General features: G+C 57.5%; 60 protein-coding genes (2 of these 60 running past the window's edge). 31 read left to right on the forward strand and 29 right to left on the reverse strand.

Going from position 1 to position 56,963, the window contains the following annotated elements; genetic code table 11:
• The 11 genes from FY156_12715 to FY156_12765 all read left to right on the forward strand — a co-directional run.
• A protein-coding gene (locus FY156_12715) for a Zn-dependent hydrolase (GenBank protein ID UXS02265.1) crosses the window boundary here: on the forward strand, positions 1–568 show its end. Its footprint begins 680 nt before the window's first position; only the last 568 of its 1,248 coding nucleotides appear in the window; its start codon lies off the left edge, out of view; its stop codon occupies positions 566–568.
• Positions 565–1,041, forward strand: a complete 477-nt coding sequence (locus tag FY156_12720) for a GNAT family N-acetyltransferase (GenBank protein UXS02266.1) — start codon at positions 565–567, stop codon at positions 1,039–1,041. Before FY156_12715 ends, FY156_12720 begins: the two co-directional genes overlap by 4 nt.
• Positions 1,042–1,175: 134 nt before the next feature.
• Positions 1,176–2,630 (forward strand): dihydropyrimidinase, encoded by a 1,455-nt coding sequence (gene hydA / locus FY156_12725; protein ID UXS02267.1) that lies wholly within the window; start codon positions 1,176–1,178, stop codon positions 2,628–2,630.
• On the forward strand, positions 2,627–3,070 hold the full coding sequence (locus FY156_12730; GenBank protein ID UXS02268.1) for an NUDIX domain-containing protein: 444 nt from the start codon (positions 2,627–2,629) through the stop codon (positions 3,068–3,070). Before hydA ends, FY156_12730 begins: the two co-directional genes overlap by 4 nt.
• Entirely contained in the window at positions 3,067–3,861 is a 795-nt protein-coding gene (locus FY156_12735) for an ABC transporter ATP-binding protein (GenBank protein ID UXS02269.1), read from the forward strand. The genes FY156_12730 and FY156_12735 overlap by 4 nt, the downstream gene beginning before the upstream one ends.
• Before the next feature lie 48 nt (positions 3,862–3,909).
• Positions 3,910–4,785, forward strand: coding sequence for an ABC transporter permease (locus tag FY156_12740; protein ID UXS02270.1), 876 nt, complete (start codon positions 3,910–3,912; stop codon positions 4,783–4,785).
• Positions 4,782–5,654: an ABC transporter permease gene (locus FY156_12745; protein UXS02271.1), complete on the forward strand. Its 873-nt coding sequence runs from the start codon at positions 4,782–4,784 to the stop codon at positions 5,652–5,654. Before FY156_12740 ends, FY156_12745 begins: the two co-directional genes overlap by 4 nt.
• 22 nt (positions 5,655–5,676) lie before the next feature.
• The gene (locus FY156_12750) at positions 5,677–6,669 is read left to right on the forward strand and encodes an ABC transporter substrate-binding protein (protein UXS02272.1); all 993 of its coding nucleotides are present in this window, start codon (positions 5,677–5,679) and stop codon (positions 6,667–6,669) included.
• 368 nt (positions 6,670–7,037) lie between these two features.
• The gene (locus FY156_12755) at positions 7,038–8,231 is read left to right on the forward strand and encodes an efflux RND transporter periplasmic adaptor subunit (protein UXS02273.1); all 1,194 of its coding nucleotides are present in this window, start codon (positions 7,038–7,040) and stop codon (positions 8,229–8,231) included.
• Positions 8,232–8,244: 13 nt separating this feature from the next.
• Positions 8,245–11,565 (forward strand): efflux RND transporter permease subunit, encoded by a 3,321-nt coding sequence (locus tag FY156_12760; protein ID UXS02274.1) that lies wholly within the window; start codon positions 8,245–8,247, stop codon positions 11,563–11,565.
• A 267-nt stretch (positions 11,566–11,832) separates the two neighbouring features.
• The gene (locus FY156_12765) at positions 11,833–12,516 is read left to right on the forward strand and encodes a Crp/Fnr family transcriptional regulator (GenBank protein ID UXS03139.1); all 684 of its coding nucleotides are present in this window, start codon (positions 11,833–11,835) and stop codon (positions 12,514–12,516) included.
• 67 nt (positions 12,517–12,583) lie between these two features.
• On the opposite strand, the gene FY156_12770 is transcribed toward FY156_12765, so the two are convergent.
• From FY156_12770 to FY156_12865, 20 genes are all read right to left on the reverse strand, one after another.
• Positions 12,584–13,399, reverse strand: coding sequence for an MBL fold metallo-hydrolase (locus tag FY156_12770; GenBank protein ID UXS02275.1), 816 nt, complete (start codon positions 13,397–13,399; stop codon positions 12,584–12,586).
• A 4-nt stretch (positions 13,400–13,403) separates the two neighbouring features.
• Complete coding sequence (gene ureG, locus FY156_12775; protein ID UXS02276.1) at positions 13,404–14,015, reverse strand: urease accessory protein UreG; 612 nt, start codon at positions 14,013–14,015, stop codon at positions 13,404–13,406.
• A gap of 100 nt (positions 14,016–14,115) precedes the next feature.
• Complete coding sequence (locus FY156_12780) at positions 14,116–14,787, reverse strand: urease accessory protein UreF (GenBank protein UXS02277.1); 672 nt, start codon at positions 14,785–14,787, stop codon at positions 14,116–14,118.
• Positions 14,788–14,790: 3 nt separating this feature from the next.
• A complete protein-coding gene (gene ureE / locus FY156_12785; GenBank protein ID UXS02278.1) occupies positions 14,791–15,288 on the reverse strand; it encodes an urease accessory protein UreE in 498 nt (165 codons plus the stop codon).
• Positions 15,289–15,424: 136 nt separating this feature from the next.
• A complete protein-coding gene (locus FY156_12790; protein UXS02279.1) occupies positions 15,425–15,961 on the reverse strand; it encodes a peroxiredoxin in 537 nt (178 codons plus the stop codon).
• Between the two features lie 181 nt (positions 15,962–16,142).
• Positions 16,143–17,852 carry an urease subunit alpha gene (gene ureC, locus FY156_12795; protein ID UXS02280.1) on the reverse strand — a complete coding sequence of 570 codons (1,710 nt, stop codon included), beginning with the start codon at positions 17,850–17,852 and terminating at the stop codon, positions 16,143–16,145.
• Positions 17,853–17,856: 4 nt separating this feature from the next.
• The gene (locus tag FY156_12800) at positions 17,857–18,501 is read right to left on the reverse strand and encodes a Urease operon accessory protein (GenBank protein UXS02281.1); all 645 of its coding nucleotides are present in this window, start codon (positions 18,499–18,501) and stop codon (positions 17,857–17,859) included.
• Between the two features lie 4 nt (positions 18,502–18,505).
• Entirely contained in the window at positions 18,506–18,913 is a 408-nt protein-coding gene (locus FY156_12805) for a lysozyme inhibitor LprI family protein (GenBank protein ID UXS03140.1), read from the reverse strand.
• Between the two features lie 22 nt (positions 18,914–18,935).
• On the reverse strand, positions 18,936–19,292 hold the full coding sequence (locus FY156_12810; GenBank protein ID UXS02282.1) for a GFA family protein: 357 nt from the start codon (positions 19,290–19,292) through the stop codon (positions 18,936–18,938).
• Between the two features lies 1 nt (position 19,293).
• Positions 19,294–19,599 carry an urease subunit beta gene (locus tag FY156_12815; protein ID UXS02283.1) on the reverse strand — a complete coding sequence of 102 codons (306 nt, stop codon included), beginning with the start codon at positions 19,597–19,599 and terminating at the stop codon, positions 19,294–19,296.
• A gap of 36 nt (positions 19,600–19,635) precedes the next feature.
• Complete coding sequence (locus tag FY156_12820) at positions 19,636–19,893, reverse strand: DUF1272 domain-containing protein (GenBank protein ID UXS02284.1); 258 nt, start codon at positions 19,891–19,893, stop codon at positions 19,636–19,638.
• Between the two features lie 9 nt (positions 19,894–19,902).
• Complete coding sequence (locus FY156_12825; GenBank protein ID UXS02285.1) at positions 19,903–20,205, reverse strand: urease subunit gamma; 303 nt, start codon at positions 20,203–20,205, stop codon at positions 19,903–19,905.
• A 22-nt stretch (positions 20,206–20,227) separates the two neighbouring features.
• Entirely contained in the window at positions 20,228–21,079 is an 852-nt protein-coding gene (locus FY156_12830; GenBank protein ID UXS02286.1) for an urease accessory protein UreD, read from the reverse strand.
• Positions 20,986–22,248: a polyhydroxybutyrate depolymerase gene (locus tag FY156_12835; GenBank protein UXS02287.1), complete on the reverse strand. Its 1,263-nt coding sequence runs from the start codon at positions 22,246–22,248 to the stop codon at positions 20,986–20,988. The genes FY156_12830 and FY156_12835 overlap by 94 nt, the downstream gene beginning before the upstream one ends.
• Before the next feature lie 254 nt (positions 22,249–22,502).
• Complete coding sequence (gene urtE / locus FY156_12840) at positions 22,503–23,198, reverse strand: urea ABC transporter ATP-binding subunit UrtE (GenBank protein UXS02288.1); 696 nt, start codon at positions 23,196–23,198, stop codon at positions 22,503–22,505.
• A gap of 1 nt (position 23,199) precedes the next feature.
• The gene (urtD, locus tag FY156_12845; GenBank protein ID UXS02289.1) at positions 23,200–23,961 is read right to left on the reverse strand and encodes an urea ABC transporter ATP-binding protein UrtD; all 762 of its coding nucleotides are present in this window, start codon (positions 23,959–23,961) and stop codon (positions 23,200–23,202) included.
• Between the two features lie 7 nt (positions 23,962–23,968).
• The gene (gene urtC / locus FY156_12850) at positions 23,969–25,147 is read right to left on the reverse strand and encodes an urea ABC transporter permease subunit UrtC (protein UXS02290.1); all 1,179 of its coding nucleotides are present in this window, start codon (positions 25,145–25,147) and stop codon (positions 23,969–23,971) included.
• On the reverse strand, positions 25,144–26,748 hold the full coding sequence (gene urtB / locus FY156_12855; GenBank protein ID UXS02291.1) for an urea ABC transporter permease subunit UrtB: 1,605 nt from the start codon (positions 26,746–26,748) through the stop codon (positions 25,144–25,146). Before urtB ends, urtC begins: the two co-directional genes overlap by 4 nt.
• A gap of 213 nt (positions 26,749–26,961) precedes the next feature.
• Positions 26,962–28,251, reverse strand: a complete 1,290-nt coding sequence (urtA, locus tag FY156_12860; protein ID UXS02292.1) for an urea ABC transporter substrate-binding protein — start codon at positions 28,249–28,251, stop codon at positions 26,962–26,964.
• Between the two features lie 202 nt (positions 28,252–28,453).
• A complete protein-coding gene (locus FY156_12865) occupies positions 28,454–28,651 on the reverse strand; it encodes a DUF2735 domain-containing protein (protein ID UXS02293.1) in 198 nt (65 codons plus the stop codon).
• Positions 28,652–29,141: 490 nt separating this feature from the next.
• On the opposite strand from FY156_12865, the gene FY156_12870 reads away from it, so the two are divergent.
• The 4 genes from FY156_12870 to FY156_12885 all read left to right on the forward strand — a co-directional run bounded on the left by FY156_12870 (position 29,142) and on the right by FY156_12885 (position 35,611).
• The gene (locus FY156_12870) at positions 29,142–30,176 is read left to right on the forward strand and encodes a glutamine synthetase (protein UXS02294.1); all 1,035 of its coding nucleotides are present in this window, start codon (positions 29,142–29,144) and stop codon (positions 30,174–30,176) included.
• Between the two features lie 252 nt (positions 30,177–30,428).
• Complete coding sequence (locus FY156_12875) at positions 30,429–31,199, forward strand: SDR family oxidoreductase (protein UXS02295.1); 771 nt, start codon at positions 30,429–30,431, stop codon at positions 31,197–31,199.
• Positions 31,200–31,283: 84 nt separating this feature from the next.
• Positions 31,284–34,685, forward strand: a complete 3,402-nt coding sequence (locus tag FY156_12880) for a response regulator (GenBank protein ID UXS02296.1) — start codon at positions 31,284–31,286, stop codon at positions 34,683–34,685.
• Entirely contained in the window at positions 34,682–35,611 is a 930-nt protein-coding gene (locus tag FY156_12885) for a response regulator transcription factor (protein ID UXS02297.1), read from the forward strand. The genes FY156_12880 and FY156_12885 overlap by 4 nt, the downstream gene beginning before the upstream one ends.
• 21 nt (positions 35,612–35,632) lie before the next feature.
• On the opposite strand, the gene cysQ is transcribed toward FY156_12885, so the two are convergent.
• The gene (cysQ, locus tag FY156_12890) at positions 35,633–36,406 is read right to left on the reverse strand and encodes a 3'(2'),5'-bisphosphate nucleotidase CysQ (GenBank protein UXS03141.1); all 774 of its coding nucleotides are present in this window, start codon (positions 36,404–36,406) and stop codon (positions 35,633–35,635) included.
• Between the two features lie 410 nt (positions 36,407–36,816).
• Here cysQ and FY156_12895 point away from each other — a divergent pair, with 410 nt between their 5' ends.
• From FY156_12895 to FY156_12920, 6 genes are all read left to right on the forward strand, one after another.
• Positions 36,817–37,719, forward strand: a complete 903-nt coding sequence (locus tag FY156_12895) for a branched-chain amino acid ABC transporter permease LivH (GenBank protein UXS02298.1) — start codon at positions 36,817–36,819, stop codon at positions 37,717–37,719.
• Positions 37,720–37,722: 3 nt separating this feature from the next.
• Positions 37,723–39,120 carry a high-affinity branched-chain amino acid ABC transporter permease LivM gene (gene livM / locus FY156_12900; protein ID UXS02299.1) on the forward strand — a complete coding sequence of 466 codons (1,398 nt, stop codon included), beginning with the start codon at positions 37,723–37,725 and terminating at the stop codon, positions 39,118–39,120.
• The gene (locus FY156_12905; GenBank protein ID UXS02300.1) at positions 39,120–39,998 is read left to right on the forward strand and encodes an ABC transporter ATP-binding protein; all 879 of its coding nucleotides are present in this window, start codon (positions 39,120–39,122) and stop codon (positions 39,996–39,998) included. The genes livM and FY156_12905 overlap by 1 nt, the downstream gene beginning before the upstream one ends.
• Positions 39,998–40,726, forward strand: coding sequence for an ABC transporter ATP-binding protein (locus FY156_12910; protein ID UXS02301.1), 729 nt, complete (start codon positions 39,998–40,000; stop codon positions 40,724–40,726). Before FY156_12905 ends, FY156_12910 begins: the two co-directional genes overlap by 1 nt.
• A gap of 168 nt (positions 40,727–40,894) precedes the next feature.
• Positions 40,895–41,248 carry a hypothetical protein gene (locus FY156_12915; protein UXS02302.1) on the forward strand — a complete coding sequence of 118 codons (354 nt, stop codon included), beginning with the start codon at positions 40,895–40,897 and terminating at the stop codon, positions 41,246–41,248.
• Positions 41,249–41,367: 119 nt separating this feature from the next.
• Positions 41,368–42,486 carry a branched-chain amino acid ABC transporter substrate-binding protein gene (locus FY156_12920; GenBank protein UXS02303.1) on the forward strand — a complete coding sequence of 373 codons (1,119 nt, stop codon included), beginning with the start codon at positions 41,368–41,370 and terminating at the stop codon, positions 42,484–42,486.
• A 138-nt stretch (positions 42,487–42,624) separates the two neighbouring features.
• Here the strand turns inward: FY156_12920 and FY156_12925 are convergent, their stop codons facing one another.
• Positions 42,625–43,152, reverse strand: a complete 528-nt coding sequence (locus FY156_12925; GenBank protein ID UXS02304.1) for an AAA family ATPase — start codon at positions 43,150–43,152, stop codon at positions 42,625–42,627.
• 433 nt (positions 43,153–43,585) lie between these two features.
• Between FY156_12925 and FY156_12930 the strand changes: the two genes are divergently transcribed.
• On the forward strand, positions 43,586–43,861 hold the full coding sequence (locus FY156_12930; protein UXS02305.1) for a DUF1153 domain-containing protein: 276 nt from the start codon (positions 43,586–43,588) through the stop codon (positions 43,859–43,861).
• Positions 43,862–44,061: 200 nt separating this feature from the next.
• Positions 44,062–44,343, forward strand: a complete 282-nt coding sequence (locus tag FY156_12935; protein UXS02306.1) for an N-acetyltransferase — start codon at positions 44,062–44,064, stop codon at positions 44,341–44,343.
• A gap of 24 nt (positions 44,344–44,367) precedes the next feature.
• On the opposite strand, the gene FY156_12940 is transcribed toward FY156_12935, so the two are convergent.
• Complete coding sequence (locus tag FY156_12940; GenBank protein ID UXS02307.1) at positions 44,368–44,571, reverse strand: DUF1059 domain-containing protein; 204 nt, start codon at positions 44,569–44,571, stop codon at positions 44,368–44,370.
• A gap of 370 nt (positions 44,572–44,941) precedes the next feature.
• Positions 44,942–45,292, reverse strand: coding sequence for a flagellar export protein FliJ (locus tag FY156_12945; GenBank protein UXS02308.1), 351 nt, complete (start codon positions 45,290–45,292; stop codon positions 44,942–44,944).
• A 448-nt stretch (positions 45,293–45,740) separates the two neighbouring features.
• Between FY156_12945 and FY156_12950 the strand changes: the two genes are divergently transcribed.
• Together FY156_12950 and FY156_12955 are read left to right on the forward strand one after the other, a co-directional pair.
• Entirely contained in the window at positions 45,741–46,445 is a 705-nt protein-coding gene (locus FY156_12950) for a response regulator transcription factor (GenBank protein UXS02309.1), read from the forward strand.
• A gap of 132 nt (positions 46,446–46,577) precedes the next feature.
• Positions 46,578–47,087: a GNAT family N-acetyltransferase gene (locus FY156_12955; GenBank protein UXS02310.1), complete on the forward strand. Its 510-nt coding sequence runs from the start codon at positions 46,578–46,580 to the stop codon at positions 47,085–47,087.
• Between the two features lie 31 nt (positions 47,088–47,118).
• Here FY156_12955 and FY156_12960 read toward each other — a convergent pair whose 3' ends face one another.
• The gene (locus FY156_12960) at positions 47,119–47,712 is read right to left on the reverse strand and encodes a TetR/AcrR family transcriptional regulator (protein ID UXS02311.1); all 594 of its coding nucleotides are present in this window, start codon (positions 47,710–47,712) and stop codon (positions 47,119–47,121) included.
• 142 nt (positions 47,713–47,854) lie between these two features.
• On the opposite strand from FY156_12960, the gene FY156_12965 reads away from it, so the two are divergent.
• Complete coding sequence (locus FY156_12965; GenBank protein ID UXS02312.1) at positions 47,855–48,253, forward strand: RidA family protein; 399 nt, start codon at positions 47,855–47,857, stop codon at positions 48,251–48,253.
• Between the two features lie 97 nt (positions 48,254–48,350).
• Here FY156_12965 and FY156_12970 read toward each other — a convergent pair whose 3' ends face one another.
• Complete coding sequence (locus FY156_12970; GenBank protein UXS02313.1) at positions 48,351–49,001, reverse strand: histidine phosphotransferase; 651 nt, start codon at positions 48,999–49,001, stop codon at positions 48,351–48,353.
• A 148-nt stretch (positions 49,002–49,149) separates the two neighbouring features.
• Here FY156_12970 and FY156_12975 point away from each other — a divergent pair, with 148 nt between their 5' ends.
• Both FY156_12975 and FY156_12980 read left to right on the forward strand, forming a co-directional pair.
• The gene (locus FY156_12975; GenBank protein ID UXS03142.1) at positions 49,150–49,746 is read left to right on the forward strand and encodes a DUF1134 domain-containing protein; all 597 of its coding nucleotides are present in this window, start codon (positions 49,150–49,152) and stop codon (positions 49,744–49,746) included.
• 230 nt (positions 49,747–49,976) lie between these two features.
• The gene (locus FY156_12980; protein ID UXS02314.1) at positions 49,977–51,155 is read left to right on the forward strand and encodes a hypothetical protein; all 1,179 of its coding nucleotides are present in this window, start codon (positions 49,977–49,979) and stop codon (positions 51,153–51,155) included.
• 8 nt (positions 51,156–51,163) lie between these two features.
• On the opposite strand, the gene FY156_12985 is transcribed toward FY156_12980, so the two are convergent.
• Both FY156_12985 and FY156_12990 read right to left on the reverse strand, forming a co-directional pair.
• A complete protein-coding gene (locus tag FY156_12985; GenBank protein ID UXS02315.1) occupies positions 51,164–52,018 on the reverse strand; it encodes an RNA methyltransferase in 855 nt (284 codons plus the stop codon).
• A complete protein-coding gene (locus FY156_12990) occupies positions 52,008–52,400 on the reverse strand; it encodes a hypothetical protein (GenBank protein ID UXS02316.1) in 393 nt (130 codons plus the stop codon). The genes FY156_12985 and FY156_12990 overlap by 11 nt, the downstream gene beginning before the upstream one ends.
• A gap of 38 nt (positions 52,401–52,438) precedes the next feature.
• Between FY156_12990 and FY156_12995 the strand changes: the two genes are divergently transcribed.
• From FY156_12995 to rpoH, 3 genes are all read left to right on the forward strand, one after another.
• On the forward strand, positions 52,439–53,473 hold the full coding sequence (locus FY156_12995) for an RluA family pseudouridine synthase (GenBank protein UXS02317.1): 1,035 nt from the start codon (positions 52,439–52,441) through the stop codon (positions 53,471–53,473).
• Positions 53,474–53,766: 293 nt separating this feature from the next.
• A complete protein-coding gene (locus FY156_13000) occupies positions 53,767–54,591 on the forward strand; it encodes a class I SAM-dependent methyltransferase (protein ID UXS02318.1) in 825 nt (274 codons plus the stop codon).
• A 165-nt stretch (positions 54,592–54,756) separates the two neighbouring features.
• The gene (gene rpoH, locus FY156_13005; protein ID UXS02319.1) at positions 54,757–55,659 is read left to right on the forward strand and encodes an RNA polymerase sigma factor RpoH; all 903 of its coding nucleotides are present in this window, start codon (positions 54,757–54,759) and stop codon (positions 55,657–55,659) included.
• A gap of 143 nt (positions 55,660–55,802) precedes the next feature.
• Here rpoH and FY156_13010 read toward each other — a convergent pair whose 3' ends face one another.
• A protein-coding gene (locus FY156_13010; protein UXS02320.1) for a hypothetical protein crosses the window boundary here: on the reverse strand, positions 55,803–56,963 show its 3' portion. The gene runs 1,125 nt beyond the window's last position; the window shows 1,161 of its 2,286 coding nt (coding positions 1,126–2,286); its start codon lies beyond the right edge, outside the window; the stop codon is at positions 55,803–55,805.

Genomic DNA, 56,963 nt, shown 5'->3' on the forward strand with positions numbered 1-56,963 from the left:
AGCGCATACAGGCTCCACACCGATGGCAATGCGCGTCAATGCCGGACTGGCAGCCGCCCGCATTCTTGAAAAAGTGCAGGAAGTCGCCATGGCCCACCAGCCGGGCGCCGTCGCCGGCGTCGGCCGAATGAACTTCACACCGAATTCCCCCAACGTCCTGCCCGGTAAAGTGGTCTTCACCATTGATCTGCGCACCCCCGATCAGTCGAAACTCGACAGCATGCGCGCCATTTTCGAACAGGAAGCGCCAAAGATTGCCGCCGAACTCGGAGTTGGCTGCTCGATTGAGGCCATTGGCCATTTCGACCCTATTGCCTTCGATCCGGTGCTGGTGGACCGTGTTCGCACCGCAGCCGACAAATTGGGCTACAGCCACATGGATATCATTTCCGGCGCAGGCCACGATGCCTGCTGGACGGCGAAACTGGCACCAACGACCATGATCTTCTGCCCCTGTGTCGACGGTCTCTCCCACAATGAAGCGGAGGAAATCTCCCCTGAATGGGCAGCAGCCGGATGTGATGTCCTTCTGCATGCCGTGCTTGAGACGGCGGAGATCGTGGCGTGACTGTGACAATTGCAATTGAGCATCCGAACCAGCCCGAGGTGGTGGCGCTGATCGGGCTTTCGGACGAATACATGGCGTCGCTCTATCCGCCGGAAGGCAACTTCGCCGTTGACCTGGATGCCCTTTCCAAGCCGGATATTTCTTTCCTGGTCGGAAGACTGGATGGCAAGGCCGTCGCCTGTGGCGCGATCAAATGGTTTGACGATGGCAGTGCCGAACTGAAGCGCATCTTCGTGCATGACGACGCACGAGGTCACGGCATCGGCCGCAAGATCATGGCGGCTCTGCAGGCACTGGCAACGGAACGTGGCGTCAACCGGCTTTATGTCGAGACCGGTCCGCTGAATGTCGAGGCAGTCGGTCTCTACGAAGCTCTCGGTTATCAGCAATGCGGGCCTTTTGCAGACTACGAGGAAAACCCTCACAGCCTGTTCATGGTCAAGGACATTCAGCAGCAGGGGGCGAAGGCATGAGCATGCTTTCCAGACGGAGGAGTCATTTCAGTGCCTCGCGGCTCCGCACCAAACCACGATCAGACATGATGTTCAGTCCTTGAGATCATAAATCTCGGGTGATTGACTGCGGCAATAAATAAGGGGAACGACCAATGGCCACAGTGATCAAGAACGGCACCATCGTCACGGCCGACCTGACATACAGGGCGGACGTCAAAATTGACGGCGGCAAGATCATCGGGATCGGCCCGGACCTCCTGGGTGACGAGGTGCTGGACGCGACCGGCTGCTATGTCATGCCAGGCGGGATAGACCCGCACGTGCATTTGGAAATGCCGTTCATGGGCACCTATTCCGCTGATGATTTCGAAAGCGGCACGCGTGCGGCGCTGTCTGGCGGAACCACCATGGTCGTGGACTTCTGCCTGCCGGACCCCGGCCAGTCGCTTCTTGATGCCTTGCAACGCTGGGACAACAAGGCAACGCGCGCCAATTGCGATTACTCATTCCACATGGCCGTGACATGGTGGGGCAAACAGGTCTTCGATGAGATGAAGACCATCGTTGAAGAAAAGGGCATCAACTCCTTCAAGCATTTCATGGCCTACAAGGGCGCGCTGATGGTGAACGACGACGAGATGTTTGCCTCGTTCTCGCGCTGCGCGGAACTGGGCGCTATCCCGTTCGTGCATGCCGAAAACGGCGATATCGTCGCCCAGATGCAGGAAAAACTGATCGCGGAAGGTAACAACGGCCCGGAGGCACACGCCTATTCGCGTCCTGCCTCTGTGGAGGGCGAGGCAACCAACCGCGCCATCATCATTGCCGATATGGCTGGAGCACCGCTATACGTTGTGCATGCCTCCTGCGAACAGGCGCATGAAGCGATCCGCCGTGCCCGGCAGAACGGCATGCGGGTTTTCGGCGAACCACTGATCCAGCATCTTGTCCTCGACGAACGCGAATACGCCAGTGCCGACTGGGATCACGCTGCCCGTCGCGTCATGTCGCCACCCTTCCGCAACAAACAGCATCAGGACAGCCTTTGGGCAGGCCTCGCCGCCGGCTCCCTTCAATGTGTGGCGACAGACCATTGCGCCTTTACGACGCAACAGAAGCGCTTCGGCATCGGCGATTTCCGCAAGATCCCGAACGGCACCGGCGGGCTTGAGGATCGCATGCCATTGTTGTGGACGCACGGTGTGGCGACTGGACGGTTGACGATGAACGAGTTCGTCGCCGTCACCTCGACGAACATCGCCAAGATCCTCAACATCTACCCGAAGAAAGGGGCGATCCTCGTCGGTAGCGATGCAGATATCGTCGTCTGGGACCCTCAGCGCGAAAAGACGATCACTGCCGCCGGTCAGCAATCAGCAATCGACTACAACGTCTTCGAGGGACAGAAGGTCAAGGGCCTGCCGCGCTTCACCCTGTCGCGTGGACTGGTCACCGTCGAAGAGACAACCATCAAGACACAGGAAGGACATGGCAAGTTCGTTGCTCGCGATCCCTACCCCGCCGTCAACAGGGCGCTGTCGACCTGGAAGGAACTCGTCGCGCCGCGCAAGGTGGAACGCACCGGCATCCCCGCGAGCGGAGTGTGACTGTGAGCACTGTATCAAGACCTGAAATCGTAATTGCGGCAGCCATCCTGTTGAATGACAGGCGGGAGATGCTGGTGGTGCGCAAGCGCGGCACCACACAGTTCATGCAGCCGGGCGGCAAGATAGATGCCGGTGAAACAGCCGAAGAAGCTCTGCATCGGGAACTGGCCGAGGAGATCGGTCTTGTGCTTCCTGCCAATACGGCAAGCTACAAAGGTGTTTTTCGCGAAGAAGCGGCCAACGAAACGGGCGCGGATGTCGTCGCCCATACCTTCATCGCCCGCCTTACGACCGGCGTCCTGCCACGGGCCGAAATAGAGGAAGTTCGCTGGCTTGCCATCGACGGCGTGTCCGGACTGCCGCTTGCGAAACTCACCGAAACACAAATGCTGCCGCTGGCGCGTGCGGCCCTGGCGGAAAGTGTGAACGAACCCCGATGAATACGTCCTCTTCATACTCCGTCGTCTCGGCAAAAAATCTGGGCCTGACCTTTGAGACGAATGATGGCCCCGTGCACGCGCTGTCCAACGTCAATCTCGAGGTTGGCAAGGGTGACTTCGTCTCCTTCATCGGCCCTTCCGGATGCGGAAAGACCACCTTCCTTCGGGTCATCGCCGATCTCGAAAAACACACATCCGGAGAGATCGCCGTCAATGGCACAACGCCGGAGAATGCCCGCAAGGATCGCTCTTACGGCTACGTGTTTCAGGCCGCAGCACTTTATCCGTGGCGCACCATAGAAAAGAATATCGCGCTACCGCTCGAGATCATGGGCTACACCAGGGCCGAACAGCAGGAGCGTGTCGAGCGTACGCTTGACCTCGTCAACCTCGCCGGTTTCGGCAAGAAATATCCCTGGCAACTGTCTGGCGGCATGCAGCAACGCGCATCGATCGCCCGTGCCCTTGCCTTCGATGCCGATCTCCTGCTGATGGATGAGCCGTTTGGCGCATTGGACGAGATTGTGCGCGACCATCTGAACGAGCAGCTCCTGAAACTGTGGGATGCGACCGGCAAGACGATCTGCTTCGTCACGCACTCCATTCCCGAGGCCGTTTATCTTTCCACCAAGATCGTTGTGATGTCGCCACGGCCAGGCCGGGTAACAGACGTGATCGAATCCACCCTTCCGCGAGAGCGCCCACTGGAGATCCGCGAAACACCGGAGTTTCTGGAAATTGCCCACCGCGTTCGAGAAGGGTTGAAGGCGGGGCATAGCTATGAGGGCTGATCTCACGCACAGACGGCCCCCATTGCTCTTGAAAAGAAGGGCCCAGCAATGACCCTTTTTCGCGACCGTGTTCTGCCTGTCGTCACCGTCGTTCTCGCCATTCTCGTCATCTGGCATCTGGCGGTCGTCTACCTCAACATGCCATTCGCCCGTGATCAGTCTGCACGCGCCGGTCAGGAAGCAGGCTTCTGGCAGCTTCTGCCGCAAACTTTTGCGCAGGAGCGCCCTGTTCTGCCCGCGCCCCACCAGATCGTCGCCGAGCTTTGGGACACCACCGTCAATAAGGCGATCACGTCCAAGCGCAGCCTCGTCTATCATTCTGGCGTAACACTGTCGGCTACCCTGCTGGGTTTCGCCATCGGCACGGTTCTCGGTATTCTCTTGGCAGTCGCGATTGTCCACAACCGCGCCATGGACCGTTCCGTGATGCCGTGGATCATCGCCAGCCAGACGATCCCGATCCTTGCGGTCGCGCCGATGATTATCGTTGTGCTGAACTCCATCGGCATTTCGGGTCTTTTGCCCAAGGCGCTCATTTCCACCTATCTCAGCTTCTTCCCGATCGTTGTCGGCATGGTGAAGGGTCTGCGCAGTCCCGAAACCATCCAGCGCGATCTGATGCACACCTATAATGCGTCACCGAGCCAGATTTTCTGGAAGCTACGCTGGCCGTCCGCCCTGCCCTACCTCTTCACCTCACTGAAAATCGCGGTCGCTATCTCGCTGGTTGGCGCAATTGTCGGTGAATTGCCGACCGGTGCTGTCGCCGGCCTTGGTGCCCGCCTGCTCTCCGGCTCCTATTACGGCCAGACCGTGCAGATCTGGGCGGCTTTGTTCATGGCTGCGGCCGTGGCTGCCATACTGGTTTCGATTATCGGCCTTGCCCACACGGCGGTGCTGAAAAGAATGGGAGAGAGGCCATGAGCAATCCCGGCTGGTTTGTCTTCGCCATCGCCTTTTGGGTTATCGCATGGTGTCTCAATGAGTGGCTGGTGCGTCGAAATTTCACCATGCCCGCCGCCAGACGCACGGTCGGAATTGCGGTACCGCTGCTGTTCGGCCTTGCGCTGATCGTTTTGTGGGAGGGCATCGTTCGCGGCTTTTCCGTTCCGCCGATCTTGCTGCCTGCGCCAAGTGCCATTTTTCTGCGGTTGATATCGTCATTGCCGACCCTGTGGGCGGATTTCCGCCAGACCTTCATCAAATCCGTGCTGACAGGATATGTGCTCGGCTGCGGGTTGGGCTTTGCCGTTGCCATTCTCATCGACCGCTCACCATTCCTGCAACGCGGCCTACTGCCCATCGGCAACTTCGTCTCAGCGCTACCAGTGGTCGGCATCGCGCCGATCATGGTCATGTGGTTCGGTTTCGACTGGCAATCGAAAGTGGCGGTTGTCGTCATCATGACCTTCTTCCCCATGCTGGTGAACACCGTGCAGGGGCTTGCTGCATCCAGTCACATGGAGCGAGACCTTATGCGCACTTACGCGGCAGGCTGGTGGCAAACACTGGTGAAGCTGCGCCTGCCCGCGGCATGGCCCTTCATCTTCAACGCACTCAAAATCAACTCCACGCTGGCATTGATCGGTGCCATCGTTGCAGAATTCTTCGGCACGCCGATCGTCGGCATGGGCTTCCGAATTTCTGCGGAAATGGGCCGCAGCAATGTCGATATGGTCTGGGCCGAAATCGCCGTCGCGGCGTTGGCCGGCTCCGGCTTTTACGGTCTTGTGGCGCTCGCAGAGCGGGCCGTCACCTTCTGGCATCCGTCCGTCCGTGGGGGACGAACGTAAACAACGAAAAAAGGGAACAGCGATGAAAACAAGACTAGCATCTCTTCTTCTTGCCGGTGCGGCGATGATGACGGCCTTCAACGTTCAGGCCGCTGAAAAACTGACATTGCAACTGAAATGGGTCACCCAGGCACAGTTCGCGGGTTATTACGTCGCCAAGGACAAGGGTTTCTATGAGGCCGAAGGTCTCGATGTCGACATCAAGCCGGGCGGCCCGGATATCGCACCGGCCCAGGTTCTGGCCGGCGGTGGCGCAGACGTTATCGTCGACTGGATGCCATCGGCGCTTGCGACCCGCGAAAAAGGCGTGCCGCTCGTCAACATCGCCCAGCCGTTCAAGAAGTCCGGCATGATGCTGACCTGCCTCAAGGAAACCGGCATCACAAAACCTGACGACTTCAAGGGCAAGACACTCGGCGTCTGGTTCTTCGGCAACGAATATCCATTCCTGTCGTGGATGTCGCATCTGAAGATCCCCACCACCGGTGGCGCGGATGGTGTGACCGTACTGAAGCAGGGCTTCAACGTTGATCCGTTGCTGCAGAAGCAGGCCGCCTGCATTTCCACGATGACCTACAACGAATATCTGCAGGTTCTGGAAGCTGGCATCAAGGCCAGCGATCTCGTCACCTTCAAATACGAAGATGAGGGCGTCGCCACGCTCGAAGATGGCCTCTACGTGCTGGAAGACAAGCTGAAGGACGCAAAGTTCAAGGAAAACCTCGTTAAGTTCGTTCGCGCTTCGATGAAGGGCTGGAAATGGGCGGAGGAAAATCCGGATGATGCCGCCGATATCGTTCTGGAAAACGATGCCTCCGGCGCACAGACGGAAGCTCACCAGAAGGGCATGATGACGGAAGTGGCCAAGCTGATCGCAGGTTCGACAGGCGCTCTCGACAAGGCGGATTATGACCGTACCGTCAAGACGCTGCTCGGCGGCGGCTCCGATCCGGTCATCACCAAAGAACCTGTCGGCGCCTTCACCACTGAAATCAGCGAAGCTGCGCTGAAATAAATCTCTGCTGTTTGAAAGCATTATAGATGCGCGGTATGTTTATATCGCGCATTTTTTCTACACCCCGGGTTCGCCAGCCATAAGTTTCAATATGTTGCGTTATACAAAAATGTATATCAAGCATGCCTGTTGCCCGGATTGATTTGCACCCGGCAAAGAACTAGAGTCCCCGCCACAAGACTGCACTTTTTGATCTTGTATAAAAAGCACCAAAGCTGAGGTGCTTGAAGATTCGCGTTGAGGGGCGTTCGAATCGGGAGGATTGAAAAGCAAGTATTGTACCCCTTGTTTCAGATTCATTGTCGCATGTCCTTGTTGTGGAAGCCTTCGGCTGTAGGAAATGCGAGCAGATTGGCGGACTAAGACACATGCGATACAAATCAAAGCTTGGCCGGGTTGCTGTCCTTCTCCTTTCCGTGGCGATCTTGCCGCTTCCGGTGCTGGCCGAAGGCGAAAGTCAGCCTTCCGCAGCACGCCAGAACCTACCCTCCATCGTCGTTGTCCACGCGGCCGAGCGACCGCTCGTGGATCGCGTCATTGCAACCGGCACCATCAAGCCGGTGGACGAGATTTATGTGCAGCCTCTGGTCGATGGCCTCTCCATCGATAAGCTGAACGCCGATATCGGCGACCAGGTGGAAGCCAATGCGGTTCTTGCCGAACTCTCTACAGACAGCCTGATCCTGCAGAAGTGCCAGTACGAGGCCAATAAGGCCAAGGCTCAAGCCTCGCTTACCCAGTCCAAGGCGCAGGTCCTCGAGGCCGAAGCCAATCTGAACGATGCCATTCGTCAGCGTGATCGTGCCGCAAGACTCGGCCAGACCGGTTCCGGCTCAGTTTCCCAGGTCGAACAGACACAAGCCGCAGCGGAAGTCGCAAAGGCACGCCTGGATGCCGCCAAACAGGCCGTTTCGGCGGGTGAAGCGGACATCAAGGTTGTCGATGCCCAGATCGAGGACGTTGATCTGCGGTTGACACGCACGGGCGTCAAAACTCCCGTTGCCGGCATTGTCTCGGCCAAAAACGCCAAGGTCGGCGCCGTCGCTAGCGGTGCCGGCACCCCGCTCTTCACCATCATCAAGGATGGGGCCATCGAACTGGTCGCGGATCTCTCAGAAACCGATATCCAGAAGATCAAGGTCGGTCAGAAAGCCTATTTGACGGTTGCCGGCGGAAGCGCGAAAATAGAAGGCAAGGTACGCCTCGTCTCGCCGACGGTGGATGCAACCACGCGCCTCGGCTCCGTGCATGTCGTATTGCCGGTTGATAGCCCAGCGCGTGCCGGCATGTACGCCAGCGCCGAAATCATCGTCGAAGAGACAACGGCACTCTCCCTGCCTCTTTCGGCCGTGACGGCGGGACGCCAAGGCTCGACGACGCGCAAGATCGAAGGTGATGTCGTCAAGCAGGTCAAGATCGAAACCGGCATCGAAGACGGCGGTTTCATTCAGATTGTCAGCGGCATCGCGGCTGGAGACATGGTTGTCGAAAAAGCTGGAGCATTCGTCCGTGATGGCGACCGGATCAAACCGGTAGAAGCCCAGACCACTGCGTCCAACTGACTGAGGGAATGATATGAATTTCTCTGCATGGTCAATCCGCAACCCGATTGCGCCGCTTCTGGGCTTTGCGCTGTTGATGTTCCTCGGCATGCAGGCGTTTTACGCCCTGCCGATTACCCGTTTCCCCAATATCGACGTTCCCGTCGTTTCCGTCACCGTGACCCAGAGCGGCGCATCGCCGTCGGAACTGGAAATGCAGGTGACGAAGGAGATCGAGGACGCCGTTGCCGCGATCAGCGGCATCGATGAAATCCAGTCGACCGTGGTGGACGGGCAGTCGACCACGACCGTGATGTTCCGCATTGAAAAGCCGACTGAAGAGGCTGTTCAGGACACCAAGGACGCCATCGACAAGATCCGCAGCGACTTGCCGGCTGATATCGAAGAGCCGATCGTCACCAAGATCGACGTCGAGGGGCAGGCAATCCAGACCTTTGCGGTTTCCTCGCCCAACATGACGCTGGAAGAGCTGTCCTGGTTCGTGGATGACACGATCAAGCGCTCGCTTCAGGGTAAGTCTGGCGTCGGAAAGGTTGACCGCTACGGCGGCGCAGACCGCGAAGTGCGTGTCTCTCTCAACCCGGCCAAGCTGGACGCCTATGGCATTACCGCCACCGAGGTGAACACCCAGCTTCGTGGCACCAATATCGATCTCGGTTCTGGTCGCGGCCAGATCGGCGGCAACGAGCAGACGATCCGCACGCTGGGCGACACGCGCAACGTGGCGGACCTCTCCAATACGACCATTGCGCTTTCAGGAGATCGTTTCGTCAAGCTCTCCGAACTCGGCACCGTGACCGATACCTATGAAGAGCCGAAATCCTTCTCGCGCTTCAACGGCAACCCGGCCGTTACCTTTGCGGTGTTCCGCGCCAAGGGTGCCAGCGAAGTATCCGTTGCCGAAACGGTGGCCGAAAGTCTCGACCAGGTCCGCAAGGACAATCCGGATGTATCGATCCAGATGGTCGATGATGCGGTCTATTTCACCTACGGCAACTACGAAGCAGCACTCCACACGCTGATTGAAGGCGCGATCCTCGCCGTCATCGTGGTCTTCCTGTTCCTGAAGAACTGGCGCGCCACCCTGATCTCGGCTGTCGCCTTGCCGTTGTCAGCGATCCCGACGTTCTGGATCATGGACATGCTGGGCTTTTCGCTCAACCTCGTCAGCTTCCTGGCTTTGACACTCGCCACGGGTATTCTCGTCGACGATGCCATCGTGGAAATCGAAAACATTGCCCGCCACATCAAAATGGGCAAAACGCCTTACCGCGCAGCGCTCGAGGCAGCGGATGAAATCGGCCTTGCGGTGATTGCGACCAGCTTCACCATCATCGCCGTCTTCGTGCCCGTGTCCTTCATGCCCGGCATACCCGGCCAATACTTCATTCAGTTCGGCCTGACGGTTGCCTTCTCCGTGTTCTTCTCGCTGATGGTCGCACGCCTGATAACGCCATTGATGGCCGCTTATCTGATGCGTGCCGAAGATGCGATGGACGACCACCACGACAATGATGGCAGGCTGATGAAGGCCTACACGCGCATGGTCACAGCCACCACCCACTATTGGTGGTCACGCTATCTGACCTTGCTGGGTGCCATCGCTTTCCTCGTCGGCTCCGTCTTCCTTCTCAGCGGCGTTCCCGGCAGCTTCCTGCCGCCGGATGATGCTTCGCGTGTGACGTTGTCCATCGAGTTGCCGCCAAATGCGACACTGGATGAGACCGACCGCACGACGACAGCCATCTATCACGCCATCCGCGACATCAATGGTGTGGAGAGTGTCTTCGTTCTTGGTGGCGCGTCGCCCAAGGGTGATCTCGAACTACGCCGAGCAACCGTCAACGTCATTCTCCAGCACCTCGATCATTCACTCGTCAAAATGTTGGTGAACAAGGGGCTGGGCTCAATCCCGCTGATTGGCCAATACCTTCCCAAGGTCGAAGAAACCGGACGCACACGCCCGCAATGGGATGTCGAACGCGATATCTTCGCAAAGGTCAACGCTATCCCGGATGTCCGGATCATCAAGCTGAACGACCGTGCGGAACGTGAACTGAGCTTCAACTTCCTGTCCAAGAACGAACAGGATCTGAACGACGCCGTTGGCGTGCTGGAATCGCGTCTGAGAGGATCGCCCATCCTCGCCAATGTCAGCTCGGAAGGCGCTCTGCCACGTCCTGAACTGCAGATCCGCCCACGCAAGGATGAAATTGCTCGCCTCGGCATTACGCCGCAGCAGATTTCTCAGACCGTACGCGTGGCAACCATCGGCGATATCGATGCGCAGCTTACCAAGATCTCTCTCGACGACCGGCAGATCCCGATCCGCGTGCAGGCGTCGCTCGATACCCGCCGTGATCTGGCAACCATCCGGGCGCTGAAGATCAAGACAGCATCGGGTTCTCTGGTCCCGCTCTACAGCGTCGCCGATATCGACTATTCGGAAGGTCCAAGCTCAATCAAGCGCAACGACCGTAACCGCGTTGTCTCCATCGGTTCCGACGTTCCCTTCGGTACCGCTCTTGATACTTCGACGGCCGAATTCAAACGCATCGTTGAAGAAACAAGGCTGCCGCCGACCGTCCGTCTCGCGGAAAGTGGCGATGCCAAGGTGCAGGGAGAAATGCAGCAAGGCTTCGTCAACGCCATGCTGCTCGGTCTGATGCTGGTGCTGGTGGTGCTCATCCTTCTCTTCAAGGATGTGATCCAGCCCTTCACCATCCTGTTCTCGTTGCCGCTTGCCATCGGTGGCGTAGCCGTAGCCCTCATCATCACGCAGAACGCACTGTCGATGCCCGTTCTGATCGGCATTCTGATGTTGATGGGTATCGTCACGAAAAACGCCATCCTGCTGGTGGATTTCGCCATCGAGATGCGCCGACACGGTATGGAGCGGGTTCAGGCCATGGTCGAAGCGGGCCGCAAGCGCGCCCGCCCCATCATCATGACCTCGATTGCCATGTCGGCCGGCATGTTGCCATCAGCGCTTGGCGTCGGCGAAGGCGGCTCGTTCCGTGCACCTATGGCCATTGCGGTGATTGGTGGCATCATCGTCTCGACCGTGCTTTCGCTGATCGTCGTGCCCGCGTTCTTCCTTATCATGGACGACCTCTCGCGCCTGCTCGCTCATCTCTTCGGCCGCTTCGTCGGCAAGAAGGAGCACGAGGACCCTGCACTGTCCAACGAGGAACTGTCGGGCATCGCCCGTGAAAACAGTCTGGCACTTTCTTCCCTGGAGGCGCGCGTCGCCAGCATGGAGAAGGGTGGAGCAGAAAAACCCGGTGACAAGGGCGGAAAGATATTACGTCTGCCGCCATTGGCTGCCGAATAAATCAAAGACGACGCCGGGCCCAAAACCCGGCGTTTTCATTTATGCGGTCCGGCAAAAAAATTGAACGAATGTGACAGGCACGTCCGCCATTTGATCGAAATCAATTCCCTTTCCTCCATAGCTGCTAGTTTCATCCGCATCGGAAATTGCCGGTCGAGGGACGATGCGATGAACCTTTTTCAAACAAGCGTCGGGGAGCGGGAACAAACAGGCTTCCGCGTTGCTTCGAACAACCCGGCAAACGGGTTGGGCGGGGGCCGCAGGGATATGAACAAGACAGTCAAGCTCAGCAACAAGGACCGCAACATCCTGTTGCGTGCGCCGTTGCTCGGTATTGCCGATGACGCTGCGGCCTTGCGGTTGATAGACGCCGCATCCGTAGCAAGCGCCACCGCACGCCATATCATTTTCAAGGAAGGCGAGAGCGCACAGCATTTTTACTGCGTGCTTACGGGATATGTGCGCCTTTATCGACTGGACCGGCATGGTCGAGAAGCCGACATTCGCATTTGCGGCCCGGGAGACACATTCAACGAATGCCTGATCTTCGGTAGCGACAGCTACCGCTTCAACGCACAAGCGGCCGAAACCACTACACTTGCCCGTTTTGATCTCGAGAGGATCAGGTTCCTCGTCGATCAGGAACCGGCAATCGCCAAGGCCATCATGCGGTGCTTGTCCAATAACGCGCTTGGCAGCATGGAATGTATCGCCAACGATCGCTTGCAGACCGCGCCGCAGCGCGTCGCCCATTATCTCGTGACCCACGGCCCCCGTGATGCCGCATCCTTTTCGCTACGCCTGCCCTTCCAGAAGAGCCTGCTCGCCGGCAAGCTTGGCCTTGCTCCGGAAGCGTTATCGCGCGCCTTCTCGTCGCTCAAGAAGGCAGGTGTGACCGTCAGAGGCCGCATCGTGCAGGTCAACGACGTCGCAGCGCTGAAACAAATCTAGAATTCTTCGGGGGAGGACGAAGGGCGGGATACCGAAAGGTGTCCCGCCTTGCTTTTGTCGCTACCCGTCAGTACGCAATGAAACGATACGCGTCGTTCTCACGGGTGACGTGGAAAAACCCGCCCAGATGACCACCGGACACCAGCCAACCGTTCTCGGCAGCATCGTTCAGCGCTGTGAAGCGTGTGTCATAGGCAAGCTGCGGATCGATATCGTAAATGAAACCAACGGCCGGATCGGCAGCCTGAAGATCCGTGCTGTGCAAAACATCGCCCCACAGCAACAGCTTGCTTGCCCCTTCGCCAATCAGGTAACCCGTTTGACCTGGCGTGTGTCCAGGCAAGGAAATTGCCTCGATCCCATCGGCAATGCGCCCCGTCGGTATCGGTCTCACCATTTGCCCGCAGATATCGAGAATTCGGGCCGCGATATCGAAGGCGCCTTGCCGTGCGGGTGGCAACTTCTGGCGCTCACTTTCATTCGTGAAAAAAGCGAGATCCGCTTCTGGAATCCATATTTCCGCATTCGGAAAATAGGGAGCGCTCCCATTGAACAGGCCAAGCGCATGATCGCCGTGGATATGCGTCAGCAGGATGCGTTTGATGTCCTTCGGTTCAATGCCCGCCGCAATCATCGCAGCACGTGCGTGTCCGTAACTGTCACCCCACGCGGTTCCACAACCGGCATCGACCAGCGACAAACCGTCTGAACCGGACAGAACGAAACAATTGACGTCGACATCCACAGTTTGGCGATCGAAGGCGGAAAGCGCCGTCTTCAGAGCCGCCTCTCCTTCACGATGAATGAGATGGTCAATCGGCGCCTTGTAGACGCCGTCGACGAACCGCAGGACCTCGTAGGGTCCGAAATGAAGCGCAGGCATTTTCTTACAGACCGCCCTGTTGCTTGAGGAAACCGACGATGCGGTCGATGCCGTCGCCCCGCTTCATGTCGGTGAAAACGAACGGCATTTCCTTGCGCATCCGTGTCGCATCGCTTTCCATCACGCCGAGGTCCGCGCCGACATAGGGGGCGAGATCCTTTTTGTTGATCACCAAAAGATCCGATCGGGTAATACCAGGCCCGCCCTTGCGAGGAATTTCTTCCCCTTGGCAAACTGAAATCACGTAGATGGTGATATCGGCAAGATCGGGCGAAAACGTCGCGGCCAGATTATCGCCGCCGGATTCAATGAAGATCACATCGAGATCGGGAAAGCGTTCATTCAGGCCGGCAATCGCCTGAAGATTGATCGTCGCATCCTCACGGATCGCCGTATGCGGGCAACCGCCGGTCTCGACGCCGACAATGCGCTCCGAAGGCAGTGCCTGCATGCGCACCAGAGCTTCGGCATCTTCCTTGGTATAGATGTCATTGGTGACGACTGCGACGGAGTAATCGGCGCTCATCGCCTTACAGAGCTTTTCAGTCAGCGCCGTCTTGCCGGAACCGACCGGCCCGCCGATGCCGATGCGAAGCGGACCATTTCCCGATTTCATGATGTTGTTCCCTTCGAAATGCTTCGTTTTGTTTTACCTTAGCGCGTCGCGCCACCGCTTCAAGGGCGCCATGCTGCACCGCACCAAACCATTGGTCAGTTTATGAGCGGAAGAGCCGCGTCGTCTGTATCTCGTGACGCATCGTCGCCGTGTCCGCGATAATCGTCGCGCTGCCGAGGTCATCAAGCGTTGCGAGAGCCGCCCTCTCCGCGGTTTCCGCCACCCGCTTCTCACTCGACGCCAGGATGGAAACACCATCGGTCTGTCCCGCAATACCGAGCCGGATGCCGGCCGAGACGACTTGCGACACACCTGAATGCAGGTAGGCAGCGATGGCGTCCACAAGCGGCACACCATGTGCGCCCGCCACAGCGCCAACGGTGATGGGATAAGGCGCCTGTTTCGGCAGGTGCTCGAAGACCGGATGCGGCCATGCGCGGGCAGCGGCGGCAAAAGCATTGCCGAGCAGCAGCGTCTCTCGATACCGCTCCGCGGAGCCTGCCAACGCCAGGGCAAGATCCGCCGTATCCTGCAAGACTGCGCCATCGCCGTAATGGCGCCAGCCATTGCTCAAGAACACGGCATCATTCCAGAGGGCGCCATGCGTCAGCAGAGTTTCCACCCAGTCACCGAGACTTGAAGCATCCCGAACCCTGCGATCCTCGACAGCTTTTTCCAAACCACCGGAGTAGGAAAAGGCCCCGACGGGAAACGCTGGCGACAGCCACGCCAGAAGACGCAACAAAGCGCCAACGTCACGATCGTCGCGCATGCCTCAGCCGTGGTCGTGGTGATGATGACCATGATCATGGTCGTGATGGTGCCCGTGCGAATGGCCGCCATGGGCGTGGTAAGCGCCGCGAACCGGCTGGAACGGCTCTTCCACATCACGCACCGTGGCGCCGAGCCCCTCCAGCATCGCTCTGATGACATGATCACGCAGGATGAGAATACGCTCGTCCTCGATCTGCGCGGCCAGATGACGGTTGCCGAGATGCCAGGCCAGTTCGATCAGATGAAGGCGATCCCTGGCCTTGATTTCAAAAAGCTTTTCATCGGCGGCACGAACCTCGACCAGATCGCCGTTTTCCACCACCAGCAGATCGCCGTGGGCAAACAGCACCGCTTCCTTCAAATCCAGCATCACCATTTCATCGTTCTGAAGATGCAGAAGCTTGCGGCGAAGATGACGCTGATCATGGGCAAGCGTCACGTAACCGGACGGCTCGTCGGCAGGGATTCCGGCAGGAAGATAAGAGGTGACGCGCAGCATGATGTATCCATTCAGAAACAGTCTTGGGGCTCGATTTTTGGCGGATTGCGAAGCCGATTTCAAGGCACCATTATCGCCAAAAAGACAAAGGCCCGGCATTGCTGCCAGGCCCCGTCGAAAAGCTGGAAAACCGCAATCAGGCTGCAGCGCGCGCCTTGAGGCTTTCCAGAATGTTCTGCGGCGAGGAAACGCCGTAGGGATCGGATTCGCAATTGTCCGAATAGCCTTCTTCCTCAAACCACTGCTCAACGACACCGTCGTTAATGACAGCAGCGTAGCGCCAGGAGCGCATGCCGAAACCGAGGTTGTCCTTGGCGACCAGCATGCCCATCTTGCGGGTGAACTCACCCGAACCATCAGGAATGACCTTGACGTTTTCGAGGTTCTGACCCTTGGCCCATGCATTCATCACGAACGCATCGTTGACCGACAGGCAGTAGATTTCGTCAACGCCGAGCGCACGGAAATCGCCTGCCAGCTTTTCGAAATCGGGAAGCTGGAAGGTCGAGCAAGTTGGCGTGAACGCACCCGGCAGCGAGAAGAGAACGACCTTCTTGCCCTTGAAGTAATCGTCCGAGGTCATGTCCTGCCAACGGAACGGGTTCGGGCCGCCAACGGCCTCGTCGCGAACGCGCGTGCGGAAGGTAACGGCGGGCACTTTCTTGCCGAGCATGTCTGATCTCCTTGTCTGGCGTTATAGCGCGGCAGAGCTTGGGAACAATCCGCGCGGAATTTATGGGCTTCGCTTATCGCAAAACCTGCTGCGATGCAGCAGAAAAAACGCAAAAAACGTCCACCGGACAACTGCTATGCACAATTGTCATCTCTGCGAACGACCGAGCTCGCAAAATTCCTCAGAACAGGAAATAACGCTGCGCCATTGGCAAAACCGTCGCCGGTTCGCAGGTCAGCAATTCTCCATCGGCACGCACTTCATAGGTCTCCGGGTCTACCTCGATATGCGGGGTCAGCGAATTGTGGATCATCGATGCCTTGGAGATACCACCGCGAACGTTCTTTACCGCCAGTAGCTTCTTGGCGACACCGAGACGCTGGGCGAGACCGGCATCAAGCGATGCCTGCGAGACGAATGTGACGGAAGAGTTGGTGCGCAGCTTGCCGTAAGCGGCAAACATCGGCCGGTAATGCATCGGCTGCGGCGTCGGGATCGAAGCATTCGGATCACCCATGGGCGCCGCCGCAATCGAACCGCCCAAAAGAACCATGTCCGGTTTCACGCCGAAGAACGCCGGGTTCCACAATACCAGGTCGGCGCGTTTGCCGACCTCGATCGAACCGATCTCGTGAGAGATACCGTGTGCGATAGCCGGGTTGATGGTGTATTTCGCGACATAGCGGCGAACGCGGAAATTGTCGTTCTCGCCGGTTTCTTCCTTGAGGCGGCCACGCTGGCGCTTCATCTTGTCGGCCGTCTGCCAGGTGCGGATTGCCACCTCGCCGACGCGGCCCATGGCCTGGCTGTCGGAGGAAATGATCGAAAATGCGCCGATATCGTGGAGGATATCTTCAGCGGCAATGGTTTCCTTGCGGATTCGGCTTTCGGCGAATGCGATGTCTTCCGGGATCGATGGCGACAGGTGGTGGCAGACCATCAGCATGTCGAGATGCTCCGCCAGCGTGTTGACCGTATAGGGCCGCGTCGGATTGGTCGAAGACGGAATGACGTTCGGATTGCCGCACACCTTGATAATATCGGGCGCGTGACCGCCGCCCGCACCTTCGGTGTGGAAGGCGTGGATGGTGCGGCCCCGGATGGCGGCAACCGTGTCTTCAACGAAACCGCTTTCGTTCAGCGTATCGGTATGGATCATGACCTGCACGTCGAAAGCATCGGCAACCGTCAGGCAGTTGTCGATGGCCGCAGGCGTTGTACCCCAGTCCTCATGCAGCTTCAGCGAGGAGGCACCAGCCAGAATCATTTCCTCGAGCGGCGCAGGCAGAGAGGCATTGCCCTTGCCGGCCAGCGCGAGGTTCATCGGGAATGCATCGAAGCTTTCGATCATGCGCTCGATGTGCCACGCGCCGGTGCAGGTGGTGGCAAGCGTACCATGCGCGGGACCGGAGCCGCCGCCCAGCATGGTCGTGACGCCGCTCATCAGCGCTTCTTCGATCTGCTGCGGGCAGATGTAATGGATATGCGCGTCCATGCCGCCGGCCGTCAGTATCTTGCCTTCGCCCGCAATCGCCTCGGTCGAAGGGCCGACAATAATCGTTACGCCCGGCTGGGTGTCGGGGTTGCCTGCTTTGCCGATAGCATGAATGCGACCGTCCTTGAGGCCGACGTCTGCCTTGTAGATCCCGCTATGATCGACGACCAGGACATTGGTGATGACGGTATCAACCGCCCCTTCCCCACGCGTCGCCTGGCTCTGGCCCATACCGTCGCGAATGACCTTACCACCGCCGAACTTTACTTCCTCGCCATAAGTCGTGAAATCCTTCTCGACCTCGATAAACAGTTCGGTATCGGCAAGACGAACCTTGTCGCCGACGGTCGGGCCAAACATGCTGGCATAGGCGGCACGGGAAATCTTGTAAGGCATGGGCTCAGGCTCCTTCAGACGCGGAGAAAATCGATGTATCGGAAATTCGGATCAGTCGTCCCTCATGGGTGAGGGCATCGACCAGTTGTCGTTCGGCGGCAAATGGGTGCAGGCTCCAGCCTTCATGGCCGAAACCGACAATCGCAACCTCATCATCGGAGGTTCGGCTTTCTTCCAGAACATGCGCGATGGCAACCATGCCGCTACTCGGGCAGACGTAAGGTTCGGGCAAATAAGCCTGCAAGGCCGCATCTAACCGCTCGTGAACGGTACGCGGGATAACAATATGGGCCTTGCCGGCTTCCTCAGCGAAGGCCGCAAAACCAGCGCTATAATCGGCACAGAAATCGGCCAGTTCCGGCCAGTTCTTCAAGATCTCGGGTTCCATGTCGGAAAATTTCGCGGGATCGCGAACCGACCAGATCGCAGATGCCTGTTTTACGCTGTCATTGTTGCGCCACTCGGCACTTTCCGTCATCGCTTTACCAGGACGACCGGTGTTGCAGACGGCAACGATGTCGGTACGATTGCCACCCGGTCCGACTGAACGGCAATCGTTGAAGCGGATGACCACATCGGAAAGGTCGATAAAATCGGCCGCTCCACGTGGTATCTCTCCGTTTCCAACGATCATGATGCGCCGCGCCATAACTTCAGAAACCTTCCGAAAGTTGGCGCAATTCCGTGGCCCGTTCACGGCTCATATCGGCGAGGCAGGAGGCAATCAGCATCGGCTCCATCGTGCCGCCTCGGGCCTGAAACCCATGGAAATCACAATTGGCATCGCGGAACGCGACCCAGGCACGCTGCGCGGCAACAAGGGCTTCGGTCGCGCCTTTTCCGGCCGCATCGGCAACCTTGTCGCGCTCGGCAAGAACCTTGCGCAGCTTCTGATATTCGGCGTTCAGTTCCTTGTCGGCCTTGTCGTAGTCCTGACCGGCGCACATGGTCATGGCGCTTTGCGTTTGCGGAGCGGTACAATCAAGCGCTTCCTCAGCCATAGCAGGCAAGGATGCACCATCGACAACGAACAGCATCGTGGTTACGGCAAAGCCGTGCATCAAACGTTTCATGGCTTTCACCTCACAACGAGGCGCCATCATACGCCTGCGGTTTCAACGCGCGCGGATCGACACCATCGAGACAATTCGCGTTGACTGCCACCATCGGAGTTCCATCCGGCCCGTCAGCGTAAGCAAAACTTTCAATCCCGCAGGTCGAACAAAAGAGATGATGGATATGATGTTTGTTGAAGAGATATTCCGTCAGCTTACCTTCGCCAGAAAGCAGGGTGAACTTGTCCTTCGGCGCAAAAGCGAGCGTGGAACCGAGGCGCTTGCAGCGCGAGCAGTTGCAGACAACAGTGTGGTCAAGATCGGCATCAACCTCGAAGCTGACCGCACCGCACTGGCAACTTCCATGATAATGAGCGGTCGCCATCTCAGAGTTTCCCCATAACCTGCTGGCGGAAACCGTACACTTCCCGTTTTCCCGAAAGCGGAACCAGCGTAACCTCGCGTTTCTGGCCAGGCTCGAAACGAACCGCCGTGCCGGCAGGAATATCCAGCCGCATACCGCGAGCCTTGTCGCGATCAAAGGCGAGACCAGCATTGGTCTCCGCGAAATGATAATGGCTGCCGACCTGCACCGGGCGATCACCCGTATTGGCGACAGCAATCGTCACAGTCGGCTGACCGGCGTTGAGTTCAATGGTGCCTTCAGCGGCAATGACTTCGCCTGGTATCATGGTGTTCCCCTTTTTGTCTCAAGCGACTTTTTTATTTCAGGCCGCCCGAACCGGCACACAACCTTCCGCCTTCAAAACACGTTTGGTCGAGGCCGGATTGTTGACAAGCTTGGCAGCGGGACGAATTGGTCTGCGAACCAGTTCACCGCCGCAGTTCGGGCAGATGCCGGAGAGAGTGCCGGCCGCGCAATCGGCGCAATAGGTGCATTCGAAAGAGCAGATCATCGCGTCCGGGCTCTCTGGCGGGAGATCGCGATCGCAGCATTCGCAATTGGGCCGAAGTTCCAGCGCCATGGCGGCTCCTTATCGAATGGGTTCGTGCACTGTCACAAGCTTTGTGCCATCGGGAAACGTCGCTTCCACCTGAACATCGTGGATCATTTCGGCAATGCCTTCCATGACCTGAGCGCGCGAAATCACATGCGCACCGGCCTCCATCAAATCCGCCACGGCCCGGCCATCACGCGCGCCTTCCACAACGAAATCGGTAATCAGCGCAATGGCTTCCGGATAGTTCAGCTTCACGCCGCGTTCCAGCCGGCGCCGTGCCACCATGGCGGCCATGGAAATCAGAAGCTTGTCTTTTTCTCGAGGGCTAAGGTTCATCGTCGTCCCAAAATATGAAGCTTTACAGATTCCAGACTTTCGGCACTGACGCGCCATTTCGCAAGAGCGAAATGACCGGGAAGAGTATTTTTCTGAGCGAGAAGCCGTCGGTTGCCGAAACGCGGATAACAAGCTTGCCCTGCCACTCACTCGCCCCGCCATGATCGCCAATGATGTCGCGGATTTTTGTCAGGTAAGATTCGGCAAGCGGACCGATATAGAGGATCGTTGCGAAGGCGACCTGGCCGGACAGCACGGCAGCTTTGGCCGTCAGGTCAGCAATATCGCCATCAAGCAGCAATTCCTCGGCATGAACGAGCTGTCCGCCATGGCGAATGCGCCAGCGGTCACGGAAAAGGCCAGTATTCATGGCCTCTCCCATCGCCTGGCGACCGAGCAGCACGGCCTCGGCGGCTATGAACTCGGCGGATGCGTCAAGATCCGCTTCCAGCCTGCGGGTCAGCGATGACTGATCGAAAAGGATTGTTTCCTGCGGCAGCCAGTGAAGCTTTGCACCTGGGCCTGCAGACATGCGGGCAGTGACGGCAGCAGTACCCGACGATGCCTTGTAGACTTTTTCGCAGGCCTGGGTCGTCACCACCAGCGACGTGCCTCCAGCGGCTACCGCTTGCCATTCGATCTGGTCGCCACCCGTCAGGCCACCGGAAGAATTGATGAGGATTGCCTCGATCTCGTTCGAAAAGGTATCCGGCAAGCGGATCTTGGCGCAGCCTTCCTGAAACAGTTCGTCAAGACGGCTGCGTCCTTCGACCGCCTTTGTTACAATGCGTCCTCGCCCGCGGGCGCGTTGTTGAGGGGCATGTTCACTGCCTTGCTGGCCGGAAGGGCGGATGCTTTGCTGCTCTGACTGCACGATGTCTCCGGGGTGGTTGCGGAAGCGGAAACCACCTTCGCAACGCAGTCTTTTTTCACGACCGCATCCACCACCAGTTGCCCTTCCGTATTACGGAAGAAATCCCACATTCTTTCAGCCGCATCAACCGTTCGCGTTACCTCACCTGTGGGCATTTTGCGCTCGACCGCAGCTTCGGCCTTGACCGTCGGGGTCGGTTCGCTGGCGCCCGGCTTGCGGGTCACGATGGCGGATGCCGCCAGCACTTCCGCTTTCATGGTCGCGCGCGGCCAGGCATGGTCCCAATTGTCGATGACATAGGAATGGATACGCGCGCCGGACTTGCATACGTCATAGGAATTGACGATGAAACTTTCGCCGGATTTGCTTTTTGCGCCGCCCTTGCAGCCATCCAGCTCCGCCCAGCGTTTCAGCGCCGTTTCACCACCATATTGCCAATAGGCCTTGCCACCGCCCTGATAGGGGTTGGCCGGGTCCTTGGTTCCCGCAAACGCAATGATCGACATAGGCCGGGCAGGCTTGCAGCTTGCCGCATCTGGCGCCCATTTGCCCTCTGCCTCGACCGGATAACCGGCGCGCAGCGACGCGACAAATCCTGCGGCCGAAAAATCGTTGCTGCCATTGCAAAGGAACTGCGACAGCATGCGTCCGCCACCGGAGTAACCCGAACCGAAGAAACGCTCCTCGTCGACGCAGAACTTGCCCTTCACCATGGCGATCGCATCGTTGATGTAGGAGACTTCATCCAAGCCGCCGGGACGTTTCGTAACACCGGGAACATTCCAGGCATGGGTGCCCGGCAACTCGCCATTCAGGCTGCCCTGCAATGCAACAACGACAACACCGTCACGCTCGGCCAGTTTGTCCCAGCCACTGCGGTCAAGCTGACCATTCGCGTTGCTGTTGGAACCGTGAAAATCGAAAACCACCGGCAGCGGTTTGTTTCCATCATAAGCGGATGGAACAAAATAGACACCCTGGCGTTCTGCGCCATTGGACAGGATGGAAAAGTCATGTCGACCCGGTTTCATACCGGGTCCGGGAACCTGACCGCAGGTCGATGCCGACGCTGCGACACCTGTGCTTGCGCAAATCGCAAGACCGATGGCGAGAGTACGAACGGAGCGGAACAGCCGGGCGGACCGGACAACTGCAAAGTCTAGATTCATTGACACGCCTTTATTGGGCACAGTTCCCCGACGATACGTCGGACGTGCGTGGAATGTAAGGGATCAACTGTCGCAGCGTGCGAATAGACTATCTCTGTGTCTCGCATGCAGCATTTGCGCTGCCAATAACACAGGCTGTTCTTCAATAAAATGCAAAAATTGCGCATGAAAGCTATGCAGAGCTGCATAGTCTTTCAAAATATTAATCGCCCGTTTGTATAGCGTGATCAGCGGGCGATGATTTCAAGGCAACTTTATACTGTCAGGTGACGTCGTGCTTCCGGCGTATCCAGCGTCTCAGCCAACCCTTCATGCACGATCTCGCCGCGGTCCATGATATAGACATAGTCGGCAAGCTCACGACAGAAGTCCAGATATTGCTCGACCAGCAGGATCGCCATACCGGTGCTGTCGCGAAGATATTTGATCGCCCGGCCGATATCCTTGATGATCGACGGCTGAATGCCTTCTGTCGGTTCGTCCAGCACAAGGATCTTCGGACGCGTTACCAGCGCCCGGCCGATGGCGAGCTGCTGTTGCTGGCCCCCGGACAAATCCCCTCCGCGTCTGGACAGCATGGATTGCAGGACAGGAAACAAACTGAAAATATCGTCGGGAATGAAGCGCTCCTTGCGCGGCAACGGCGCATAGCCGCTTTCGAGATTTTCCTGAACGGTCAACAGCGGGAAGATTTCGCGCCCTTGCGGAACATAACCCACACCACGCTTGGCCCGCTGGTAGGGAGCAAGACCGTTCAGTGTTTCACCTCCGAAGCTGATCGATCCGGCGCTGATGGCGTGTTGACCGGTGACGGCCCGCAACAGCGAACTTTTCCCGACCCCGTTACGTCCCAGAACGCAGGTGATCTTGCCCATTTCCGCATTGAGCGAAATGCCGCGCAACGCCTGGGCTGCGCCATAGTGAAGATTGATGTTTTCGACGTTCAGCATATCAGCGCCCCAGGTAGTTCTCGATCACCTTGGGATCGTTCGAGACAAAATCGATCGATCCCTCGGCCAGCACGGAGCCTTCAGCAAGGCATGTGACTTTCACGCCAAGCTCACGAATGAAACCCATGTCGTGTTCAACCACGACCACCGACCGGGTCTTTGCGATCTCCTTCAGAAGCACGGCTGTCTCGGCCGTTTCCGCATCGGTCATGCCTGCGACCGGCTCATCCACCAGAAGCAGTTTTGGCTCCTGCGCCAGCAACATACCGATCTCGAGCCACTGTTTCTGACCGTGCGAAAGATTGGCCGCCAGGTCGTTGCGACGATGTCCAAGACGCACTGTCGCAAGGATTTCCTCGATACGCGCCTTGTCCTCATCCGTCAGCCGATAGAACAGCGTGGCGAACACACCGCGCTTGCGGTTCAGTGCCAGTTCCAGATTGTCCCAGACCGTATGGCTTTCGAACACGGTCGGTTTCTGGAATTTTCGCCCGATACCGAGCTGAGCGATATCCGCCTCGTCTTTCTTCGTCAGGTCAACGCTGTCTTCGAAAAGCACAGTGCCTGTGTCAGGGCGGGTCTTGCCGGTGATGATATCCATCATCGTCGTCTTGCCGGCACCGTTCGGGCCAATGATGGCACGAAGCTCGCCGGGCTCGACCACGAAGGACAGAGAGTTCAGTGCCTTGAAGCCATCAAAGGATACGGAAACGCCATCGAGATAAAGCAGGCTTTTCGAACGGTTTTCGGAAATCGTGTTCATATCAACCTCACTCCGCAGCCTGCTGCGTGACTGCTGCGGCGTCATCGTTGCCCGCGTCGCTTTCGCTCTGCCGCTTTGCGACCAGACGCTTTTCCCGCCGCCCGGCCAAGTAATGCTGGATGGTGCCAACGATGCCCTTGGGAAAGAACAATGTGACTGCGATGAAAAGACCACCGAGCGCAAACAGCCAGAATTCAGGAAATGCACCGGTGAAATAGCTCTTGCCGCCATTGACCAGCACCGCACCGATGATCGGCCCGATCAAGGTCCCGCGACCACCGACGGCAGTCCAAACTACCACTTCGATGGAGTTGGCTGGAGAAAACTCACCGGGATTGATGATGCCGACCTGCGGCACGAACAGTGCACCGGCGATGCCGGCGATCATCGCCGAGACGACGAAGGTGAAGAGCTTGATGTTCTCGACACGAAAGCCGAGGAAACGGACGCGGCTTTCCGCATCGCGCACACCGACCAGCACCTTGCCGAACTTGGAATTGACGATGCCGGCTGCGATCAGCAGCGAAACCGCAAGCATGATCGCCGTCATCGCAAAGAGTACGGCGCGCGTACCATCCGCCTGCACCGAAAAACCGAGGATATCCTTGAAGTCCGTCAGGCCGTTATTGCCGCCGAATCCCATGTCGTTGCGGAAGAAGGCAAGCAACAGCGCGTAGGTCATGGCCTGTGTGATGATCGATAGATAGACACCGTTGACACGGCTGCGGAAGGCAAACCAACCGAACACGAACGCAAGCAACCCAGGCACAACCAGCACCATCAGCGCTGCGAACCAGAACATGTCGAAGCCATGCCAGAACCAGGGCAGTTCCTTCCAGTTCAGAAACACCATGAAGTCGGGCAGAACGGGGTGACCATAAACACCGCGGGTGCCGATCTGGCGCATCAGATACATGCCCATGGCGTAACCGCCGAGCGCGAAAAAGGCGGCGTGACCAAGCGAAAGAATGCCGCAGTAGCCCCACACCAGATCGAGCGCCAGCGCCAGCATCGCATAGGCGAGATATTTGCCGAGCATCGACATGATATAAGTCGGTACATGCAGCGGGTGATCTGCAGGCAAAAGCAGGTTTGATGCCGGAATGAGCAGCGCGACGGCCAGAATGATGCCGATGGCGATGGAGATGCGCCGGTCGAGCGCTTTGATGAGGAAGCCGGTAATCATGCTTCGATTGCCCTTCCCTTGAGTGCGAAGAGACCGCGCGGCCGCTTCTGGATGAACAGGATGATGAGGACGAGCACGAGGATTTTACCGAGTACCGCACCGACAGTCGGCTCCAGGAACTTGTTGAAGACCCCAAGCGACAGCGCACCTACCAGCGTACCCCAAAGATTGCCGACGCCGCCAAACACCACCACCATGAAGCTGTCGATGATGTAGCTCTGGCCAAGGTTTGGCGACACATTGTCGATCTGGGAAAGAGCAACCCCGGCAAGCCCGGCGACACCTGATCCGAGTGCAAAGGTGAAGGCATCGACCCAAGGGGTTTTGATACCCATCGATGATGCCATACGGCGGTTCTGGGTCACGGCACGCATTTCGAGCCCGAAGGACGAACGCTTCAGCAACATGAGCAGCGCGAAAAACACCGACAACGAGAAGGCGACGATCCACACGCGGTTCCAGGTGAAGTTCAGATAACCGATGCTGAAGGAGCCGGACATCCAACTCGGGCTGCCAACTTCACGGTTGGTCGGGCCGAAGATCGAACGGACACCCTGTTGGAGGATAAGCGAAATACCCCAGGTCGCGAGAAGCGTTTCCAGTGGCCGCCCATAGAGGAAGCGGATAACACCGCGTTCCATGACTAGGCCGATGGCACCAGTGACAAGAAACGCAACCGGCAGCGCAATTGCCAGCGACCAATCGAACAGGCCAGGAAAATTGGAGCGGATGACGTCCTGCACCATGAAGGTCGAATAAGCGCCAATCATCACCATTTCGCCATGCGCCATGTTGATGATGCCCATCACACCAAAGGTGATGGCAAGACCGATCGCCGCGAGCAGCAACACGGAACCGAGCGACAGACCGTACCAGACGTTCTGAACATTATCCCAAAAGGCCAGCGAACCTTCGATGCCCGCAATTGCAGCATCGATATCGGGTTTCAGACTTGCATCGACGGAAGATGATGCGGCCATGAGAATGCTGATCGCATCGCGACCGCCAATGTTCTTGATGGTTTCGATTGCGGCCTTTTTCTGGTCGGCGGGACGGTCGGAGGAAAGCAACGAAACCGCTCTCGCCTCTTCCATGCGGGCGCGCACCTCTGCATCCGTTTCCTTGGCGAGGGCGGCATCGAGCAATTCGAGATTTTCTGCGCTTGGCGCCTTCAGGACCGCATCCGCTGCTGAAAGCCGCACGGATTTCTGCGGGCTCAGCAGCGTCAGACCGCCAAGTGCCGCGCGAATGACGCGGCGCAGATTGTTGTTGACCTTGACCTTGGTAACGGCGGCCTTGGGGGCTTCACCCGCACTCTCGCCAGAAAGCGGATCGATCAGCGTGAAATTTGCACCAGCTGTCTTGACCATGAAGACTGCGTTGTCGGCCTTTCGCAGATAGAGATCACCCGCAGCAAAGGCTTCAAGCGGTGCGACGACGCGCGGATCTCCGCTGGCGGCAATCTGGCCGATCAATGTTTCAGCCTGCTTGAAATCCGCCGTCCCGAGCGCATCGATCAGCGCTTTCGGCTCACTCTGCGCCGCCGCCGGCATGGCCAGACACATCAGCATGCCGATAAAGGTCAACACACGAAGAAACATAGTCCCAAGTCCCCCTTGGATGCCCTCCCGTCTGGAAGGCAGCTTTACTTCTCTCCGCCATGCCTGAACTGATCCGGCAAACTCCGTTAGCCGCGCAGATGCACGGCTGCTGGGTTCCGGTCTGAAACCGGAGTGGCGGCCCACGACTCATGCCGCAGGTCATTGGAATGAGAGGCGCTTTGGCGCGCCTCTCTGCATGCATTCGAAATCAGATCAGCTGCCCTTGCCGCCGCACTTGCCGGTCGCAACGTTGAAGTTGCCGCAGGACATCGGCTTGCGCCAATCCGAGATCAGGTCCTTGGAGTCAGGCAGATAGTCCGACCACTCATCGCCGACCACGGCAGGCGTTTCCTGAACGACTTCGAACTGGCCATCAGCCTGAATTTCGCCGATCAGGACCGGTTTGGTGATGTGGTGGTTCGGCATCACGGTCGAGTAACCGCCCGAAAGGTTCGGAACCGAAACGCCGATGATCGAGTCAAGAACAGCGTCCGTATCGGTCGTGCCGGCAGACTCGACAGCCTTCACCCAGGCATTGAAGCCGATATAGGCAGCTTCCATCGGGTCGTTGGTCACGCGCTTGTCGTTTTTGGTGAACGCGTGCCAGGTCTTGATGAACTCGGCGTTGACTGGAGCGTCGACGGACTGGAAGTAGTTCCAGGCAGCCAGATGGCCGACCAGCGGCGATGTGTCGAGACCGGCAAGCTCTTCTTCACCCACGGAGAAGGCAACAACAGGAATGTCTTCGGCCTTGATGCCCTGGTTCGCGAGTTCCTTGTAGAACGGCACGTTGGCGTCACCATTGATGGTGGAAACCACCGCGGTCTTCTTGCCTGCAGAACCGAACTTCTTGATGTCGGACACGATTGTCTGCCAGTCGGAATGACCGAATGGCGTGTAGTTGATCATGATGTCCTCTTCCTTGACGCCCTTGGACATCAGGTAGGCCTTCAGGATCTTGTTGGTCGTCTGTGGGTAGACATAGTCCGTACCGGCCAGAACCCAGCGTTCGACACCTTCGGTGTTGGCGAGATAATCAACGGCAGGGATGGCCTGCTGGTTCGGAGCGGCACCGGTGTAGAAGATGTTGCGCGAGGATTCCTCACCCTCGTACTGTACCGGATAGAAGAGAATGGAGTTCAGCTCTTCAAAAACCGGAAGAACGGACTTGCGCGACGAAGACGTCCAGCAACCGAAGACGGCGGCAACCTTGTCCTGGCTGATGAGCTGGCGAGCCTTTTCAGCAAACAGAGGCCAATCGGACGCGGGGTCGACCACCACAGCTTCGAGCTTCTTGCCCAGAACGCCGCCCTTCTTGTTCTGCTCTTCGATGAGCATCAGCATGGCGTCTTTCAGCGTCGTCTCGGAAATTGCCATGGTGCCGGAAAGAGAATGCAGAACGCCCACCTTGATCGTGTCATCGGCAGCAAATGCGCCGTGGAACGCCGTGGTGGACAGAATGGCGCCGAGCAATGCGCCAGTCAGCGTTTTTCTAAATGTCATCGGAAGAACCCCTCTCCTTGTTTTAGCCTCTATGGGCATCGGCAGCGCTTGAGACCGCCGCTGGAGGAGACTATCGATCTCGCAGACGCGAAACCGTATACGTCAATTGACGTAGGTGGGGTGGCGAAAGGTGCAGCAACAAAAGACGAAGCCGCGCGACCGGAGGCCGCGCGGCTTACAAATGAAATCGGTTTAACTGCGATCAGGCGTGCGGTTTGTCGTTTCGCTCTTCGTCCCGGATCGCCTCGTCGTGATACCACGAGCCGAAATCGATGTGCGGCGCCCTTGCTTCTTCCTCAAGAGCGCTCAAACCGCTCTTTCGAAACTTGGAAACGCCTGCGCGTCCGCCAACGGGGAATTGATAGATTGTTGCAGTCTCACGATGAAAGCCGGTCGCCATTTCGAACTTCTCACTTTCTTTGCATCGAAGCGCTTCGCTGATGAAGCAAACTTCCGAGCCTCGGATTCGCTCCACTTGATTAAAAAAAAATCACGTTGCGAAAAATATAGGCATTAATCGCCACTCCGGCAAGAAAAACCATTCCAGAAGCGCCGGATTTCAAGGCATTTGCCAAACGAACGAACGAACCGCCAATCTGTGCGCCGCAGCAGCCGTTCTGCAGCCGACGCCAGGCCTATGCATAAGAAATCACTCATGAATCATAAGGGGTGTTTTTGCTTGCTGCGGCGCAGCATTACCTCGGCGGCGATGTGGCATCGGCATTTTCCAGATCGGCACCAGAAAGATTTTTCGAAAAAATCGGCAAACAACACCAATCTGGCACGCAACATGCATCTATCCCGGCAGCCCTTGATCGCGAGAGCGGCTTCCGGCGGCGAAAGCACCGGGGGCCTCAAGGCTTCGCATTTTTACCTATGAGAGGTTCGTAATGACTAAGTTCAAACTCGAGTACATCTGGCTCGACGGGTACAAGCCGGTACCAAATCTGCGCGGCAAGACGCAGGTCAAGGAATTCGACGAATTCCCCACGCTCGAGCAGCTCCCGCTTTGGGGCTTCGATGGCTCGTCCACCCAGCAGGCTGAAGGCCATAGCTCGGATTGCGTACTGAAGCCTGTTGCGATCTACCCGGACCCGGCCCGCACGAACGGCGCTCTCGTCATGTGCGAAGTCATGATGCCTGATGGCGTTACCCCGCACTCTTCCAACAGCCGCGCAACCATCCTTGACGATGAAGACGCATGGTTCGGCTTTGAGCAGGAATACTTCTTCTACCAGGACGGCCGCCCGCTCGGCTTCCCTGAGCAGGGTTACCCGGCTCCGCAGGGCCCGTACTACACCGGCGTTGGCTACAAGAACGTTGGTTCGGTTGCTCGCGAGATCGTTGAAGAGCACCTCGACCTCTGCCTCGAAGCAGGCATCAACCACGAAGGCATCAACGCCGAAGTGGCCAAGGGTCAGTGGGAATTCCAGATTTTCGGCAAGGGCTCCAAGCGCGCCGCCGACCAGATCTGGATCGCACGTTACCTGCTTCTCCGTCTGTGCGAACAGTACGGCATCGACGTAGAATTCCACTGCAAGCCGCTCGGCGACACCGACTGGAACGGCTCCGGCATGCACTGCAACTTCTCCACGAAGTTCATGCGTGAAGTTGGCGGCAAGGAATACTTCGAAGCCCTCATGGCTGCGTTTTCCAAGAACTGGAAAGAGCACATCGACGTTTACGGCCCGGACAACCACCTGCGTCTGACCGGCAAGCACGAAACGGCTCCGTGGAACAAGTTCTCCTACGGCGTTGCTGACCGTGGCGCATCGATCCGCGTCCCGCACTCCTTCGTCAACAACGGCTACAAGGGCTACCTTGAAGACCGTCGTCCGAACTCTCAGGGTTGCCCGTACCAGATCGCTTCCATCGTTCTGAAGACGATCGCGGAAGTCCCGACAGCAAAGTCGGCTGCTGCCTGATAAACAAAAAATGGCGTCGTCTTCAAACGAGACGACGCCATTTTTGCGTCATGCGCACACCGCCTACTCCTGGAGCGCCAGCGCTCATCGTTTTTCCTTAAAACAAGAGCACAAAAAGGCATCAGTCCTTTACGGAACAGTTCAATCGAACGGCTGAGCCGCGAGGTGACCTTTCGCCAGTTCACTGCGGCAGCGTATCCTGCGCGCTGGAAAATTCCCGCAATACGGGCCCGCAATACAGGAAGGTGAACGATGAGCATTCTCCGGAAATTCTCCCTTGAAAACCGCACAGCGATCATCACCGGCAGCGGACGCGGCCTCGGCTTCGAAATCGCCAAGGCCTTTGCTGAAGCTGGCGCCCATGTCTGGCTGACTGGTCGCAGTGTCGAGACGCTGGAGACGGCGGTCAATTCCCTTCGTGAAGCAGGCGGCAAGGCCGATTATGCCGCTTTCGACATTGCCGACACGGCGGAAGGCGGCAACCTCGTTCGGCGCGTCGTCGACGAGGCCGGACATCTCGACATTCTCGTCAACAATGTCGGTGCACGCGACCGCCGCCCTCTGGCCGAGTTCAATGACGAGGATATGCTAGATCTTATCCGCACCGACCTTACCTCTTCCATTTCGCTGTCTCGCGATGCTGCCGAAGCGATGAAGGCAAAGGCTTACGGGCGCATCATCACGATCACCTCCATCCTTGGCTACATGGTCAGACCTGGAGACGCGATCTATCCCGTCGCCAAACAGGGCCTCACAGGTTTGATGCGCTCCATCGCTGTAGAGTATGGCGCGCAGGGCATCACCAGCAATGCAATCTCGCCTGGCATGTTCGCCACAGAAACCAACGCCGCACTTGCCGAGAACCCTGAAATGATCGCTTTTGCTAAGCTGCGCGTCCCGCTGGAACGCTGGGGCAAACCTGATGAAATTGCCGGCGCGGCGCTGTTTCTGGCCAGCGACGCATCCTCTTTCGTCAATGGCCACGTATTGACAGTGGACGGCGGCATGTCGGTCCGGCTCTGACGCGGTATTCCCTTGCAAAAACGGCCCTTTCGCTCGAAAGTGCACAATTGAACATCACTTTCGAAAGAGCGCTGGTTTTTAGGCATGGCCGCACGGCAACGCATCATTCCCGTCAGGCGCGAATATAACCGTTGGGTCGCCAACCAGACGCTGGAAGACTACGCCCTGCGCTTCACGGCCAAGAGCGCACGTCAGTTTTCGTCCAACCGCATTTCGCATACAGCCATCGGCGCGATTTCCTTTCTCGCACTGGAGGCTATCGGCGGGGCCATCACTCTTTCCTACGGCACGACGAATGCCTTTTATGCGATTGTCGTCGCAGCCATCGCCATGCTCGCTGTTGGACTGCCGATCAGTCGCTACGCCATCCGCCATGGCGTCGACATCGATCTGCTGACGCGCGGTGCAAGTTTCGGCTACATCGGCTCAACGATTACCTCGCTGATCTACGCCGCCTTCACCTTCATGCTGTTCGCCATCGAAGCGTCGATCATGTCTGGTGCGCTGGAACTGGCGCTCGGTATTCCGCTCTGGATCGGTTACATCATTTCGGCCGTCATGGTCATTCCGCTCGTCACCCACGGCGTGCGCCTCATCAGCCGTTTTCAGATCGTTACCCAACCCTTCTGGATCGTGCTGAACATCCTGCCGTTCATCTTCATCGCCGTCATGGACTGGGAGAAATTCGACCTCTGGCGTGCATTTTCCGGCATCCATCATGCCTCAGGACCGCCCGGAACCGTGGCTCCCTTCAACCTCGTCGAGTTTGGCGCAGCCTCTGCCGTCATTCTGGCGCTGATGTCACAAATCGGCGAGCAGGTGGACTTTTTGCGCTTCCTGCCCGCCGAAGGCCAGAGCCGGTTGCGTCACCGCATCGCTGTGTTCCTGGCCGGCTCCGGCTGGGTGCTCGTGGGCGTTCCGAAACTGCTGGCCGGATCCTTCCTCGTGGTCTTGACCTTCAGCTCCGGCATCTCCGTCGACCGTGCCGCCGATCCTGCGCAAATGTATCTGACTGCCTTCGGCTACATGATCCCCAATCACACGGCGGCAATGCTGCTCATGGTCGCCTTCGTCGTGGTGTCTCAGCTCAAGATCAATGTGATGAACGCCTATGCGGGCTCACTTGCCTGGTCCAACTTCTTTTCCCGCCTCACCCACAGCCATCCGGGCCGCGTCGTGTGGCTGGTGTTCAACGTGGCGATTGCCCTGTTGCTGATGGAACTCGGCATCTACCGTCTGCTGGAAGAAACCCTCGGCATTTTTTCCATCATCGCCATGGCCTGGCTATGCACCATTTCGGCCGATCTTTTCGTCAACAAGCCGCTCGGCCTCGCCCCACCCGGTATCGAGTTCAAGCGCGCTCATCTCTACGATATCAATCCGGTCGGCGTCGGCTCTATGGCGCTTTCGGCGACCATTGCCTTGATGGCGCATTTTGGTGTGTTCGGTAGTGTCGTCGCCTCGCTTGCCCCCTACCTCACTCTGATTGTCGCGTTTATCGCCTCGCCACTGATTGCCTGGGGAACGAACGGAAAATTCTACCTGGCCCGCAAGCCACGGCAGAAGTGGCATGAGGAAAGCTCGATCACCTGTTCGATCTGTGAACATCCATTCGAGCCAGAAGACATGGCATGGTGCCCGGCCTATGCCGCACCCATCTGTTCGTTGTGCTGTTCGCTGGACAGTCGTTGCCACGATATGTGCAAGCCGAAGGCCAAGCTCAATTATCAGGTCGCCACCGTCGCGAAGTCCTTTCTGCCGGATGATCTGGTGGCAAAACTGGCGACGCGGCTCGGGCGATACGCCATGGCGGCCGCCATCGCCGTCACGACAATCGGCGTCATTCTGGCGCTGATCGCCCATCAGGTCGGCACCGCCTCTCCGGCAACGGCTGACGTGGTGAACCGCACCATCCTCATCGTCTTTTTCGTGTTCGCCGTCATTGCCGGGATCGTCTGCTGGTTCCTGGTTCTCGCCCATGACAGCCGGGTGGTGGCGGAAGAGGAATCGTCACGACAGAACACGTTGCTGCTGAAAGAAATCGCCGCACACAAAAAAACCGACGCCGCTCTTCAGGATGCCAAGGAAACGGCCGAAGCCGCAAACCGCGCCAAGAGCCGTTACGTTGTGGGCCTCAGCCACGAATTGCGAACACCTCTCAATGCCGTCCTGGGCTACGCGCAAATCCTTGAGCGCGACGATACAATCCCTCCGCCACGTCAATCCGCAATCAGGGTCATCAGGCGTTCTGCCGATCATCTGTCCGGTCTGATCGATGGTTTGCTCGACATTTCGAAGATCGAAGCAGGCCGTCTGCAGGTCTATTCCAACGAAATCAACATTCAGGATTTTCTCGACCAGATCGTCGATATGTTTCGCCCGCAGGCACAGGCAAAGAGCCTGGAATTCAAGCATGAGCGCGCCCGCAGCTTGCCGCAATATGTCCGAACCGACGAAAAACGCCTGCGCCAGATCCTCGTCAATCTGCTTTCGAATGCCATCAAATTCACCGACGCAGGTGTCGTCACCTTTGATGTCGCTTATCGCAATCAGGTGGCAACCTTCACGGTAACAGATACCGGGCGCGGCATTGCCGAAAAGGATTTGAGCCGCATCTACGAACCTTTCCAGCGTGGTGAGGCCGAAAGCGTTCGTCCCATGCCGGGGCTCGGCCTTGGTCTGACCATCACCCAGCTTCTGACCAATACGCTCGGCGGAGAAATCGCCGTGGCAAGCGAGAAAGACAAGGGGTCGACTTTCCGCGTCCGGCTGATGTTGTCAGCCATCGATCGACCAAGCACTGCACCGGCAGCGGAAAAAACCATCCGCTCCTATTCCGGACCTCGCCGCACCATCGTTGTGGTTGATGACAACGAGGATCATCGCGAGCTGATGCGGGAAGTGCTTGTACCGCTGGATTTCGTGGTCCTGACCGCACAGAGCGGGCCGGAATGCCTCACCCTGATTGAAGGCGTCAAACCCGACCTTTTTCTCATCGATATTTCCATGCCTGGCATGACCGGCTGGCAATTGGTGTCGAAGCTGCGTGATGCCGGGCAGACAGCGCCTCTCATCATGCTCTCGGCCAATATCGGCGATGGGGCGATTGCCGGTGCGGGAGAGGACAACCACAACGACGCCATCGCCAAGCCGGTCGACATCCGCCAGCTTTGCGACAAGCTTGCCGTCCACCTCGGTCTGAAATGGATTTATGAGACGGATCCACCAACCGTGCTGGAAAAACCGATCAGGGCGCCAGTCATCAACCCTGGCGCGATCCATATTCAGGATTTGCAGCGCCTCGGCGAAATCGGCTACATACGCGGCATCGAAGCAAAACTTGCCGACCTTGCCCGCAATGAAGACAACCGGCCCTTTACGGAGGAGCTGGGAGCCTATGTGCAGGCATTCGATCTCGCCGGATATGCGGATTTCCTCAGCGGCTTCGAAGACGGGGACAAAAACAGGAAAGAACGCAAGGCATGAGCGAACCGTCGACGGCGCACCCCAGAGATATCGTGCTTCTGGTCGATGACAGCCCGGAAGCTCTCGGTTTCCTGACCGAAGCCCTGGAGCAGTCCGGCTTCTCGGCACTGATTGCAACATCGGGGCAAGCGGCGCTGAACATTGCCGAGCGTATTACGCCAGACATCATTTTACTCGATGCCGTCATGCCGAACATGGACGGTTTCGAAACCTGCCGCCGCCTGAAGTCCAACGCTGCGGTGGCACAAGTGCCGGTGATTTTCATGACCGGACTGACCGAAACCGAACATGTCGTGCGAGCGCTGGAGTCCGGCGGCGTCGATTATCTGACCAAACCGATCAACATCGATGAGTTGCGTGCCCGTATCCGCGTTCATCTTTCGAACGCCCGCTCGGCACAAAGCGCCCGCGTGGCGCTCGACGCCGCTGGTCGCCATCTGCTTGCGGTACGCGCCAGCGGTGCTATCCATTGGTCTACACCGCAAGCGACACGGCTCGTCAATGCCGCGACCGGTCGCGATGACGGGCTTGAGATCATCGTCAGCCATATCGCCGGCTGGCTTGCCGATCGGGCCACTGTCGACACAGGCCGCGATACGCCTTTGACGATAACGCAAGCCGGACGCCCTGCCCTGCAGCTATCTTTTCTTGGGGCCATGGGACCGGACGAACATCTGTTTCGTCTGACAGCCGCGAACGAGAAATCGGGCGATCATCTTCTGAAAGAACATTTTGCGCTGACGGCCCGCGAATCCGAGGTGCTCTTGTGGATCGCCAAGGGCAAATCCAACCGCGATATCGGCGATATTCTCGGTCTCTCCGCGCGTACCGTGAACAAGCACCTGGAGCAGATCTACGTCAAACTCGGCGTCGAAAACCGTGCGTCAGCGGCGGTAAAGGCAGCTCACATCCTGCATCGGGGATAAGCCTCAAGACTTGGGCGATACCTAAGCCGTCATGCCCTCGGCAATGAAATCCGGATTGGCAAGCGCATCCTCGCCTTCGCCCCTCACCTCATAGGCAAGCGGACGACCTGAACAATCGAGCGTTCTGCCACCGGCGGCACGCAGCACCGCATCGCCTGCAGCCGTATCCCACATCATGGTACGGCTGAAACGCGGATAAATGTCGGCCACACCTTCCGCCAGAAGACAGAACTTAAGCGACGAGCCAACCGAAACACAATCTTTGAGACCATGTTCGGCCACGAAGGCTTCCGTCTTTGCAGTACAATGCGAACGGCTGATCAGCGCCACTGGTGAGGCCGCACGCATGCGGGCGCGAATGGCATGGCGCGCTTCAATCGCACCTTCCGTTGACACCGTCAGCTTCTCCGCAATTTGCTCTTCACCGGTCCACGCTTGTCCCCGGCAAGGCGCGTAAACAACGCCCGCAACAGGAACGCCATTGCGGATCAGCGCGATGTTGACGGTAAAATCGTCCTTGCCGGCGATGAATTCCTTCGTTCCATCCAGCGGGTCGACAAGAAAAAACTGCTCGGCAATCTCTGGAACGGCACCATTGGAAACCGCTTCTTCCGCAATAACTGGAATATCGGGAAAGTTGCGCGCCAGCGCTTCCAGAATGATCGTTTCCGCCCGCTGATCGGCCTCCGTTACCGGCGAACAGTCGTTCTTATAGGAGACATTTGGGCCGGCCTTGTGCACTGCCATAATGGCTTGCCCGGCATCAAGTGCAGCCTGCGTCAATACCTCGATCATCCGTGAGCCCTTGTCAGTTTCGGGGCGCGTCAATACGTGCGGCACCGGCACCCCATTCGCGATGCGGTCGGCAAGGGCAGAAGCCGTTTGCGCTTTGTTTGTGGACCCTGACGCTGCCACTTTCGCTACTCCTTTGCAAACGCCTCGTCAAATAGTGGCATTTGGAATTCTATAAATAAGCATTTACCCGCCATTTTTTCAGCATTTCCTGCCAAAATCATGATCCATTTGATCGGGAAGCAGGCAGTGCGTGTGGAAATTCTAAATATTGTGCAGAAACGCGGGTTTTTGACTTCACATTTCCACCGAACACGATAAGGGTTTGAGAATGGGGGCAGCGCAATAAGTTTTCCCCCATAATTAACATAAACGAGGCGTGGCTCAGTAGAGGCCATACCCGGGGGAAAGACATGGAGTACTTTATCCAGCAGCTCATAAACGGGCTGACTCTGGGATCGATTTACGGTCTCATCGCCATTGGCTATACGATGGTCTACGGCATCATCGGCATGATCAACTTCGCACATGGCGATATCTTCATGCTCGGCGGCTTTGCAGCCTTGATTGTTTTCCTGATCGTCACATCTTTCGTCGCCGGCATCCCGGTGGCACTTCTTCTCATCCTGATGATGGTCGTGGCAATGCTGATGACCGGCCTGTGGAACTGGGCAATCGAGCGGGTGGCCTATCGCCCGTTGCGTGGCTCGTTCCGTCTGGCGCCGCTGATCACCGCGATCGGCATGTCGATCGCGCTTTCCAACTTCATCCAGGTAACGCAGGGTCCGCGTAACAAGCCGATCCCGTCGCTGGTGACGGACAGCTATCATTTCGGTGCGATCACCATTTCGCTCAAGCAGTTGATCATCGTTGTGGTGACGTCTGTTCTCTTGTTCGCGTTCTGGTACATCGTCAACAAGACGCCTCTCGGACGCGCACAGCGCGCCACCGAGCAAGACCGCAAGATGGCGGCACTGCTTGGTGTAGACGTTGACCGCACCATTTCGATCACCTTCATCATGGGCGCTGCACTCGCTGCCGTGGCCGGTACGATGTACCTCATGTACTACGGCGTGGCCTCGTTCAACGACGGCTTCATCCCCGGCGTAAAGGCGTTCACCGCCGCCGTTCTGGGTGGCATCGGTTCGCTTCCGGGTGCGGTTCTCGGTGGTCTCCTGATCGGCCTTATCGAGTCGCTCTGGTCTGCCTATTTCTCCATCGCCTACAAGGACGTAGCCGCATTTACCATTCTGGCTTTCGTGCTGATCTTTAAGCCGACCGGCATTCTGGGTCGTCCGGAAGTGGAGAAGGTGTAAGTCATGGCCAATATTGTTTCAGACAAAGAAGAGCCGAACGACGCCATCCTGGCCACGGCCGTCAAGGAAGGCCTCATCGCAGGCGCCGTGGCGCTCGGGATGTTCATCCTCTACGTCGGCATCATCACCTATCAGGACATCAACAACCAGTTGATCTGGAGCACACGCTGGGGGCTTCTGGCTATCTTCGTTGGCATAGCCGCTCTCGGACGCTTCCTGATGGTTGGTTTTGTCCAGCCGCATCTCGATCGCCGCAAGCTTGCCAAAGCCAAGAAAGGCATTCTTGAAATTTCTGAAGAGAAGGGCTTTTTCCATCGGCACTTCCTCAAGATTGCTCTGGCCGTCCTGCTGCTCTACCCGGTTGTTGCCGTTCAGCTTTTCGGCTTCCAGGGCTCACTGAAATACGTCGACAACTTCGGCATCCAGATCCTCATCTACGTCATGTTGGCCTGGGGTTTGAACATCGTCGTTGGCCTCGCTGGCCTGCTCGATCTCGGTTACGTGGCGTTTTACGCCGTCGGCGCCTATTCCTACGCCCTGCTTTCGAGCTATTTCGGCCTGTCTTTCTGGGTGCTCCTGCCGATGGCCGGTATCCTGGCTGGTTTCTGGGGTATCATCCTCGGCTTCCCCGTTCTCAGACTGCGCGGTGACTACCTTGCCATCGTGACGCTGGCCTTCGGTGAAATCATCCGACTTGTGCTTCTGAACTGGACCGAGGTCACCAAAGGCACCTTTGGTATCTCCGGCATTGCAAAGGCTTCGGTCTTCGGCATCTGGTCTTTCGATGTTGGTGCACCGAACAACTTCGCCAAGGCCTTCGGCCTGTCGATGTCGTCGGCTTACTACAAGATCTTCCTGTTCTACGTCATTCTGCTGCTGTGCATGCTGACGGCCTATGTCACGATCAAGTTGCGCCGCATGCCGATCGGTCGTGCATGGGAAGCACTGCGTGAGGACGAGATTGCCTGCCGCTCGCTCGGCATCAACACCGTCATCACCAAACTGACGGCTTTTGCGACAGGCGCGATGTTCGGCGGTTTCGCCGGTTCGTTCTTCGCAGCCCGCCAGGGTTTCGTATCACCGGAAAGCTTCGTCTTCCTGGAATCCGCCGTCATCCTGGCCATCGTCGTTCTCGGCGGCATGGGATCGCTGACGGGGATCGCGATTGCTGCCCTCGTCATGGTTGGCGGTACCGAGGCACTGCGTGAAATGGAGTTCCTGAAGCATGTCTTCGGGCCTGACTTCACGCCGGAACTCTATCGCATGCTGCTGTTCGGCCTCGCCATGGTCATCGTCATGCTGTTCAAGCCGCGCGGCTTTGTCGGCTCACGCGAACCGACGGCCTTCCTGAAGGAGCGCAAGGCCGTTTCCGGAAGCTTTACCAAGGAAGGTCACGGCTGATGACCTCCGGGACGACGACTATGACATCCAATGCAACTGGCGATACGATCCTCAAGGTCGAACATCTCTCGATGAAGTTCGGCGGCCTGATGGCCATCAACGACTTCTCCTTTGAAGCAAAGCGCGGTGATATCACCGCGCTGATCGGACCAAACGGTGCAGGCAAGACCACGGTCTTCAACTGCGTTACCGGTTTCTACAAACCGACGATGGGCATGATCACGATGCGCCGCGCCAATGGCGAGACGCACCTTCTCGAACGTCTGCCCGACTTCGAGATCACCAAGAAAGCCAAGGTCGCACGTACCTTCCAGAACATCCGCCTGTTTTCCGGCCTGACAGTTCTGGAAAACCTTCTGGTGGCGCAACACAACGCCCTGATGAAAGCCTCCGGTTATACCGTGCTTGGCCTCCTAGGCTTGCCGGCCTACAGGCGGGCAGCCGACGCGGCGATTGAAAAGGCAAAGTACTGGCTGGAAAAAGCCGATCTGGTCGAGCGCGCCGACGATCCCGCTGGTGATCTTCCCTATGGTGCACAGCGCCGTCTGGAAATTGCCCGTGCCATGTGCACCGAACCGGAACTTCTCTGCCTCGATGAGCCCGCCGCCGGCCTCAACCCAAAGGAATCGCTGGCACTCAATGCGCTGCTTCGCGGCATTCGCAATGAGGGAACATCGCTGCTCCTGATCGAGCACGACATGTCCGTGGTCATGGAAATCTCCGACCACGTCGTCGTTCTCGAATACGGTCAGAAGATTTCGGATGGCACACCGGAGCATGTGAAGCACGACCCGAAGGTCATTGCCGCCTATCTCGGGGTCGAGGATGATGAAGTGGAAGACGTGATTGCAGAAGAACTCGACGGGGGAGCGGCCTGATGACCGGTGAATCCCTTCTCAAGGTTCAGGGTGTCGAAACCTATTACGGCAACATTCGTGCACTGGCCGGTGTCGACGTCGAGGTGAACAAGGGTGAGATCGTCAGCCTTATCGGCGCCAACGGCGCCGGCAAGTCGACGCTGATGATGACCATCTGCGGCAGCCCGCAGGCCCGCACCGGGCAAATCACCTTTGACGGTGAGGACATCACCCGTCTGCCAACGCATCTGATCGCCCGCAAACGCATTGCTCAGTCGCCGGAAGGCCGCCGCATTTTTCCGCGCATGACCGTGCTGGAAAACCTGCAAATGGGCGCAAATCTCGACAACCTCAAATACTTCAAGGAGGACGTCGAGAAAATCTTCGTGATGTTCCCTCGCTTGAAGGAGCGTCAGAGCCAGCGTGGCGGCACGCTCTCGGGCGGTGAGCAGCAGATGCTGTCGATCGGTCGTGCACTGATGGCAAGGCCAAAGCTCTTGCTTCTCGACGAGCCATCCCTTGGTCTGGCGCCACTGATCGTCAAGGGCATCTTCGAGGCAATCAAGAAGCTCAACCAGGAAGAAGGCCTGACTGTCTTCCTCGTGGAGCAGAATGCCTTCGCCGCACTCAAGCTTTCCGACCGCGCCTATGTCATGGTCAACGGCAAGGTGACGATGAGCGGTTCTGGTAAAGAACTGCTTGCCAATCCGGAAGTACGCGCTGCCTATCTTGAAGGCGGACGTCACTGAAAGATTTTACTTGCGCCGAAGATTTTGCGGCGCAAAACTACACATGGCGTTCCGCAAATCACCAAAGAGTTGCGGAACGTAAACAACAAAAATGCCTGCCGGAAAAACGGTGGGACGCTCAAAAATGGCAGGGCCGGAACATCGCCTCCGGTACTGATGGGGAAAGAAATGCAGGGCCTTTTTTTCGAGACCGATAACGGTGTCCGTTACATTCTGCGCGCTCTGGTTGTCATCCTTGGCTTCTGGACAGCCTGGCGAACAGGCAAGTCCGTTGCCGATGGCTGGGGCAGCTACACGCGGGTGGTCATCTATACGCTGGCGCTTGGCCTTGCCTTGCGCTTTCTGCACCACGCGCTTTTCAACGGACCGTTCCTGAACGGTTTCTACTACATACTGGACGTGGCTCTCCTGCTGGTATTTTCCAGCGCCGGATTCCGCGTTCGCCGGACAAGCCAGATGGTGAATAATTACTACTGGCTCTACGACAGAAGTTCGGCTTTTTCCTACAAGAAGAAAGATTGACAGTCAGATTTTTCTGACTGCACAATACTCGTTAGAGTGGAACAGTTTCCTGTTCAGTTAAGGTGGGTACTGAACAGGTTCGTGCGATCAACCCATCCAAAGGAACTGGGAGTAAAGTAATGAAGAAGTCTCTTCTTTCCGCCGTTGCGCTGACCGCCATGGTCGCCTTCAGCGGTTCGGCCTGGGCCGATATCCTGATTGGTGTCGGCGGTCCGTTGACCGGCCCGAACGCTGCTTTCGGCGCTCAGCTTCAGAAGGGTGCTGAACAGGCTGCTGCAGACATCAATGCTGCAGGCGGTATCAACGGCGAGCAGATCAAGATCGTGCTCGGCGACGACGTCTCGGACCCAAAACAGGGTATTTCGGTCGCCAACAAGTTCGTCGCTGACGGCGTAAAGTTCGTCGTCGGTCACTTCAACTCCGGCGTTTCCATCCCGGCGTCTGAAGTCTATGCCGAAAACGGCATCCTCGAAATCACCCCTGCCGCTACCAACCCGGTCTTCACCGAGCGCGGCCTGTGGAACACTTTCCGCACCTGCGGTCGTGACGACCAGCAGGGCGGCATTGCCGGCAAGTTTCTAGCCGACAATTTCAAGGACGCGAAGATCGCCATCATTCACGACAAGACCCCGTACGGTCAGGGTCTTGCCGATGAAACCAAGAAGGCTGCAAACGCTGCTGGCGTTACCGAAGCCATCTACGAAGGCGTCAACGTCGGCGACAAGGACTTCTCGGCCCTCATCGCAAAGATGAAGGAAGCCGGCGTCTCGATCATCTACTGGGGTGGCCTCCACACCGAAGCCGGTCTCATCATCCGCCAGGCCGCCGACCAAGGCCTGAAGGCGAAGCTCGTTTCGGGTGACGGTATCGTTTCGAACGAACTGGCATCCATCGCTGGCGACGCTGTTGAAGGCACGCTGAACACCTTCGGTCCTGACCCAACGCTGCGTCCGGAAAACAAGGATCTCGTTGCCAAGTTCAAGGCAGCGGGCTTCAATCCGGAAGCTTACACGCTCTACTCCTACGCTGCAGTTCAGACGATTGCTGAAGCCGCCAAGGCTGCCGCTTCTCTGGAAGCGGAAAAGGTTGCTGAAGCGATGAAGTCTGGCAAGTTCGCAACCGTTCTCGGCGAAATCTCCTTCGACGAAAAGGGCGACCCGAAGCTTCCTGGCTACGTCATGTACGAATGGAAGAAGGGCCCGGACGGCAAGTACAGCTACTTCCAGCAGGGCACGTGATCCCTTCAGGACGCCAATATCGAAGCCCGGTCGAGAGACCGGGCTTTTCTATGTGTAGCAAAACGAACGAAGTCCTCCACGCTACTGCGAAGCGTCGTTCTCGCCCACAGGAATGACCACAGGCTGCGTTCGCCTCACCTACGACGTCAGGCTCCTAAGAACGACCTCCGCGCGCTCCTGAACGTCGATTTTGGGCAAGACGATCGTCTCATAGTCCAGTCGTGCATAATCGCGTAGCAGCCGTTCATATTCATCCATCGCCGTGTCGAGATCATGTTGCCGCTCACTGTCACTGCGGTAGATTTCCGGCCACGGCGGTGTAATGAAAACCAGCCGGTTATATCGGTGCTCACGTTGCAGCGTGTCGATAAAGGTGTCGCCCGCGGCATGATGAAGAGCGGACGCGGCATCGACGAGACCGCGATCGAAAAACACTCGCCCCTCTGCCGGTGCGCTTTGACGATCCTCAAGCGAGAGCGCAACCGCACGACGGGCAAAAGCCGCCATATTGTTCCACGGCAGCGCCAGGCCGCCACTCACCATCTCCTCGGTGACAATGCGCCTCCCCGGTTCCTCCACCGTTGAGAAACCGCGACGGCCAAGCTCCGCAAGCAGCGTGGATTTTCCACCACCCGAGCAGCCGGAAAGAATTACGAACCGATCCACGATCGTCCTCCAGGTTCACAATGTTTGAGAAAGCGTCCTTGGCTTGGAGCAATAACGGTCTTGATCGGACCGACAAGGAGCCATAGTAAATCAGAAAGCCGACATCGCACACAACCAGCCATTGTTGCTAAGGCACAATATCCAGCCCTCGGCCACCCCTCCAGCTCAAGACAATTACCCAGCGTCGTGGAACGATGACATTGCTTCGTGTCCAGGCGTCACACAGAACGACGCGATTGCACAGAAAATGACAGGTGGTGAGAAAAAAATCGCGTAGAGGAAGAAAAATTTAGCCCGCGAAATAAGGCAACACGAACAAATCAGGCGAAATCATTCAAATTCTTAATAAATCGTCACGAACTGCTTAGGCAATTTTTAAAGGTACCGGGCTAGAGTTCCCGTCATATGGTCTTGAGTTTGTATAGAGTGTCCAATGACCGAAATGATACGCCCACGAGTTAAATATGTCATCGGCCCCGATGGCAGCCCCCTGACGATCGCGGATCTTCCGCCTGCCAACACCCGTCGCTGGGTCATCCGCAGAAAGGCAGAGGTTGTTGCCGCCGTGCGCGGAGGACTGCTGAGCCTCGAGGAAGCATGTGAGCGCTACACGCTCACTGTTGAAGAATTCCTATCCTGGCAGTCTTCGATTGCCGATCATGGCCTTGCCGGCCTGCGCACAACGCGCATCCAGCAATATCGCCACTAACCTGTCGTTTTCGCCGCATTCATGCTGGCATGATGTTTTCAAACGCCCCGTCGGACCGATCCAGCGGGGCGTTTGTACGTCGACCACAGGCATTGTCGCACTTTTGTGTCCAGTGCGTTCGCCACCCCAACTGTTTCCATTTTAACCGAGCCGGCTAAAGTGCCTGTGAAGCGAACAACAGGATCGAAGGGAGAAACTTTATGGACATCATCACCGCGGAAACCGGATCGCACGGCGAATATTCGGCAATCCTCGACGGCCACAAGGCCGAAATGACCTATTCCAGAACATCCCCCTCCCTCATCATCATCGATCACACTGGCGTGCCGGATGCTCTGCGCGGCAAGGGCGTCGGTCAGGCTCTTGCCACACATGCCGTCGAGGAAGCCCGTAAGGGCGGCTGGAAAATCATCCCGCTCTGCCCATTTTTCAAGGCGCAGACGCTTCGCCATCCGGAATGGGCCGACGCTATTCAGGGTTGAGGATCAGGCTGTCACGACACGTCTTCACGCCACCATCATTGGCGGGGTTCCCTGATGAATGCTCTTGCGAACTTCGTCACGGAATTCAGGTGTGTCTTCAGCACCATGCACGGCAATCGCATGCTGAACAGCCGCCTCGATCAACTCGTCGGCGGTATCAGCGGAGATGGCAATCGTGCATTTGCTTTCACTCGGAAATTCACGGCAATCGATATATTGACGGGCCATTGTCTTCCTCCCTTTTTGCCGCTGGTGTCAGCTGAAGCAGCGAGAGACTGTTAACGCGGTTTCGCAAAAGCTGCTGCTCGAACAAAATATGTAGAACAGCCGGACCGTGTCCTATTCCCTCTCCGCCCTAAAGGCGCACCTGCGGTCAGTCTCCGGCTCACGGTCGGAACCTTCACAGATTACTCCCATCCCGTAGCGTTAACAAATGCAAAAAAGGCGAGCCTGCAGCCTATAGAAACGAAAACGGCCGCCTGAACGGCGGCCGGTTTCATAAATAAGGTCATGGCATCCCGTCATTGAAAGCCGCCACCTGATCCACCGGCAGCCGTCAATGAGGACGCAAAGTTCGTCCGGTTACCTTACCGGCCGATCAGGCGCGGGCGCGGATTGCTCCGTCGCGGTTTTCCAGTGCTGCGGCCTTTTCGTATTCGGCCTGCACTTCTTCCAGCGAAGCTTCGGCAGCTTCTTGCTGCGTCTTCAGTTCTCGGATGGAAACCTGAAGATTGTCGGCCCGCTGGCGCGCCGCTTTTGCAAAGGTCGGATAGGCGAAATGCGTCGGATCGGTAATTCCCGACTTGCTTTCTTCCAGAGAGATCTGGTGTACCAGCTCCTTGGCCATCCGTTCGAATTCGGACATCATCTGCTGCAACTGCTGCAGCTGCCGCCGTTTTTCGTTGACCTGAAATTCTTTCAGGCGAACTAGGCTGTCACGCGACTTCATACGCAATACTCCATGGATAGCGAGACCCAGGCCAAAAAAGGCATTAACCGCCCGTATTCGTCCCGGCTGTACCGGAATGATTCCTAAAAGTTACCCGGCGTTAATAAAAATCAGCCGCCGTTAACCTTTCGTTTACGGGCATCGTTAATGATAAGCACGATCATTTAAGGGTCGGTAAATGCCAAGTCCAAAAAAATGGACACGACGATGTAAGAGTCGATTGAATCACTTAACGGGTTTTCCTCACGTTAAGCTTCAATTTTGGCGATGGCGGATTCACTTGCAAAAACAGCAGAATGTCAACTTTGCTTAATAAATTCGATACACCTTGCCAAAGGCAATTAGAATTTGTTAACCATTTGGTGGCAGCCTGCAAATCAGGCAACGTCTGGATCCGCATCGCGCGAGGCAATGTTTTACCTCCCTGCGGGCGGCAAAGGGGATAATTATGCGGGTTCTACTTATTGAAGACGACAGCGCAACAGCGCAGAGCATCGAACTGATGCTCAAGTCGGAAAGTTTTAACGTTTACACGACCGACCTCGGTGAGGAAGGCGTGGATCTCGGCAAGCTCTACGATTACGATATCATTCTGCTCGACCTGAACCTGCCTGACATGTCGGGTTATGAAGTTCTGAGAACCCTGCGTCTTTCGAAGGTTAAGACGCCGATCCTCATCCTCTCCGGCATGGCCGGCATCGAGGACAAGGTTCGCGGCCTCGGCTTCGGCGCAGACGATTACATGACCAAGCCGTTCCATAAGGATGAGCTTGTCGCCCGCATTCACGCAATCGTTCGCCGTTCGAAGGGCCACGCCCAGTCGGTCATCGCCACGGGCGAGCTGATCGTTAACCTGGACGCCAAGACGGTGGAAGTTGGTGGACAGCGCGTTCATCTGACCGGCAAGGAATACCAGATGCTCGAGCTGCTTTCGCTGCGCAAGGGCACAACGCTGACCAAGGAAATGTTCCTCAACCACCTCTACGGCGGTATGGACGAGCCGGAACTCAAGATCATCGACGTCTTCATCTGCAAGCTGCGCAAGAAGCTCGCAAATGCTGCAGGTGGTGCAAACTACATCGAAACGGTTTGGGGTCGCGGTTACGTTCTGCGCGAGCCGGATGGCGCTACCGAATATCTCGAAACCGCCTGATCTTTTCGAGACAGACTATTTGCAAAACCCGCCGCGCAAACGGCGGGTTTTTTATTATGCGCCAAAGAAAGAAGTCGCACGTTATTTGCTTGTCACGTTGCGGCCTTAGAGCGCGTCTGAAAGGAAGATGCGGTGTCCTACCCTATCCCGACCCTGAAAACCGAACGGTTGACACTACGCCCGCAAACCATTGCGGATTTTTCCGGCTATCTTGATTTCATGGCGTCTCCGCGCTCGATCGGCGTTGGCGGACCCTATGATCTGCGCGCTGCCTGGGGCATGTTCTGCCACGATCAGGCAAATTGGCATTTCTTCGGACACGGGGCGCTGATGATCGAACGAACCGCAACGCAAGAATGCCTCGGCCAGGTCGGCATCAACCACGGTCCGCTCTTTCCGGAAAAAGAACTCGGCTGGCTGTTCTATCGAGGCTTTGAAGGACAAGGATATGCTGCGGAGGCGGCGCAGGCGCTAAGACAATGGGCGTTTCAGAGTCTCAAACTTTTGACACTGGTCAGCTACGTCGCACCGGAAAATCTCAAGTCGGCGGCTGTAGCCGAACGCCTTGGCGGCAAGCTCGACGCCACAGCGCTGCGCTCCGATCCTGAAGACCTTGTTTACCGGTATCGCGCCGACATCTGATGCGCCGCCATAGCCATTGACCAGGAATCGCCTAGCGCGGCGCCTGCAACAGACCCGATGCCAGCGCGCGGAACGCCTCGACCGCCTTTGGCAGCACCGTTAACGGCTCTTCGCTTGCAGCAACCCAAAGTGCGGCATTCAACGCCGCACCACTGATCAACCGCGCCACCGCTTCCGCATCGAGCGGCTTCACGATGCCGGTGGCGATGAGTTGCTGTACCGCACTTTTCGTGACCTGGAGACAACTGTTCTGGCTTGGCCAGAGTGACGGATCGCCAAGTACAGCAGGACCATCCAGAAGAACGATGCGTTGAACCTCGGGATCGAGCGCCATCTCGATATAGGCCGCCCCTTCGGCAAGAAGCGCTTCCCACGCATCTGCATGTTGCGCGCCTGCCGCCTTGGCCTGCATCGCCATTTCCGTGTCGATCTGGTTCACGACCGCCGCCAGGAGGCCGCGCTTGTCACCAAAATTGTGGTACAGCGCGCCGCGCGTCAACCCGACATCAGCCGTCAGCTCGTCCATGGACGCAGCATTATAACCCTTCTCCGCGAACGCCTTGCGGGCAGCAGCGATCAACTTCAGCCTGTTTTCCTGCATCGTTTCGAGACGTCGCCCGGCCATTTTAAACCCTTAAATTCACATACGAAGCGTATCTGGATTTGACATACGACACGTATGTCACTATTTCATATACGCAACGTATATAGTGCGGCGACTGTCTTTGTGAAGCGCCGAACGATTTGAAGCCTATCAGGAGAACAACATGAGCAAGCGCAACGCCATTTTCCCCGCCGGCCGCCATAAACTTTACGAAGAGCATCGTTATTCGGCCGCCATACAATCTGGAGATCTACTCTTTGTCTCAGGCCAGGTCGGCAGCAGGCCGGATGGCACTCCCGAGCCGGACTTCGAACGTCAGGTTCGGTTGGCATTCGAGAATCTGAAAGCAACACTCGCCGCAGCTGGCGCCACGTTTGACGACATCGTCGATGTCACCACCTTTCACACAGACCCTGAAGCTCAATTCGACACGGTCTTGAAGGTGAAAGACGAAGTTTTCAACGAGCCACCCTATCCGGCCTGGACTGCTTTGGGTGTCAATTGGCTGGCCGGGTTCGATTTCGAAATCAAGGTTATCGTCCGCATCCCGTCGGCAGAGTAAGACGCCGAGAACATCCCAACAAAAAACCGGTGATTCGCATCACCGGTTTCTTTTTTGCAGGAACACACCCAAGCGAGCGCCTGGGCAGTTCGATCTATCATTCGGCCGCGACGGTAACGGCGGTGAAAACAATCCGGTCTTCGTGGACCTTGTATTCCACCTGCATGCCTGCCTCTTCCGCAAGCAACAGCGTGTAATAGGGCTGAACGGAATGCGCATCGACCGCTTCTTCCAGACGGCCCTCGTAGATTTCCACGAACTTGGCGGGAACGCGCATCATCCGGCCCTTGACGGTGATTTCGAACTTGGCGTCACCATCCGGGCTTTCCAGCAACACATCCACATTGCCGCCGCGCGGGATGGAACCGTAAGCCACCAGGAACAGGTTGAGCAACAGCTTGACGCGGTTCTTGGCGACAATGGCGCGCGGCCCATTCCAGCTGACTTCCGCTTTCTTTTCAGCAGCGGCGAAATCCTTGGCAGCCTTCTCCGCTTCCCCCGTATCGATGGACGCCCCGGCAGAACCGGATGCACCGAAAGCAAGGCGGGCGAACTTCAGGCGAACTGATGCGTTGATGGCAGACGTACGGATAAGATCCATCGCATCGGCATCCGCACCACCTTCGTCCAGCAGTTCGAGGCCGTTGTTGATCGCACCGACCGGGGAAATCACGTCATGGCACACGCGGCTGCAAAGGAGCGCCGCCAGATCGGGACCGGACAGCGTGATATTAAGTTTGGTCGTCATAAAATTCTCTCCTGCGCAAGGGCTGCGCGGACGGTGTGAACATCTAAGGCCATAATGACACCATATTTGGTAAACCGATTGTTAATAGGATGGTTTCAAAATGCCAAATGACTTAACACGGCAATCGGAATTCAACAGACGGACGGACTTGACGATGCGCTTCACGAAAACCCGCACCACTGCACGCCTCGGACTGGAAAAGATTCTTGTGCTGCTCGCAAGCCTTTTTCTCTCGGTTGCGCCTGCCGCAGCGCAGAGCAGTGACCAGTACACTTTCCAGGAGATCATCGACGCGGGGCACGGCTTCTTCGGCGAAACAACCGGTGGACTGGCCAAGGTGGTTGAACGCGCCTTTCAGCAGTACGGCCTTCCGAACGGTTACGTTCTCGGCCAGGAAGGTTCCGGCGCATTCGTCGCTGGCCTGACCTATGGCGAAGGCACGCTTTACACCAAGAACGCAGGCCAGCACCCCGTCTTCTGGCAAGGCCCGTCACTCGGTCTGGACTATGGCGGTCAGGGCACGCGCGCCATGATGCTCGTCTACAATCTGCCGGCAGTTGATGCGCTCTACCGTCGCTACGGCGGTGTCAGCGGTTCCGCCTTCATTGTCGCAGGCGTTGGCATGACCTATCTCAAAAGCTCAGACGTTACGATCGCCCCCATCCGTACCGGCATCGGCGCCCGCCTTGGCATCAATGTGGGCTATTTGAAGCTTACCCAGCAGCCAACCTGGAACCCCTTCTGATTCGCAGGCAAGCAAATCAGGGGCAAAAAACCGCATCTGCTTCGGTTATCGGGCCCCTCCCCACGGTTGCAAGAATAGCGTAGCATGTTTTCACGCCGCTCTTTCCGAGTGTAAGCAGCTTGCAACGACTATGCGTGACCCGGAAATGCGTGGAAACACAAAGAGAGAGCATTGAAGGTGGAAGCGTTTTCACCCAGAAAAATGCTCTGTAGTTTCGGAGACTGTCCCGCGTGATAGAATATGCCATTCTCTTTGGACTGGGTTTTCTGACCGCAACCCTGCTTGCCTTGCTGATTGCACCCGCAATCCATCGCCGCATTGTCGCGTATACGGAAAACCGTCTGCGCGCGACGATGCCCATCAGCCCGCAGGAAGTTCGCGCCCAGAAAGATATGGCGCGTGCCCTTTATGCGGCCGAAAACGCCAAGGTTCGTCAGGAGCTCGACACCGAACGCGAGAAGAACACCTCACTCAGACTGGCCAACGAAGCCGCCTCCAGCGATGCGTATCGTCTTGGTGAGCAAAACCGTGGCCTGTCGGTAAAAATCGAGGAACTGACACTCGAAATCGACGAGTTACGATCCGCACTCGATCAGAGCGAGGAAAACACGACCCGCCTGCAAGCCGGACTTTCCGAGCATCAGGAAACGGCCAATAGCCGCGCCACCCAAATGTCGGAACTGACAGCGCGCCTGACCAACCTCACCCGCGAACTGGACGATTCCAAGATACTTGCCGCGACCCGCGACATTGAGGCTGAGCAGGCAAAACAGAGCGCGTCCCGTTTCCGAAAGGAAGGCGAAACGACTGCACGCGAGCTCAAGGATGTGAGCGACCGCAATCGTGAAGCAATGACAGCCGTGGCGCGCGAAAGCCGGAAGGTGACGCGTCTGGAAGAAAAACTGGCGACTGCAGTCGCCAAGAACGCTGATCTCGATACAGCGCTGACGCTCCGCCAGCAGGAAATCGCACGTCTGAAGGAACAGCTTGCGGCAACGGGCGGCAAGACCGACGACATGGTTATCCGTTTGCCGAACCCGGCATCCAGCAAGCAGCAAGCCCTCGCTGAAGCTAAAACCGCCGTGGAAGCGTCACAGCCGCCAGCAGTCACCGAGGAAGAGGCGATCCGGCCAAGCGGCCTCGAACAGCAGATCGAAGATATCCGCAATCAGGGTACGGCACTCACCGAGCGACTCATCAATGTTCGCGGAACAACCAATGACGAGGCAATCCGCCGCGAAATCGCTCGTATCGCTGCGCAGATGATCGCACTTACCGCCGCACGCGAAGGTGAAAAATCGCCGATCCCTGCGCTTCTGTCAAAGGGTGAAACAAGCTCAGGACGTGACAGCCTCGCGAAACGCGCGACAACGCTGATGGAACAATCGTCCCAGTCACCTAGCGCATAAAAATCAGCTTATATGCGCCCGATTGCGCCGGCCATCTGGTAGAGAGCAAGACCGGATGCTGTTCCCGCGTTCAGACTGTCGAGTTGCGCTGACTGCGCAATGCGTGCCGTATGAAACCGCGAAAGCACTGATTGCGGCAATCCGTCGCCCTCAGTACCGATGACCAGCGCCATGCGTTCAGATCTAGGAATTTGCCGTATCTCGGTTTCGCCATTCGGCGACAGGCTCCATATGGCAAAACCGGCAGCCGCCAACCGCTCCAGCATATCGACCGCATCACCACCGCGATGATAGGGAACGGCAAGCACCGACCCGACGGAGACACGCAATGCCTTTCGGTAGAGCGGGTCGCAGGAGGTACCGTCCAACAGGACCGCGTCGGCATGGAAAGCCGCCGCATTCCGGAACATTGCGCCCATGTTGTCGTGATTGGAAATACCGCATCCCACCAAAACCAGCGATGATGCGGGCAGTCGAGAGATAAGATTATCGGACGATGCGTCACCGACGCGACGGCCGAGCGCCAGAATGCCACGATGCAAATGGAAACCTGCAATGGCATCCAGGACAGGAGCCTCGGCGACGCAAACCGGCACATCGACGGGAAATTCAGCGAGAATATCGGCAACACCCGAAAGCCGGTTCTTGAGAATAAGGATGCTTTCTGCCGCAAAGGCACCCTGCGCTTTGTGAGCTGCCGCCAGCATACGAAGCACGACCGTGCCTTCGGCAATAAAGCGCCCTTGCCTGCCGGTCAGATCGCGCTCGCGAATATCGCGAAATGCAGCAATGCGCGGATCGTCAGGATCTTCAATAGGGATCAGCACATGGCCATCCGGCAGGTCTGAGCTTTTACTGGCCATCGACCGTAACATCGGCGATGAAGCGACCGGCAGCGACGTTGTAAACGAGTGCCTTGCGCGTTCCGTTGGCGAGCCGTCCGTAAAACAGCATGTCACCGCCGGAATAGCTGACGTTTTCAATCGTAAAGCCCTGCGGCAAGCTTGCCGTAGCGGCAACGGGACCATCAGAGGGAACTGCCATTGTCTGGCCCTGCGTCTGCGCCACCGGAGCGGGCTTCGACGGCCCCATCGCCTTGTAGACAACCGCGCCGAACACAGCCATAAGGCTGATAAACATCACGGAGCCCGACACGATCTGCAAACGGATCATCTTGCGGCGAACTTTTTCCATGGCCGGGTCTAACGGCTTGTCTTCCTGTTCGTCTTGCTCGACCTGCGTCATCGGGTTCCCTGAAATGCTGTTGGATCGGAAAAATAAGAATGAACGACCCCTTTAAACAAGGCGACGACGCAAGGAAAGTCCTGATTGCCGGGGAAGATGCCGAAGGGCGCCTTGATTCATGGCTGGCGACCGAAGTCGGCGGCGACTTGTCGCGAAGCCGCCTCAAGGCACTGATCGAGCAAGGGGCGGTATCCGTAAACGGCAAACCCATTACCGAACCCAAAAAGAAGGTCCATCCCGGTGACCGGATCGAGATTTCCATGCCGGAGCCGGAAGATCCCGAACCGAAGGGCGAGGATATTCCGCTCAACGTCGAATATGAAGATGACGATCTGATCGTGCTCGTCAAACCCGCAGGGCTGGTGGTGCATCCCGGTGCTGGCAACTGGACGGGAACGCTCGTCAACGCCCTCATCCATCATTGCGGTGACAGTCTCTCCGGCATTGGCGGTGTCAAACGTCCCGGTATCGTGCATCGACTGGACAAGGAAACCTCTGGTGTCATGGTCGTGGCCAAGAATGACGCTGCGCATCGACACCTTGCTGCGCAATTTGCCGACCATGGCCGCACCGGCCCGCTTGAGCGCGCCTACAAGGCCATTGTATGGGGGCGTCCCAAAACCCTGCGCGGCACGATCGATGCCGCTTTGGGACGGTCATCCGACCGCACCAAACGGGCAGTCAAGAACGAGCACGCCGATGACGCCCGCGAGGCAATCACCCACTACGAGGTCATCGAGCGGTTTCATGAGCGGCCGGATGCAACCTGCCTTGCCTCGATGGTGGAATGCCGCCTCGAAACCGGCCGTACGCATCAGATCCGCGTGCACATGGCGCACATTGGTCACCCATTGATCGGTGATCCTGAATACGGGGCAGCCTACCGCACCAAGGCAAACCTGCTGGAAGAACCGGCAAAGAGCATTGTCGGTCGTTTCCCGCGTCAGGCCCTGCATGCTTATCTTCTTGCATTTGAACATCCACGCACCGGTGAGGTGATGGAATTCGAGACTGATATGCCCGATGACATGGATGAACTGTCCAACGCGCTGCGCGGCCACGAACACTCGTAACTGCTTGCTCCTTCCGACGAAACAGCGATAGGCGGGCATGGCAAAGGCTGAAAAATGCCTTGCTCGCCATCTTTGCGAAACCTTGGATAATAAAGACAGTTTTCGCTTTTCCCTATATTTTGCAGGCGGTCTCGTTTCCGGACCGCCCCAATTTTGCTTCAATCATTGCACCTTTTCATAGCTGCACCACATGCGATTGACTGGTTCGGCCAGCAATCATCACACCCGCATGTGTCCGCCGAAACCCGCCTGCAGGGCGCCCGTGAAACGACGGGAGACGGAAATGATTGCACATGAACAGCGATGAACGCCGCTTCATATTTCAGGATCTGCGGACGGTGGAGGGATATATCGATCCTCCCGATGCGCTCGTTTTCAAAGCCTTGCTGCAAGCTCAGACCGCAAGCGCCCTTGGTGGTGGCATGGCAGATATCGGCGTGTTTTACGGTCGCTCCTATTTTCTGCTGCAGCGGTTCGCGGCCGAAGGTGAAAAGGTTCTGGGAATTGACCTCTTCGAACTTGACCCGCCCGCCGATGGCAGCCTTGACCAGTATCGGCGCTTTCTTGACAACGGCCAGCGCCTTGGACAGCCGGTCGATGAAGACCTCATCATTCGCGGCGACAGCACGCGACTGAATGCCAGCGACATCACCGAACGGGTTGGTCCGGTACGCTTCTTCAGCATCGACGGGGGTCATCATCTGCATCATGTCATGGCAGACGCGAGACTTGCGATGGAAGCGATCGCCGACCACGGTATCATTGTTTTTGACGATACCTTCAATCCCGCCTGGCCTGAAGTTACAGTCGGAATGGCCGACTTCCTTCGCACCCACGGGCACAATCTCGTTTGCTTCTGCATGACGAAATACAAGACTTATGTGTGCCGCCGCGAATTTCACGCGCATTACGAACATGTCATCGCCAATGCACCGGATTTGCGTACGCTACATCACGCCGAAACGCAGTTTCTTGGCTCAAAGATTGCGCGCCTCCACAATCCCATGCGGCGGCGGGTCATGTACGAATTGATGGTTCGCTCCGGACTTGGAAATTTTTCGGAACGAATCTATCGGAGCGGGGTTAAGGACAGCACAGAGGATGTCGTAACGATGTAACGCGCGTGTGATCGTGGCTGCCGCTTGAAATGCCGCAGCCGCGTACATATCTGACATCTGGGTTCGTGCGGGGTCGATAATGATCCGCCACGACGGCATGCCTGACGTGGGACGTTAAACGTCGAAAAAGGGTGCCGCCACAGACCAAAGATAAGGGGGTGCTATATGGCCCGCAACAGTTTGCCTTCCATTACAGCCGGTGAAGCCGGTCTTAACAGATATCTCGATGAAATCCGCAAGTTCCCGATGCTGGAGCCGCAGGAAGAATACATGCTCGGCAAGCGTTACGCCGAACATGGCGACCGTGATGCCGCGCACAGGCTGGTTACCAGCCACCTGCGCCTCGTCGCCAAGATTGCCATGGGTTATCGCGGCTACGGCCTGCCGATCGGTGAAGTCGTGTCCGAGGGTAACGTCGGCCTGATGCAGGCGGTCAAGAAGTTTGATCCGGAGCGTGGTTTCCGTTTGGCGACCTATGCAATGTGGTGGATCAAGGCTTCGATTCAGGAGTATATCCTGCGTTCGTGGTCCCTGGTGAAGATGGGTACGACAGCCAACCAGAAGCGCCTGTTCTTCAACCTGCGCCGTCTGAAGGGTCGGATCCAGGCCATCGATGATGGCGATCTGAAGCCGGAGCACGTCAAGGAAATCGCCACGAAGCTCCAGGTTTCGGAAGAAGAAGTCATCTCGATGAACCGCCGTCTGCATGGCGACGCGTCGCTGAATGCCCCGATCAAGGCGTCAGAAGGCGAATCCGGCCAGTGGCAGGATTGGCTCGTGGACGACCACGACAGCCAGGAAGCCGTGTTGATCGAGCAGGACGAACTGGAAACCCGTCGTCGCATGCTGGCCAAGGCCATGGGTGTGTTGAACGAGCGCGAACGACGCATCTTCGAGGCTCGACGCCTTGCCGAAGAGCCGGTGACACTGGAAGAGCTGTCTTCCGAGTTCGACATCAGCCGCGAGCGTGTTCGTCAGATCGAGGTTCGCGCCTTCGAAAAGGTTCAGGAAGCGGTTCAGAAAGAAGCGCTGGAAGCCGCCCGCGCCCTTCGCGTGGTTGATGCCTGATATCACCACAGCGATCGACATGTGAAAAATTGGAGCCCACAGATCTTTCGATCTGTGGGCTTTTCGTTGTATCCTTCACAACATCCGCAAACAAAAAAGGGGCCGCCTCAGGCAGCCCCTTTTTCTTGTCTCTGGTAGCGCCCTTACTGACCCGTCGCAGGCGCGGCTGCAGCCCAGTCGCGAAGGGCGGCATCAAACGCAGCGATGCCTTCCGGTCCCTTTTGCAAGGTCAGCAAAGCACGGCGACCGTTGCGATAGGACACTGGAATGTCGATCCAGTTGCGGCTCTTCAACAGTTCGAGGTTGGTTTTCATCGCGTCAGGGAAGTCATTCAGCGCGATCATGTGGAAATCATCGGTGATTTTGGCCGGAACCGCGATCAGCGCATTACCACGATCCTGCTCCGTGCTCTTCATCGCGATACGCTGAACACTGTCGATCGCGCCGCCTTCAAATCCAGGCGCAACCGAGAAGACGATCTCGATCAGATGGCTGGCCGGTAACGACGGATCGGTGTTGCGCTTGAAGGTGATAAGCGCGCTCAAACCGCGACCGGGAACAGTAATCTGGCCCTGTACAGTCGGAGACGGTCGGCCTTCACTGTCATTTTCCTGCTGCAGTGTCCACGCAACCGAACCCTGGATCGCGGTTGGTACCGTCTGGCCCAGCACTTCCTCATACAGGAACATGCGCTCGCCACCGGCAACAGCACCGGGCTGGGCAGGCGTCGCTGGCGTTCCGGCCGGCGCAGCACCATTGGCCGCAGGTGTCTCGGTTGTCGCTGGCGGTGCGACGTTCTGCTCGTAGACAGACTGGCCTTCCGCCGTCACCGGCTGACCGTTTCCACCAGCAGCCGGGCCCTCGTCACGCTCGGTTCCATCAGCCATAAGGCGCTGGGTGAATTTCGTGCCGGTGACAGAACCGTCGTCGCCGGAAGGTTGAGCCTGATTGTTTGCCGTCTGCTGTCCGGCAGCCGGAGGCTGCTGCGTCGCCGGCGGCGTTGGTGTCGGCGTCTGGGCAGAGTCGGTGGAAGGCGCAGATGTCTCGCCATTGCCGTTGCCTGCTGATTGGACCAGCCCGCCGACCATGTCGTTCAGAGCGTCGCGGTTCATCCAGAGGGCATAACCGCCGCCAGCCAGAAGGCCCGCGCCAACCAGAGCAAGCACGACCGCCGCATAGTTCCGGCGCGGCTTCTTTTTGACCATATAGGCAGGCGTTGCAGCACTGGCGCCGACGCTGGGGGCCTCATCCGAAGCTGCGCGGTTCGACGACGACGCGCCATCATAACCGATCAACTCATCCAG

This window comes from Agrobacterium tumefaciens (assembly GCA_025559845.1).
Lineage (GTDB): Bacteria > Pseudomonadota > Alphaproteobacteria > Rhizobiales > Rhizobiaceae > Agrobacterium.

Bases quoted from the DNA above. Each gene is read 5' to 3' on its own strand.
- hydA (UXS02267.1), top strand. From the start codon at position 1,176: ATGGCCACAGTGATCAAGAACGGCACCATCGTCACGGCCGACCTGACA.
- FY156_12735 (UXS02269.1), top strand. From the start codon at position 3,067: ATGAATACGTCCTCTTCATACTCCGTCGTCTCGGCAAAAAATCTGGGC.
- FY156_12740 (UXS02270.1), top strand. From the start codon at position 3,910: ATGACCCTTTTTCGCGACCGTGTTCTGCCTGTCGTCACCGTCGTTCTC.
- FY156_12745 (UXS02271.1), top strand. From the start codon at position 4,782: ATGAGCAATCCCGGCTGGTTTGTCTTCGCCATCGCCTTTTGGGTTATC.
- FY156_12750 (UXS02272.1), top strand. From the start codon at position 5,677: ATGAAAACAAGACTAGCATCTCTTCTTCTTGCCGGTGCGGCGATGATG.
- FY156_12755 (UXS02273.1), top strand. From the start codon at position 7,038: ATGCGATACAAATCAAAGCTTGGCCGGGTTGCTGTCCTTCTCCTTTCC.
- FY156_12760 (UXS02274.1), top strand. From the start codon at position 8,245: ATGAATTTCTCTGCATGGTCAATCCGCAACCCGATTGCGCCGCTTCTG.
- FY156_12765 (UXS03139.1), top strand. From the start codon at position 11,833: ATGAACAAGACAGTCAAGCTCAGCAACAAGGACCGCAACATCCTGTTG.
- FY156_12770 (UXS02275.1), bottom strand. From the start codon at position 13,399: ATGCCTGCGCTTCATTTCGGACCCTACGAGGTCCTGCGGTTCGTCGAC.
- ureG (UXS02276.1), bottom strand. From the start codon at position 14,015: ATGAAATCGGGAAATGGTCCGCTTCGCATCGGCATCGGCGGGCCGGTC.
- FY156_12780 (UXS02277.1), bottom strand. From the start codon at position 14,787: ATGCGCGACGATCGTGACGTTGGCGCTTTGTTGCGTCTTCTGGCGTGG.
- ureE (UXS02278.1), bottom strand. From the start codon at position 15,288: ATGCTGCGCGTCACCTCTTATCTTCCTGCCGGAATCCCTGCCGACGAG.
- FY156_12790 (UXS02279.1), bottom strand. From the start codon at position 15,961: ATGCTCGGCAAGAAAGTGCCCGCCGTTACCTTCCGCACGCGCGTTCGC.
- ureC (UXS02280.1), bottom strand. From the start codon at position 17,852: ATGCCTTACAAGATTTCCCGTGCCGCCTATGCCAGCATGTTTGGCCCG.
- FY156_12800 (UXS02281.1), bottom strand. From the start codon at position 18,501: ATGGCGCGGCGCATCATGATCGTTGGAAACGGAGAGATACCACGTGGA.
- FY156_12805 (UXS03140.1), bottom strand. From the start codon at position 18,913: ATGCACGGCTTTGCCGTAACCACGATGCTGTTCGTTGTCGATGGTGCA.
- FY156_12810 (UXS02282.1), bottom strand. From the start codon at position 19,292: ATGGCGACCGCTCATTATCATGGAAGTTGCCAGTGCGGTGCGGTCAGC.
- FY156_12815 (UXS02283.1), bottom strand. From the start codon at position 19,599: ATGATACCAGGCGAAGTCATTGCCGCTGAAGGCACCATTGAACTCAAC.
- FY156_12820 (UXS02284.1), bottom strand. From the start codon at position 19,893: ATGGCGCTGGAACTTCGGCCCAATTGCGAATGCTGCGATCGCGATCTC.
- FY156_12825 (UXS02285.1), bottom strand. From the start codon at position 20,205: ATGAACCTTAGCCCTCGAGAAAAAGACAAGCTTCTGATTTCCATGGCC.
- FY156_12835 (UXS02287.1), bottom strand. From the start codon at position 22,248: ATGAATCTAGACTTTGCAGTTGTCCGGTCCGCCCGGCTGTTCCGCTCC.
- urtE (UXS02288.1), bottom strand. From the start codon at position 23,198: ATGCTGAACGTCGAAAACATCAATCTTCACTATGGCGCAGCCCAGGCG.
- urtD (UXS02289.1), bottom strand. From the start codon at position 23,961: ATGAACACGATTTCCGAAAACCGTTCGAAAAGCCTGCTTTATCTCGAT.
- urtC (UXS02290.1), bottom strand. From the start codon at position 25,147: ATGATTACCGGCTTCCTCATCAAAGCGCTCGACCGGCGCATCTCCATC.
- urtB (UXS02291.1), bottom strand. From the start codon at position 26,748: ATGTTTCTTCGTGTGTTGACCTTTATCGGCATGCTGATGTGTCTGGCC.
- urtA (UXS02292.1), bottom strand. From the start codon at position 28,251: ATGACATTTAGAAAAACGCTGACTGGCGCATTGCTCGGCGCCATTCTG.
- FY156_12865 (UXS02293.1), bottom strand. From the start codon at position 28,651: ATGGCGACCGGCTTTCATCGTGAGACTGCAACAATCTATCAATTCCCC.
- FY156_12870 (UXS02294.1), top strand. From the start codon at position 29,142: ATGACTAAGTTCAAACTCGAGTACATCTGGCTCGACGGGTACAAGCCG.
- FY156_12875 (UXS02295.1), top strand. From the start codon at position 30,429: ATGAGCATTCTCCGGAAATTCTCCCTTGAAAACCGCACAGCGATCATC.
- FY156_12880 (UXS02296.1), top strand. From the start codon at position 31,284: ATGGCCGCACGGCAACGCATCATTCCCGTCAGGCGCGAATATAACCGT.
- FY156_12885 (UXS02297.1), top strand. From the start codon at position 34,682: ATGAGCGAACCGTCGACGGCGCACCCCAGAGATATCGTGCTTCTGGTC.
- cysQ (UXS03141.1), bottom strand. From the start codon at position 36,406: ATGATCGAGGTATTGACGCAGGCTGCACTTGATGCCGGGCAAGCCATT.
- FY156_12895 (UXS02298.1), top strand. From the start codon at position 36,817: ATGGAGTACTTTATCCAGCAGCTCATAAACGGGCTGACTCTGGGATCG.
- livM (UXS02299.1), top strand. From the start codon at position 37,723: ATGGCCAATATTGTTTCAGACAAAGAAGAGCCGAACGACGCCATCCTG.
- FY156_12905 (UXS02300.1), top strand. From the start codon at position 39,120: ATGACCTCCGGGACGACGACTATGACATCCAATGCAACTGGCGATACG.
- FY156_12910 (UXS02301.1), top strand. From the start codon at position 39,998: ATGACCGGTGAATCCCTTCTCAAGGTTCAGGGTGTCGAAACCTATTAC.
- FY156_12915 (UXS02302.1), top strand. From the start codon at position 40,895: ATGCAGGGCCTTTTTTTCGAGACCGATAACGGTGTCCGTTACATTCTG.
- FY156_12920 (UXS02303.1), top strand. From the start codon at position 41,368: ATGAAGAAGTCTCTTCTTTCCGCCGTTGCGCTGACCGCCATGGTCGCC.
- FY156_12930 (UXS02305.1), top strand. From the start codon at position 43,586: ATGACCGAAATGATACGCCCACGAGTTAAATATGTCATCGGCCCCGAT.
- FY156_12935 (UXS02306.1), top strand. From the start codon at position 44,062: ATGGACATCATCACCGCGGAAACCGGATCGCACGGCGAATATTCGGCA.
- FY156_12940 (UXS02307.1), bottom strand. From the start codon at position 44,571: ATGGCCCGTCAATATATCGATTGCCGTGAATTTCCGAGTGAAAGCAAA.
- FY156_12945 (UXS02308.1), bottom strand. From the start codon at position 45,292: ATGAAGTCGCGTGACAGCCTAGTTCGCCTGAAAGAATTTCAGGTCAAC.
- FY156_12950 (UXS02309.1), top strand. From the start codon at position 45,741: ATGCGGGTTCTACTTATTGAAGACGACAGCGCAACAGCGCAGAGCATC.
- FY156_12960 (UXS02311.1), bottom strand. From the start codon at position 47,712: ATGGCCGGGCGACGTCTCGAAACGATGCAGGAAAACAGGCTGAAGTTG.
- FY156_12965 (UXS02312.1), top strand. From the start codon at position 47,855: ATGAGCAAGCGCAACGCCATTTTCCCCGCCGGCCGCCATAAACTTTAC.
- FY156_12970 (UXS02313.1), bottom strand. From the start codon at position 49,001: ATGACGACCAAACTTAATATCACGCTGTCCGGTCCCGATCTGGCGGCG.
- FY156_12985 (UXS02315.1), bottom strand. From the start codon at position 52,018: ATGGCCAGTAAAAGCTCAGACCTGCCGGATGGCCATGTGCTGATCCCT.
- FY156_12990 (UXS02316.1), bottom strand. From the start codon at position 52,400: ATGACGCAGGTCGAGCAAGACGAACAGGAAGACAAGCCGTTAGACCCG.
- FY156_12995 (UXS02317.1), top strand. From the start codon at position 52,439: ATGAACGACCCCTTTAAACAAGGCGACGACGCAAGGAAAGTCCTGATT.
- FY156_13000 (UXS02318.1), top strand. From the start codon at position 53,767: ATGAACAGCGATGAACGCCGCTTCATATTTCAGGATCTGCGGACGGTG.
- rpoH (UXS02319.1), top strand. From the start codon at position 54,757: ATGGCCCGCAACAGTTTGCCTTCCATTACAGCCGGTGAAGCCGGTCTT.